The following is a 57,671-nucleotide window of genomic DNA, read 5'->3' on the forward strand; positions in this document are numbered from 1 at the left end:
GCTACAGATGCACAGTTAGTTGCGTTGGCTCGTCATGTAGCCGAAGAAGTTATCTCAGAAGACCCCAAACTGTCTTTACAAAAAAACTCCCTCATTCGAGAGCATCTGCAGTATCTCAATAGGCACACAGACGAAGATTACCGCAATATCAGTTGATTACTCTCTCAAGGCTTTGTGCACTCATTGTTGTTTTTATCTCCGTGGAAAGGGAATGATCTGATTACATACAGAAGGAACAACCCTGTTGTATACAGAGGCAATAAGCTGATTACACACGGAGGGAACAACCCAATTGTATACAGAAGCAATGAGCTGACTACACGCAGAAAGAACAATCCTATTGTGTGCAGAGTTACACTCGAATTTGGAACGATTATATCCGATCAATATACGAGCTTGAGTCATTTTCTTTTTATCCACTCTCTCTTGTAGTCTTACTCGCATTGCCTGCATCATCCCAGTTCATTTTCTGTCTTTATTATCTATGTACCTATAAACTTTATACGACATCGAGTCCCTAGCCTCTCTTTATTCTCTCCCGTTCTTGATTAGGAATTATAGATATAGATTGCAAGGGATGGAAAGATTCATTATACCCGAGTCAGGGAAAGAGACCGAGCCAAAATTGAATCTTGATGCAGTCTCATTTTCCTGTTTAACAGTATGACAATTCAATTGTCTTTGGTTTGTCTCCAAGCAATATGCGCTAGCAAGCAAAATGTTATATAGCACTCACGGGAACGCTACACTCTCCCAAACAAGGTCTATTTGTAGAGGAACTTATGGCTCACAAATTCTCCATTCCAAATCTGGCGATCTCATCAATAATAGGCAATACTTTTTCGCCTAATGGTGTGAGAGAGTACTCCACTTTGGGAGGAACCTCCGGATAGTGTTTCTTTTTGACCAATCCTTTGCTGCAAAGAAATTTCAGTTCATCAATAAGCATCTTCTCACTTATGCCGGGAATCGCTCGTTTGAGCTCTCCGTAACGGATTATCCTTCGATTGATTTGGAAAATGATGAGCAGAGTCCACTTTCCAGCGAAAATCTGCATTGACTTCCGCACAGGACATTCGTTGTCCGAAATTTTTCTTTCCATAATAAAGTCTTTTACTACTGATAATCAGCAAATCTATCAATATAGTATGTATCATACAATATTGTATGTACTTGTATATTATAAAGCATCGGCATTACTTTACAGTGATTTCAATAAGTAAAACACAGATCTATGGAAAAGAAAACTGAAAAAGTGAGCCAATTTTACACTGCTTTAGCACAGGGTGATTTTGAAACAGTAGGAGCATTACTTTCCGATAATTTGATATGGCATCAGCCGGGAGAAGGTACACTGTCAGGCATTTACAACGGGAAACAGAGTGTTTTCGCTCATTTGGGAAGAATGGCTCAATTGAGCAATGGTACTTTCGCCATCAACCACGTGGATTACATAACGGAAAATGGAGACTTAGTTGTAGCGTCTATTGGTTTTATGGTATCTGCAAGTGGACATTCGATAGAAATGAAAGGAGTAGATCTCTTTCGCTTTGATAATGACTTGATAAAGGAGGTGTGGCTTTTTTCTGAGAGAATTGACGAAGAAGATCAATTTTGGACAGCGTTGGCACAAGACTGACAGCCCCTCCTTAGTGTAAACTTGGAACTGTCATCGCACAACAAAGGCGGAGTATACAACAGGTTTTCGGTGGTACAATAATCCGCCATAAGAAACAGGCAGTAAGAAGAGTGCTTCTTGCTACCTGTTTTCATATTCAACTGTCTCATCTGTTTTTACTACAACTCACGAACAAAGGCACAGAGTGCTATGCAATGGTCTCCGGTGGTTCTCGGGGAAGATGCCGCTACCGAGGGTTAGACAAGACACATACACAGAGTATCCTTGAAGCCATGGCGTACAATCTCATGCGTATGCCAAGGCTTATTGTGCTTCAAACTGCCAAATAAGCACAAAATCCCCGACCTTGTGGCGATTTTCCACAAGATCGGGGTAAAGGAGGAGAATATCACAGCTGAAAAACACGACCTCAAATAGCAAAACACGGTCTGAAAGAACAAGGCTACCGACTTTCTATTGCGCAATGGTCTCCAATGGTCTCAAGAAAGAGAGAACAATCAAAAGATCGTTGTGGTCCATACAATGGCTTGTTTTAATGCATTTTCATTCTCAAAAAAAGAAGTTGGCCAATGGATGTTTATTCCATTGGCCAACTTCTTATGAATCAGAAAGAGAAAGAGAACTTAGCTCTCTAAATGTATCAAGCCTCTACAGCCTCTGCTTCTCGCTCGGTTTTCTCAGGAAGAGTAGTAAGCAACTTGCTCTCGGCTTGCACCTTCTCGTAATCATCCTTATGCATCACGATCAGCTTGTCGTAAGCGCGCAGACTAGTTCCGGCAGGTATGAGATGACCGCAGATCACATTCTCTTTGAGACCTTCAAGCGTATCGGACTTTCCGTTGATCGCAGCCTCATTAAGCACCTTGGTTGTCTCCTGGAAAGAAGCAGCACTCATAAAGCTGGTTGTCTGCAACGCAGCCCGAGTAATACCTTGCAGGATTTGGTTAGAAGTAGCTGGCTTAGCATCTCTGGTTACCACCGGACGCAAATCCTTGCGTTTGAGCATTGAATTTTCATCTCTCAATTTGCGCAAAGTTACGATCTGCCCCGGTTTGAAGTTCTGGGAGTCTCCGGCATCTTCAACAATCTTCTTATCCCAAATGCGGTCATTTTCTTCCATAACCTCCTGCTTATCCACGATCTGGCGCTCCAAGAAACGAGTATCTCCCGGATCCATGATCTCTACCTTACGCATCATCTGGCGAACGATCACCTCGAAGTGCTTGTCATTGATCTTTACACCCTGCAAACGGTAAACATCCTGCACTTCATTAACGATGTACTCTTGTACAGCCGTCGGACCTTTGATGGCCAAAATATCAGCCGGAGTGATGGCACCATCAGAAAGAGGGGTACCGGAACGCACGAAGTCGTTACTCTGCACCAAAATCTGCTTGGATAGAGGCACAAGGTATTTCTTCACCTCTCCGAGTTTGCTAGTCACCGTGATCTCACGATTACCTCGCTTAATACGACCAAAAGTAACCTCACCATCGATCTCAGAGACGACAGCCGGGTTGCTTGGATTACGTGCTTCAAATAACTCTGTCACACGAGGCAAACCTCCGGTGATGTCCCCTGACTTGCCTATGGCTCGTGGGATTTTCACCAATGTCTCCCCTACTTTAACCATGGTGCCAGAATCTTTGACTACGTGTGCACCAAGCGGAAGGTTATAAGTGCGCTGAGGATTGCCATTAGCATCGATAACCGTTACTGACGGAGCTTTTGTTTTATCCTTCGATTCGATAACGATCTTCTCTCGAAGTCCTGTTGTATCGTCAGATTCCACTTTGTAGGTAACATTCTCCTCGAAGTTCTCAAACTCCAGTTTACCATCAGACTCAGAGACAATAACAGCATTGAAGGGGTCCCATTCAAATATCACATCGCCCTTCTTCACACTATCGCCCTTCTGTTTGTAGAGCTTAGCTCCATAGGGAACATTGTGTGTCGCCAACACAATACCAGTATTGGGATCCACCTGACGCATCTCTGTCATTCGACTCACAACCACTGAATAAGGCTTATCAGAGTCTTCAACATCCACGATTCGTAGTTCCTCAAAATCAAGTACAGCATCAAACTTAGAAATCATGCTGTTTTCCGTAGCGATATTAGAAGCGATACCCCCAACGTGGAAAGTACGAAGAGTAAGCTGTGTACCTGGCTCTCCAATAGACTGAGCAGCAATCACGCCGACAACTTCTCCTCGCTGCACCATCTTGTTTGTAGCCAAATTACGACCATAGCACTTGGCACAAACTCCTTGTTTAGATTCACAAGTAAGTACAGAGCGAATCTCAACGGTCTCAATGGGCGAATCCTGAATCAGCTGAGCCTGCTGCTCACGAATTTCCTCTCCAGAATGAACAAGGATTTCCCCGGTATTCGGATGTACAACATCATGCACCGATACACGACCGAGTATACGATCGTAGAGAGAAGCAACAACCTCTTCGTTCTTACGCAGCTCTCCAGTGACTAATCCACGAAGAGTACCGCAATCCTCCTCAGATATAATCACATCATGAGAGACATCGACCAAACGACGTGTCAGATAACCGGCGTCAGCTGTCTTAAGAGCTGTATCCGCCAAACCTTTACGCGCTCCGTGAGTAGAGATAAAGTATTCCAATACCGATAGTCCCTCCTTGAAGTTCGAAAGAATCGGGTTCTCGATAATCTGCCCACCTTCTACACCACTCTTTTGAGGCTTAGCCATCAGGCCGCGCATACCGGATAGCTGACGAATCTGTTCCTTAGAACCACGCGCCCCGGAGTCCATCATCATGAACACCGAGTTGAAGCCTTCGTTATCCTTGGCCAGATGATCGATCAGCACATTAGACAACTTAGCATTGATATGTGTCCAAGTATCGATAATCTGGTTGTAGCGCTCATTGTTTGTGATGAACCCCATAGAGTAGTTGTTCATCGTTTCGGCCACTTTTTCATAGCCTTCATCGATCAACTTTTGCTTCTCCTGTGGAATAATCACGTCTCCAAGATTGAAAGACAATCCTCCCTTGAATGCCATGTAATAACCAAGGTTCTTGATATCATCCAGGAACTGAGCTGTTCGGGCCACACCACAGATCTTGATTACTAAACCAATGATATCTCGCAAAGCTTTCTTACCCAGCAGTTCATTGATGTACCCAACTTCCTCGGGAACAAGCTCATTCACCATCAAACGGCCAACAGAAGTCTCGACCATACGAGTCACAAGAGCACCGTCTACTCGATCTTCCACGAGGACTTTCACCGGAGCATGTAAATCAACTTTGCCCTCATTGTAGGCTATCGTGGCCTCTTCAGGTCCGTAGAAAGTGAGGCCGGCCCCTTTGGCTCCGGGTCTGAGCTTGGTGATATAATAGAGCCCCAATACCATATCCTGAGAAGGCACTGTGATAGGGGCACCATTGGCCGGGTTAAGGATGTTATGAGAGGCAAGCATCAAAATCTGGGCCTCAAGCACAGCCTCCGTACCCAAAGGCAAGTGTACCGCCATCTGGTCTCCATCGAAGTCCGCATTAAAAGCAGTACAAGACAATGGATGTAACTGAATGGCCTTACCCTCAATCATCTTGGGTTGAAAAGCCTGTATACCCAATCGGTGAAGAGTAGGAGCACGGTTAAGCAGCACCGGATGTCCTTTCATGACATTCTCCAGAATATCCCAAATCAGTGGCTCTTTGCGATCCACAATCTTTTTGGCACTCTTGACTGTCTTGACAATGCCTCGCTCTATCAGCTTACGTATCACAAACGGTTTATACAGCTCTGCAGCCATATCCTTTGGCAGACCGCATTCATGCATCTTCAGCTCGGGCCCAACCACGATAACCGAACGCGCAGAGTAGTCAACACGCTTACCCAGCAAGTTCTGACGGAAACGCCCTTGCTTGCCCTTCAAGCTATCAGAAAGGGACTTCAAAGGACGATTGTTATCCCCTTTTACGGCACTGCTCTTGCGACTATTATCAAAAAGACTGTCTACAGCTTCCTGAAGCATACGCTTCTCATTGCGCAAAATAACCTCCGGGGCCTTTATCTCGATGAGCCTCTTGAGGCGATTGTTACGTATGATAACTCTTCGATAAAGGTCATTCAAATCGGAAGTTGCAAAGCGTCCTCCATCCAATGGAACCAGAGGTCTCAGATCCGGTGGAATTACAGGAATGACCTTCATGATCATCCATTCGGGCTTATTGATATGTGCTGAAGAGCGGAAACTCTCAACTACCTGCAAGCGTTTAAGAGCTTCATTCTTGCGCTGTTGCGAATTGCCATGATTTGCACTGTAACGCAATTCGTAAGACAACTCGTCCAAGTTCACCCTTTGCAAAAGGTCATAAACAGCCTCAGCCCCTATTTTGGCAATAAACTTATTCGGGTCGGTATTGGGTAGCTCCTGATTTGTGGGGTCTTTTTTCAAGACTTCATCCAACAAATTGAGATATTCCTCCTCCGTTAGAGTATCCATTGCTGAAAGAGGTTTTTCCTCCTCTTCACGAAGCAGATGGGCAGCGATACCCGGTTGTACTACAATGTACTTCTCATAGTAGATAATAGCATCCAGGGTCTTAGTCGGCAATCCCAACAAATAGCCAATCTTGTTGGGCAAGGAACGGAAATACCAAATATGAGCCACCGGCACCTCTAGCAAGATATGCCCCATGCGCTCTCTGCGCACTTTTTTCTCGGTTACCTCTACACCACAACGGTCACAAACAATACCACGATAGCGAATACGCTTGTATTTACCACAATGGCACTCGAAATCCTTTACCGGTCCGAAGATACGTTCACAGAACAATCCATCTCGCTCAGGCTTATAGGTACGATAATTGATTGTTTCGGGCTTAAGAACTTCTCCACACGAGTTCTCCAAAATCTCTTCCGGGGAAGCAAGAGACACAGTGATACGGGAGAAATTGCTCTTTATCTTATTTTCTTTCTTAAAAGCCATATACCTTATGTGTTATTAGTATGCTCTGCCGACTCTCAGAGAGGAGAATCCTATTCCCGGAGAATCGGCAAAAAGGCATCAATCCAATCTGAAACTCAAGCCCAACCCACGGAGCTCATGCAAAAGGACATTGAGCGACTCCGGTATACCGGGAGTGGGCATTGAGTCTCCCTTGACAATTGCTTCATAAGCCTTGGAACGACCGGCCACATCATCAGACTTAATGGTGAGGATCTCTTGCAAAATATGAGAAGCACCAAAAGCTTCAAGGGCCCAAACTTCCATTTCTCCGAAACGTTGTCCCCCAAACTGAGCCTTACCGCCCAAAGGTTGTTGAGTGATAAGAGAGTATGGACCAATCGAGCGTGCATGCATCTTATCATCAACCATGTGCCCGAGCTTCAAGAAGTAGGTAACCCCGACAGTAGCCGGTTGATCAAAACGCTCACCTGTCCCTCCATCGTAGAGATAAGTCTTACCATTGCGAGGCAAACCGGCCCTGTCTGTCCACTCGTTCATATCCTCCAGGGAAGCTCCATCAAAGATCGGAGTGGCAAACTTAACATCGAGACGACGCCCGGCCCAAGCCAAAACGGCTTCAAATATCTGTCCGAGGTTCATACGCGAAGGTACACCCAACGGATTCAGACAGATATCTACCGGTGTCCCATCTTCCATGAAGGGCATATCTTCCTGACGTACAATCTTCGATACGATACCCTTGTTTCCGTGACGTCCGGCCATCTTATCCCCTACCTGTATCTTACGCTTCTTGGCAATATACACCTTGGCCATTTGTACAATTCCAATGGGGAGTTCATCTCCTATTGTCTCGTCTATCTTGCGACGTCTCAGTTCCGCCTCTATCTCTTTAGACTTGCGGATATAATTGACAGCAACGGCATTTATCAAGTCATTGGTATGCTCGTCATTCGTCCAACCGGAAAGCTGCACCTGATTGAAATCTATTGCCTCAAGATCTTTTCTAGCAAAACGGGCACCCGGCTTGATAATATCTACCTTCAAGTAGTCTTGCACCCCGGCAGACGTCTTGCCCTTGGTCAGGACAACCAACTTCTCAATCAACTGCTGACGTAAGTCGTGCTGACGCTTTTCGTAGATCTTATCGAGCTCTTCCTTTATATTTTTCTCTTGGCTTCTGGGCTTCTTCTTTACGACTTTGGAGAAGAGTTTGGTATCGATGACAACACCCGAAAGTGAAGGAGTCGCTTTGAGAGAGGCATCTTTCACATCTCCGGCTTTCTCTCCGAAGATTGCTCTAAGCAACTTTTCTTCTGGAGTCGGATCGGATTCGCCCTTAGGAGTGATCTTACCAATGAGAATGTCTCCCGGCTTAATCCGAGCTCCGATACGCACAATACCATTAGCATCGAGATCCTTTGTCGCCTCTTCACTTACATTGGGAATATCGCTAGTCAGCTCCTCAAAGCCACGCTTTGTCTCACGCACTTCGAGGGTATACTCATCTACATGCACAGAAGTAAAGAAGTCCTCCCTTACCATGCGCTCATTCAGCACAATAGCATCCTCATAGTTATAGCCCTTCCATGGCATATAAGCCACCTGCACGTTGCGTCCGAGAGCTAACTCTCCTCCCTGTGTAGAGTAACCTTCGGTAAGGATCTGGCCGGGTTTTACACGGTCTCCTTTGCGACAAGTCGGGCGAAGGTCTATTGTTGTGCTTTGGTTCGTCTTACGATACTTGGGGAGAGAATAGGTCACAACAGCATCGTCAAAGCTGATGAAGTCCTCTTCCTCTGTTCTGTCGTATTTAATCTTGATACAAGAAGCATCAACGAAAACGACCTCGCCATTTCTCTCTGCTACTACCTGTGTACGAGAGTCTTGTACAAGCTGAGCCTCGATCCCAGTACCAACAATAGGAGCTTCCGGACGAAGAAGTGGCACAGCCTGACGCATCATGTTCGATCCCATCAAAGCTCGGTTGGCATCATCATGCTCCAAGAAAGGAATAAGAGAAGCTGCAATAGAGGCAATCTGGGTAGGGGCCACGTCCATCAGATCGACTTCTTCGGGGGCAACCACAGGGAAGTCCGATCCATAACGAGACTTAACTTGGTCGCGAACAAAGCATCCTTCTTCATTCAACGGAGCATTCCCTTGAGCCACTGTCTTCTCTTCCTCTTCCTCTGCAGTATAATAGCCAAGGCCTGACTTAGAGAAATCCACCTTACCGTTCTTTACTGTACGATAAGGTGTCGAGATAAATCCCAATTCATTAATCTTGGCATACACGCAAAGCGAAGAAATCAAACCAATGTTGGGTCCTTCTGGTGTCTCGATAGGACACAAACGTCCATAGTGCGTATAGTGAACGTCACGAACCTCAAATCCAGCTCTCTCTCGGCTAAGTCCGCCCGGCCCCAAAGCTGAAAGTCGACGCTTATGGGTTATTTCGGCCAGAGGGTTGGTCTGATCCATGAATTGGGAAAGAGCATTCGTCCCAAAGAAAGAGTTAACAACAGACGATATGGTTTTGGCATTGACCAAATCTACGGGAGAGAATACTTCGTTGTCACGAACATTCATTCTATCTCGTACTGTGCGAGCCATACGTGCCAGACCTACACCAAACTGATTATAAAGTTGCTCTCCCACTGTCCGAACTCGACGGTTAGACAAGTGGTCGATGTCATCCACCGAAGCCTTTGAGTTTACTAATTCGATCAGATACTTGATAATCTCACGAATATCCTCCTTCGTGAGTACTCTTATCTCCGGGTCAATATTCAGGTTGAACTTCTTATTTATCCTGTATCGACCTACGTCGCCTAAGTCGTAGCGTTTTTCGGAGAAGAACAAACTCGTAATAACATCTCTTGCACTTGCCTCATCTGCAGGATCCGAATTACGAAGCTGCTTGTATATGTAAGACAAGGCTTCGTTCTCTGAATTACAGGGGTCTTTCTGCAGAGTATTGTAAATAACCGAATAGTCTACAAGATTGTCCGGATCATCCTTGTGCAAGACAATGGTCTGCGCTCCAGAATCCAAAATGTCCTGAATGTTCTCTTCTGTAAGTTCGACCTCTCTCTCAACCACGATCGAAACTCGCTCCATGGAAACAACCTCTCCCGTATCCTCGTCACTGAAGTCGTCCACATAAGTTTTGGTTACACGAGCGGCTACCTTACGACCGATGTTCTTCTTCAGGCTGGTCTTGTTTACCTTTATCTCATCTGCAAGACCAAATAGCTCCAATATGTCTTTGTCCGATTCGTATCCAATAGCACGCAACAATGTTGTCACAGGCAATTTCTTCTTTCTGTCGATGTACGCATACATGACATTATTGATGTCTGTGGCAAATTCGATCCAAGAGCCTTTGAAAGGAATAATACGAGCAGAATAAAGCTTAGTTCCGTTGGTATGAACGCTGGTCCCGAAGAACACACCGGGAGAGCGGTGCAATTGAGACACCACAACGCGCTCAGCTCCATTGATGACAAAAGTTCCCGACTCGGTCATGTAAGGAATAGGGCCAAGGAAAACATCCTGGATTACAGTCGAGAAATCCTCATGATCAGGGTCCGTACAATAAAGTTTCAGTTTAGCCTTGAGGGGGACACTGTAGGTGAGTCCACGACTGAGACACTCTTCGATAGAATATTTCGGAGGATCTATGTAGTAGTCCAAAAACTCAAGGACAAAGTTGTTTCGAGTATCAGTGATCGGGAAATTCTCTGCAAATACCTTATACAGACCTTCTTTCTTTCTTCGCTCCGGAGGGGTATCCAACTGCAAAAAATCCCTAAACGACTTGAGTTGTATCTCAAGGAAGTCCGGGAAAGGCAGCGGATTCTTAATTGAGGCGAAGTTTATTCTCTTATTCTTTTGCATGGACGCCATCTATGGTACGGGACTAAATAATAATACAAGGTTATTAGACACGAAAGGGTTAAGAACCCCAAAGAGGGGTTCTTAACCGTGGAAGCCTGATATTCAGGCCCAAAAGGAGCTTTTACTTAAGCTCAACTTCTGCGCCGGCTTCTTCGAGAGCTTTCTTGAGAGCCTCAGCTGTAGCCTTGTCTACACCTTCCTTAACGTTGGAAGGAGCTGCGTCTACCAAGTCTTTAGCTTCTTTAAGACCAAGACCACAGTGTTCTTTCACAGCCTTTACAACCTGAAGTTTAGCACCACCGGGGCTCTTGAGTACTACATCGAAAGATGTCTTTTCTTCCTCGGCAGCAGCAGCACCAGCACCAGGAGCAGCGACAGCAACAGCAGCAGCTGCGGGCTCAATGCCGTATTCTTCTTTGAGGACGGTAGCGAGTTCGCTAACTTCTTTCACTGTGAGGTTTACCAGTTGTTCAGCAATAGCTTTGATATCTGCCATTTTAGTATGATATTAATAAGTTTTTATTCGTTGTTTTGTTGAATTCATCTTTCTTCTAGAGTCTTCAATACACCATGGATGGTAGATCCGGCTGATTGAAGTGAAGAAACAACATTCTTGATAGGAGATTCCAGAAGAGAAATAACCTCTGCAAGTAGTTCTTCGCGACTCTTGATGGAAACCAAAGTATCCAGATGCTCAGCTCCAATATAGAAGCCTTCCTGTGCATAAGCTCCCTTGAGAGCTGGCTTTGTCTGCTTCTTCTTGGGATCCGAAGTCAAATCTTTGATGATACGAGCTGCAGCATTTGCTGTATGGCAAAGCATCAAAGCAGAACTTCCCTTGAGGATGGGATCGAACTGTTCAAACTCCTCACCCTTATTGTGCAGAGCAGCGCGAAGCAGCGTGTTCTTCACCATCATCAGTTTCACCTCCCCCTTGAAACAAGAGCGACGCAAACTCATAGTGGCTTCGGCATTGAGTCCCTCAATATCCACCAGATAGAAGTGTGGATATTCGGCCAATAGCTGTCCCAGCTTCTCTATTACTATACTCTTATCTTCCTTTTTCATAACACGTAGTACTCTTTAGTTATTGACCATCATCTACAGATCTAGGATCTACCTTGATACCAAGACTCATAGTGCTGGAGAGGAAGATACTCTTGATGTAAGTCCCCTTGGCTGCGGAAGGCTTCAGTTTGTTGAGCGTAGCTACAAATTCACGAGCATTCTCACAAATCTGATCCGCTCCGAAGGAAATCTTACCAATCGAAGAATGGACAATCCCGGCCTTATCGACCTTGAAGTCTATCTTACCGGCTTTCACCTCGCGGACGGCAGCGCCAACCTCATTTGTCACGGTGCCACTCTTGGGATTAGGCATCAAACCTCTCGGGCCCAATACTCTACCCAAAGCTCCGATCTTACCCATGATAGCCGGCATAGTGATAATCACATCTATGTCCGTCCAGCCTCCTTTGATCTTATTTATATACTCATCCAGTCCGACATAGTCAGCTCCGGCTGCTTTAGCCTCTTCTTCCTTGTCGGGGGTACACAAAGCCAATACTCGGACTTGCTTACCAGTACCATGAGGTAAAGTAACAACCCCACGAACCATCTGGTTTGCCTTTCGAGGGTCTACGCCCAGACGCACATCAATGTCCACGGAAGCATCGAACTTGGTAGAGGTAATCTCCTTAACCAAGGCAGAGGCATCCGCCAACGTATATGCTTTCCCCAGTTCTACCTTACTGAGAGCTAGCTTCTGATTTTTTGTCAGTTTTGCCATTTCAATTCAGATTTAGATATTTTCGGGGAAAGGACCCTTTACAGCAATACCCATACTGCGAGCCGTACCGGCTACCATCTTCATGGCAGACTCCACGGTGAAACAGTTCAGGTCGACAATCTTGTCTTCCGCTATTGCTCTAACCTGATCCCATGTGATCTGAGCCACCTTGCTGCGGTTAGGCTGAGCCGAACCAGACTTTTTCTTGGTCATCTCCAAGAGTTGTACAGCCACAGGAGGGGTTTTTACAATGAAATCGAAAGACTTATCGGCATAGTAGGTAATTACCACAGGTAACACCTTACCAGCCTTGTCCTGAGTCCTGGCATTGAATTGCTTGCAAAACTCCATTATATTGATACCCTTGGCACCCAATGCAGGGCCTACAGGCGGAGAAGGGTTTGCAGCTCCTCCTTTTATTTGCAATTTGATTTGTCCAGCAACTTCTTTAGCCATTGTTCTTGAATTAAATGTGAAACACGTTGCACTGTGTTCGATGAGAAAGGCGCAGTAATCTCAACCGCTATTCTTTCTCTACTTGAGAATAATCCAGCTCCAGTGGAGTTTTTCGACCGAAAATCTTCACCATCACCTTGAGCCGTTTCTTATCCGCATTTACGTCTTCGACGGAAGCAGTAAAGCCACCAAAAGCTCCGGAAATAACCTTCACTGTTTCTCCTACAACGAAATCAACATCGTAAGAGACATCCGAATCATCAAGTTGATCGGCTTTCCGCAGCATCTGATTAACTTCCGACTCTCTCAATGGGACAGGATTTCTCCCATCACCGAGAAAATCGATCACATTGGGTATGGTACGCAACGTATGCGCCACTTCTCCCACTAAATTGGCTTCTACCAATATATAGCCGGAGAGCAAGGGGCGCTCTACAAGCACCTTCTTGCCGGCACGCTGTGTCATCACCTTCTCTGTAGGAATAATCACGCGATCCACATGTTCACCGAGAGAGGAGTTGCGCTTCTCTGCTTCGATGTACTGCTTCACCTGATTCTCCTTGCCACTGATGGCCCGAAGTACGTAAAACTTCTTTTCGTCCGACATAGCACCAATGATCAGATGACAAGTTTATAAACCTGATCCATCAACTCATTAAACACCGTGTCAACGAGAAAGATAAAAAGAGCGATAATGATGGAAGCTACCATTACCACAACTGCACTATTGGTCAGCTCAGCCCTTGTAGGCCAAGAGACCTTGTGTACAAGCTCGCCATAGGAACCCTTGACATAAGCCCCTATTTTATTGAATACACTCATCGTATCAATCGTTTTATTGCACGGGTTGAGAGACTCGAACTCCCGACACCTGGTTTTGGAGACCAGTGCTCTACCAACTGAGCTAAACCCGTAACAGGGAAGGAAGTCAGACAAAGAGAGGGTGCAGAACCACTGGAGCTACACCCTCCTTCTATATCCTTCACTCGAAAGGTCAGAAAGTCGGCCCTCGATCTGAAGACCGACTTTCACCCTCCAATTATTAGTCAAGAGCTGTAATCTGACCAGCACCTACTGTACGTCCACCTTCACGGATAGCGAAGCGGAGACCTACGTTACAAGCAACCGGGTAGATCAACTCTACATTGATGGTTACATTGTCGCCAGGCATTACCATCTCTACACCTTCTGGGAGAGAGATCTCACCAGTTACGTCAAGGGTACGGATGTAGAATTGCGGGCGATACTTATTATGGAACGGAGTATGACGACCGCCTTCTTCTTTCTTCAGAATATAAACCTCAGCCTTGAAGTTCTTATGCGGAGTGATAGTACCCGGGTGAGTGATCACCATACCACGCTTGATTTCGTCTTTTTCGATACCGCGAAGCAAAAGACCTACGTTGTCACCAGCTTCACCCTCATCAAGGATCTTGCGGAACATTTCCACACCCGTAACAACAGACTTCATACCCTCAGCACCAAGACCGATAATCTGCACTTCATCGCCAGTCTTTACAATACCAGTTTCGATACGACCAGTAGCCACTGTACCACGACCTGTGATAGAGAACACGTCTTCAACTGGCATCAAGAAAGGCTTGTCTTTCTCACGCTCAGGCAGGGGCACCCACTCATCCACGGCAGCCATAAGCTCCATAATCTTCTCTTCCCACTTAGCGTCCCCATTCAGAGCACCCAAAGCAGAACCACGGATGATAGGAGTATTGTCGCCATCAAAATTATAGAAAGAGAGGAGCTCTCTCATGTCCATTTCAACAAGCTCGAGCATTTCCTCATCGTCTACCATGTCACACTTGTTCATAAACACAACAAGTCTCGGCACATTTACCTGACGAGCCAAGAGGATGTGCTCACGAGTCTGAGGCATAGGACCATCAGTAGCAGCTACTACGATGATAGCACCGTCCATCTGAGCCGCACCCGTTACCATATTCTTCACATAGTCAGCGTGACCCGGACAGTCTACGTGAGCGTAGTGACGGTTAGCCGTCTCATACTCTACGTGCGAAGTATTGATAGTAATACCTCTTTCCTTTTCCTCGGGAGCATTGTCGATAGAGTCGAATGAACGGAGTTCAGACAAACCATTCTTGGCCAACACCGTAGTGATAGCAGCCGTAAGAGTTGTCTTACCGTGGTCGACGTGACCGATCGTACCAATATTTACGTGTGGTTTCGATCTGTTGAAATGTTCTTTTGCCATAACCTATTATTCTGTTTCTGATTAAGTTGTTCTATTACGCTAACCACAAATCCGAGCCGATGCCGGGATTTGAACCCGGGACCTCTTCCTTACCAAGGAAGTGCTCTACCACTGAGCTACATTGGCGAATTCTTTCGGTTCTCCGACTAACATCGGACTGCGGTGGGCAGTGATGGATTCGAACCACCGAAGGCGTAAGCCAGCTGAGTTACAGTCAGCCCCATTTGGCCACTCTGGTAACTGCCCTTCCGGGATAAGTACCCCCGGTGCAAATCTCAACCGGAACGATTATCGGCTGCAAATTTAGCAAGTTTTCCATTACCTCCAAATATTCTGAGAAGAAAAAGTACCGAAACTCGCACGCCCCCACCTCTCTGAGAGAGAAACAAAGCCGGAGAAAAAAAGTAGGAAATTCACCCTCCGGCTCTTTGTTTTTATCTGTCCTTGAGACGCTCAATCTGTTTCTTAAGAGCATCGATACACTCATCTATGGCAGCCTCAAATGTATCGGACGACTTCTGAGCAAACAATTCGGCACCTCGGACCGGTATCTGAATGGAAGCATGCTTATTCTCAACTGTCTCGGGTTTAACAACCTTCAGGACAACCTCTGCCACCATCGCATCCTCCACGAAACGCTCCAACTTAGAAAGTTTCTTCTCTATAAACTGCTTTAGCTGATCTGTGGCATCAAAATGTAAAGCCTGAATTCTCACGTTCATAACATCTTGTTTTTTTGCTCTCGGATGAGCGTTGTACATCTGTTTCAGCTGCCCGAAAGTGCTATGCGTATACCCCACCGTAGTACTGAGACTCTGATGACCGAGCAACTCTTTCACTGCCAGCAAATCGGCCCCCTCATTGAGCATCGCTGTGGCGAAAGAATGACGCAACACATGCGGACCTCTACGAGCCAAATGAGGGAAGTGGATGAGCACCCGGTGTACGATATGATACACATCCTTCACCTCGAGTGGGCTGCCACTCAAAGATACAAAAAAAGAATCAGGTCTTACAATCTTTTCATCTCTCAAAACCCGCCACTTGCCAATCAGCTCAGCCAAACCTATCCCAAAGGGAATAATACGCTCTTTGTTGCGCTTACCCAAGACTTTGATCTTTCGAGATTGAATATCCACATCTGTGTCTTTGAGAGCGGCACATTCGGAGCGTCGTATGCCTGTCTGATAGAGCATCTCAAGCAACAAATGATCTCTCATTTGTTCAAAATCGGTGTCATCATAGGGCATACCCAACAATTCATCCATTTCCTGATCTGGGATAAATGCCGGGAGAGGCTTCTCCACTTTGGGACTTCGGAGATAACGAACCGGATTGTTTTCGATCCGACCATTCTTTTGCAGATATAAATAGAAAGATTTGAGCGAGGACAGCTTTCGACGGACTGACCTCGGAGCCAACCCTCTGCCCATCTCCTGCGAAAGCCATTTGCGAACACGATCTCTATCCAAACCGGAGGGGCTAAAATCTGCCCCCTCCCCTATCTCGACAAGGAAAAGCTGGTAGTCTCGCAAATCGGACAAGTATGCAGACAGTGTATAGGGAGACATATTGCGCTCATATTTCAAATAGCGCACATAGCCCTCTATCTCTCCAAAGAGAGGCAAATCATCATCAGTCTGCGAAATATCCGAAGTAGAAAAACATTCCATGTACAATCTTTTCACATTCAAGTTGTCGTATCTGGATGGGGGGGGGAGGATAATAATAGGAATAAGGTCGGCCTTTATGAGGGAAAAAAATAGAAGAGAAGAAAAACAGATCTGCTCTTAAAAACAATTCAAAGAAACCGAGGCAACCTCAACTTTTACTTGACAACCGTTTCGCTCACAATCAAAGAAAAGGAGATCGCCCCGGCCCGAGACAAAGATACATAGCGCAAAAGGTATTTCCATCGCACCGAGATATCTCCCCGACTAAAAGACCGTATGGGAGAGCCTTCCTCGCTCGGCATCCCGGCCTGCTATGGACCAAATCTCTCGCACCAATCCCAATTCCAACACATTGACCCATCGAGAGGAGCGAATCCGCCCCAAAGTCGTGTCATCAAAAGACATCCTATAGGCCACCCTAAAAGTAAAGTAGCGTGGCAACGGAAGGTCTAAAGACAAATCCGTTCTTATCCGCTGAGTAATACCGGGATGAGTCAAATGCATCCCTTCCTTCACCCCTCGGCTAATTTTCTCAGGCAAGAAATGTTCATAATAACTTTCTCCGTAATCCACCCCGAAAGCTGTTCCTAAAAAGGACTGATGCCAGGAAAAAGAGACAAGGGCAGGGAAGCGATCAAGAGGCAGTCGGTAGGTGAGTAATAAGGCAGCTTGCAAATCTCCATGCAGTTTAAGAGTAGCGGGATTGTTTCCATTGCGAGTACTAAAAATCCCTCCCAACCCACAATCGAACCCTGGCCCCAAATAACAAGCAATCGGAGTGGGAAGCTTGATTAGCCAAAGAGGAGTTATCCCCAATCTTCCGTCTACCCCCCAAAAAGAAGCATTACCAACTGGATTATCTGCCCAATCGGCTTCTATCTGCCCATAGTAATGGAGCAAAAGAGACTTATCTGCCTTTAGCCCTGTGTAGCGTTTGTATCCATACCCAGAAGTTAGTCCTCCGTAGCGCAATGGGGACAAATAGGTATCTTTGAGGTAGAGCCCTCCGACATTCAATGTATTGACTGTGCGACTCGTATGCACCTGCTGTGCCGACATGCCGACAAAGCAGATAAGCCAAAAAGGAATGATCCGGACAAGCCGAACACGACTAAACATCCAATGGAGCAAACTCATTTATCCTCTTCTTCAGTCAAAGTTTCTTCTGAAAAATCCAATCGGGGAACTCCTAAGATCCGGTCTCTCCACTCCATGTCAGTAATGGAATCCTCGTCTTCTTCAGTGTTTTCTGTATCACTTGAAACAGAATCTTGTGGCAACGATGTCTCTTCCGGCTGTCGCAGAGGTTCCAGCTCCTCTACCTTGTCAATCTCATAAGTAGAGACACGCTTCCCTTTTGCTTTGATACTCTTTATTCCAACAAAGCTCTCTGCCTCTATCCTCAAAGGTGGGCGGTCAATGTCGGCTCCCGCAAAACGAGCCTCCAGATAGGGATAGGGCGTATCGGTGAGCAATAATAATCGACTTGATTCATCATCGCCCTGAATACGCATCCTCTGATCCCCCTCCATGACAAAACGCTTAAGGTAGACAAATCCCTGTTCGGCATTGTAGTAAACAGCTGTCCACACCTTGTCGGGGTGATAGATCTCTATCCGTGAGACATTAGATTCATAATGATTTGTGTCGCTACAATCAGTCAGATAACACTCCCCGGGGGAAAGAATTACGAGCATCTTGTCTTCCGGCTTAAAGCTACCGATCAGTTCTCCTTGGCCATCGTAGTTGAGACGCATCACATCTCTATCGAACCAAATCTGCCGTGCGCCAAGCGTTGAAGCTCCTTTCTCTTTAAGGCTAATCTTGTGCACTTCAGCTCGAGTAAGCAAATTCCCTCGAGCGGTACGCGCTTTGATGAGGATGTCACTGAAATCCTTCTCAAAAACAAGGATCCTCTGTCGGGGGCGTGGCTTGAGTATGATCTTCACCGTTTCGGCCTCAGCGTTACGGTTGACCGAAAAGTAAACCACCTTGGAGCCTGCTTTCCCCTGAGTCAGGTCATATTCACGATCCCTCACATAAGAGGTGATGTTGAATCGTTTGATATAGAACGGGCTCTTCTTGCCATCACGATAAATCACATTGTAAACAGTGCGTTCGCGACTTCGCTCAAAACGATCGATATGGATCACCTCTCCCCTGCCGACAAATTTCTTCTCCTCTACTTTGGAAACCATATAACGTCCATCACGGAAGAAAATGATAAACTCGTCCAGATCCGAGCAGTTGCACACAAACTCACTCTCCTTAAGGGCTGTACCGATGAAGTTCTCTTCTCTATTGATATAAAGTTTCTGGTCCAGAGCTACCACTTTGGTTGCCTCTATTTGTGTCCAACTCACCAATTGAGAACGACGTGGGTACGCTTCTCCATATTGTTCGGCCAAATGTTCATACCAGCGTATCGTGTAGGCCACAATCCCGGCGATGTTTTTCTTTAGCTCATCTATCTTTCTCTCCAACTCCAGCATCATCGCTTCGTGTTTGGGGATGTTGAAGCGAAGGATCCGAGCCATTCTGATTTCGAGCAGTCGCCTGAGATCCTCCTCTGTCACTGGACGCAAAAGATTCTCTTTCCAGGGCTCCAAACGTCGGTCTATATGTACCAATACGCTGGGCTCATCGGGGGCTTCTTCAAAGGCCTGATCTTTATAAATTCTTTCCTCTATAAAGATCCGCTCCAGAGATGCAGCCATATATTGCTGTTCATGCTCATTGAGCCGATGCTGCAACTCCATGCGAAGCAGCTCTCGGGTACGATCCACACTCATCCGCAACAGCTCACCCACAGAAAGGAACTCCGGCCGCTCATCTCGTATCACACAAGCATTGGGCCAGAGATTAACCTCACAATCGGTGAAAGCATAAAGAGCATCGATGGTCTTATCCCCGGAAACCCCAGCAGGCAGGTAAACTCGGATATCAACCTCCGAGGCAGTCATATCAACCACTTGTTTGATCTTTATTTTTCCTCGTTCGTTGGCTTTCAGTATAGAATCGATCAGGGAAGATGTCGTCTTACCGGCCGGCAACTCACTAATAGAGAGGGTTCTATTGTCTATTTTACCAATTCGAGCTCGGCTCTTGACACGCCCTCCGCGTCTGCCATCGGCATAGCCGGAGACATCGACTAACCCTCCGGTGGGAAAATCGGGATAAAGCTCAAAGTCTTCACCACGGAGATAGTGACAGGCTGCCTCTATAATCTCACAGAAATTATGCGGAAGGATTTTAGACGATAAGCCCACTGCAATCCCTTCGGCTCCCTGCAACAAAAGGAGAGGGAATTTGACCGGCAAAGCCACTGGCTCATCGGCAGAACCATCGTAAGTTCGTTTCCAATCGGTGATTTTATCATCAAATAGGACTTCCTGAGCAAAAAGGGATAGTCTCGCCTCTATATAACGACCAGCCGCAGCACTGTCTCCAGTGAAGATATTCCCCCAGTTACCCTGCATATCAATCAGATAGCCCTTTTGCCCCAACTGCACCAAAGCATCGTTGATCGAAGCATCACCATGTGGATGATAGGCCATAGTCGCCCCCACAATCTTGGCTACTTTGGTCATCCGCTCGGGGCCTAACACGTGCATGGCATAGAGCACTCGCCTCTGTACTGGTTTCAGGCCATCCTCTATATGTGGTACGGCGCGCTCAAGGATCACGTAAGAAGCATAGTCTAAGAACCAGCTCCTATACATACCACCCAAATTTTTCATTACGGAGGCTGTTGTTTCAGGCAAATACTCCGACTTAGCATCTGCAGCCTCCAATGTGTCTGCTTCAGCTTGTTCTGACCCTATTTCCCCGGGTAACTCCTCATCGTACTCTGTCATAACTTGGTTATCTGAACTAAAAAGAGATAAAAAGGCATTGCACAAAGATACGGTTTGCAAAGAAGAGTACAACCGCTGGCAGCCACATAACACACAAAATGGAAGCACGAGGGAGCAAGCCGGCAATTTGCTCACCCCAAAAGACAGACATATTTTTGCAACACAACGAGATCCCATCGTCTAGCCTTACACATAAAAAAGACATGAAAGAAATCTCTCAGCACAACAATGGATCCGGAGGCCCAAATAAAAACAGAGTAGTGAAACAATCAAGCAAAACTCTTTCCATGAAAAGACTCCTTTCCTTTTTATCCATCACTTTTATGCTCTCTCCATGGGCATTACAAATACAGGCAAACGCCCAACATGGCCATACCCTATTCTCTATCAACGGAATAGAGATCAACTCAGAGAATGCTCATGACTTGACCCGAATAGAAGGTGTAAAGGGTGATGAAGTGAGCTACAATGTCGGGACGAACACCCTTACTCTGCACAATGCTACAATCAACAGATAGTCATGCTTCTTTCTGCAACAGAAACAAACCGAATCTTACGATACTCCTGAAAGGAGAGAACTCCATATCCTCAAAAGAAAAAGGTGCAATGCTGCTCGAAGAGTCCACCTACATCACAGGAGAGGGAAACCTGAGTATCTCCTCGGACAAAGGGAGTGCTATTCTCCTGAACAAAGGAAATACCACGCTCACAATCCAGGGATGTACAGTAAGTGCAGTTGGGGATAGCTGGGGGATCTCTGGAGGCGATGGGAAAAGGAATGAGACACTAAATATAGTAAACGGAGCCAGGCTGCGAGCCAAAGGTTTTCACGGGGCAATTGTAGACATTGCGGAGCTCAAAGGAGACTACGTCATCACGAAACCTGAAGGGGCTTACTTCGACAGAGAAAGACATGCAGTCTTCGACAAGGAAGGGAATGTGGCCAAGGGAGAAGTGGAAATAGTATCGCAAGGAGACTCCAGCAGCAAACAGATCGCTCTCCCTGTACGTGTGTATGCCCACAAGCAGAACCTCTACATCTCGTTGCTCCAAAGAAAGGTCATTCGCATCTATAGTATAGAAGGCTCCCTGCTAAGAGTTCAGGCACTGGGGCCGGGGGACCATTGTCTTAGCCTACCGGAGGGAATATGCATCATACAGCTGGGCAGACAGTCTCTCAAGACAATTCAATAAGGGCGATATCCATATCTCCGGCTTTGAGAGGAGGCTGTGCCAAAATAGATAGTTTGGCTCACCCTCCTCTATAAATTTGCCTTTTAGGATGAAAAAGGAAAGCCTAGAAGGATAAAATGGATCAGCAAATTATGATACGCTCAAGCATCCCAGGAATGTCTTACAGAAATAATAAACTCAATAAATCAGGCAAGTAGTATCCCCTTCTAATAGGAAAAGGCCGGTAAATATGGATGCAAGGCAATGCATGATAATAGACTTAGAAAGGCGAGGTGATCAACGCATGTTTGTGACAGAACAGGTGGTCTCTATAAATGAAAATAAGAATGGACTCTGGTCTGTAAGATTTTCCACATCCCCTCATTTATTCAATTACAATAAGTCGAGGTTGCTTTATCTCATTCATCCCAAAGCGATAGACCTTGGCGAAAAAGGCCTCTATATCAACAATAAACGCATCTCTAATGTCTCTGAGGTACTACAGTTCACAGATGGCACACATACTTTTTATAGAGTAGGTTACACCAATGCGGGATACGAAAACTTCCAAGGAAATGAAGTGTATATCACGCGCACTCCTATAGATAAAAACGGAGGATCAACTTGGAGTTATTTACGTAAGCTGGCAGAAGAAACCGGCCTGATGAATAGCGATGAAGACAGTATTCTGTCAAAACAATATGACTTGGTCGATGTCAAGCGAGACAATGTCCCTTTAGCTCAATATCTTGGCGACAAGACGAAGCTGAGAGTTTATCATAAGCCTAAGCGCATATACTATCCTTTTGGATGCAATGCAAGTCAAAAGTCTGCTGTAGAAGCAGCTCTGACGAACCAAGTGAGCGTGATACAAGGGCCTCCAGGAACAGGGAAGACACAAACGATATTGAACATCGTTGCCAATTTATTGATGGCAGGCAAGAATGTACTTGTCGTCTCCAGCAACAACTCAGCCGTTGAGAATGTGGCAGAGAAACTCAATGATGTTAAACTTGGATTTCTCGTTGCAAAGCTCGGGAGTGTGAAAAACAAGGAAGACTTCATCTCCAATCAGTCGGGGTATCCTGAGATGAAGGGCTGGTCTTTAGAAAACGCTTCTATTGTTGAAGAGAAAGTTTTGGATGCTCTTCGCACTATTTCACAAGGTTTTGACAATCAATTGCGCCAAGCTCAGTTAAATGCTGAATATGAAGCTTTAATAAAGGAGGCGAAACACGACAACATACTCCAAAATGGCTCATCCAAGATTAGCTGGTTGGAGGGGAAAAGTGCATCTAAACTGATGACACTGATCAACCTTTACCGAATGATCGCAGAGAATGGACAGAAGCCAAACCTTTGGTTTCGTTTGAAGTATTCTTTTGTGTTTGGGATAAGAATGTTTTCATTCCTCAATAGGAACTTCTCGGATGTGATTACAAAATTGGAGGCAACTTATTATCTCCTGCGTAAGTCAGAAATTGAACAGGAGTTGGACACTATTGCCTCAATACTTAAGTCTATTGATATCAAGAGTAACATAAATACCCTTCGATCTTCCTCTCTCCAAGTCTTGAAAGCCAAAGTATCAAAGAGATATAATGGAAGCACAAGGCGACTGTTCTCTGTCAGGGAAATTAAGCCCCAAACAGAGGAATTCCTAAAAGAGTATCCCATAGTACTAAGTACTACCTATTCTGCCAAAAGTTGCATTAGCAAGGATATGGTATTCGACTATGTGATCATGGATGAGGCCTCACAAATAGATATAAAGACAGGAGCATTGGCTCTGTCATGTGCCATGAATGCCGTAATTGTAGGTGATGACAAACAACTTCCAAATGTAGTTAGCCGAGAAGAGTTGCATGCATTAAATGCTATTCAGAGCACATATAAGGTAGATGACAAATACGATGCGGCCTCTCATAGTTTCTTACAGTCTTGTGTAAAAGTATTTAACGACGCCCCGACTGTATTGCTGCGTGAACATTATCGTTGCCATCCCAAAATTATAGAGTTCTGCAACCAACGTTTTTACAATGGCGAACTGATAGCCATGACTTCCGGATATGAGGCACAGAAAGTCTTACAGGTTGTAAGAACTCCCAAAGGAAATCATGCACGTGGGCACTTCAATCAACGAGAACTTGATGTAATAGTCCACGAAGTATTGCCGAAGTATACTGATTCAGACAGCATAGGCATCATCACGCCATATCGCTTGCAAGCAGATGAAATAAACAAAGCTGTTGGTAGAGATATAGCAAGTACAGTACACAAATATCAAGGGAGAGAATGTGATACGATCATACTTAGTACTGTGGATAATACCCCTACCAACTTTTCTGATGATGCCAACTTACTCAATGTGGCAATATCACGTGCAAAAACTCATCTATGTATCGTGACAAGTGGTAATGACATACCGGAAGAGACAAACTTGGCACAACTCATCAATTACATACAGTACAACAATTTCGAAGTAAAAGAAAGCAATATATATTCCGTATTCGATTTACTCTACAAACAGTACACAGAGGAAAGATTGGCCTACCTATCTTCATGCTCACAAGTATCTGACTATCTTTCGGAAAATCTTGCATACAACGTCCTGGCAGATGCAATCGCGGAGTTAGGATTGGCAAATGTGGAGGTATTGTGCCATTACCCTTTGTCAAAACTTATCTCTTGTAAGGGTACATTAGATGAAAGGGAGAGAGCATTTGTGGAAAGTCAATATTCCCACGTTGACTTTTTGATATATAACTCCTTGACCAAACGCCCTCTTCAAATTATAGAGATAGATGGCTGGCATTACCATAGAGAAAATGAAACTCAACAATCTCGTGATGCGCTGAAAGATCAGATTGTCAAAAAGGCTGGACTTAGTCTTTATCGGATTAGTACAACAGATACTGTCAATGTGAAGACAATGAAATCTTTCTTGCAAAAACAGTTATCAATTGATTAGAATAGAAGCATCTGAGCCTTTCAATCAGAATCTTTATCCTGACAGCCTCAATTCAGGATCATTCTTGATTCCTTACTCTTTACTTAACCCTTTCACAGCTGTGGCTTCAATGATCTCCTTAAAAATGTCGGAGTTAGCCCCATTTTGAGGCTACAACGACAATGTCCGCTGTATGATTTGCAAATATGGGTTGTAATAGACCTCTGCCAGACTTTTCCCAAAGAAGAAGAGAGTACGTCAAGGAGCCAAGAGAGAAATGACATAGCAAGCCCTCCTCTCAGAAAGGCTATTGTGCCCTTGTCAAAAATGATATGTTTTGTAAAAAATCAGACTGTGAAAAAAATGGGAGAAATAGAGAGAAAAAAGCTGCCCCGAAGGAGCAAAACCCTACCCTTTCATATGCTTTATAACGGGCCTTCAGAATAGCCTATTCATCAGTATTCTGAGAAGGTCAGATTCTCTCCTGAGAGAATTTTTGCTAACACAGGAGAGAATAATTTTTTCCTCAGGAGAGAATTTTCTTTTTCCCCCGTGTCAGCAAAAAACGTCTCTGCTCTGCATCAAAGAAGGTGAGAAAACGCAACTCAAAAGGCCTCGATTTAAGCAGAAAATTCGCAAGAATATAAAAACAAAATAACATAAGAATAAACAGAAAAGCACATTAACAAAAGATCTGAGGAACAGAACTCAATCAGAGACTATTGCTCAATTCGGGATGGGGGGATTGGGAGCTTTGCACGAATTGGACAGCAGCCCTCTGTTATACTGACATGGAAAAGTGCGAAGTATATCAAAATTTATGCATATAAGCTTGAATAAACTCCCATTGAAATATAAAAGAATAACATTTGCGAGACCTTTGAAAAATAAGGAGATGTAGGAAAGAGGTATTCTTCGGATAAAAGGTGGGAAGAATTTGGGGGGGAAGCAAGGGACAAGGAATAAAATGGCTTGTAAATCACCCTTTGAACAATGCTTTTTGTATCCGTAGTGATAACACTTTTGTTTGTACACCCAACGAGCTTATTCATCCGTCCCTTTATGCTGACGGACAAGCTGTTTTTGATAATCCTCCTCCGCCTCTTTTTCCTGCTCGCTCCGATTGTCTTCCCTATCGTCTGCGAATTCAATCGTAATGCTTCCATTGGGTTTATATGGCGTCTGCACAAGGCTTGCATCGACAAGCATCCCTTCCCTTATTGAAATGTGATGGAGGGAAAGTTACTTATTAAACTGCACCAAAAGTTTGTCCATCAGGCCCAGTTCGGTCAGTGCCGAACGAAATCGACTGATGGTGCTGTGGTCGGGAGAAACCTCTTCCATTTTCAAGCCCAAGAATCGGGAAAAAGTGATTGAATCATTGATACGCTCCTCCAGAGCACAATCACTGAGGTTATACCATATCTCCAGGTGCAACATCTTGAATAAGAGAATCTCATCATAAGCAGGAGCACCGATGGCATTTTGTCGCTTCGTGTATTTCTTGTTGATCAGCGTCCGAATCGGACACCAATCAATAAGCCTGTCAATCTGATTGAGGAAGTCGTTTTGTGCTTTGAGATAACGCTTTGAAAGGAGTGCGTCTGCAAATGTTACATGCTCATCGGTGTTCTTGGATTGGTATGCCATGGGAAGAATATTATTCTGTTTTCAATACTCACTTATAGGAAATAATTCCCTATTATACAGCGAATTAACAAATAAACACAGGAGAATTGTCGTGCAAAGGTCTCGTTTCAGGGAAATTGATCGGAATAGAAACGATCTCTCCTGATGGCACGGCCTATTTTCAGAATCGGTACTGCAGCTTCAGGAAGCTACATTGTATGCTCTTCTAGCCAGAGTGTTAAGATCGCGATCTGAAAATATTGATCTTGATGCATTAGACAGAGCAAAGCTGGCATGATAATGTCGATGATAACCCAGCATATACAATAGTCTCACATTACCCATCGGAAGCTCTGTAAACAATTACTCCCACAAGGACGAACAACAACGCGAGAGTTGGTTGTTCGTCCTTGTGGGAGTTCCTTTTGCTCTCTCCATAAAAAAGAGACTTAATGTTTGTTTGACAAACGCTTCTTGAGAGCCTCTTGATAAGCTGCCCTCTTTTTTCGTCCCTTTTCGTTGCCTGCGAATTGATCAAACAAGAGATATTCAGGTAAATCAAGCCCCAGCTCCTCAAAGCGAGATGGTACACGACCCTGTCCTTCTGCCTTATCAGGACGAAGAAGTCGGAAATGATCAGTCAGCTGCTGATCTATTGTATAGGTCGAGAAATCAAGGCTACGATCGGTCAGTTCAATCAATGAGTAGAAGGCAGTCCCCGAGCCCAGTCTGTCAAAGATGGGAGAAAAGCCATTTTCGTAACACTTGCCTGAGAAAGAACTGATCAAGTAGACCGGAGTGGTACTTCTGTAGGCATCCTTATCAGGATGAGTGGTACGTGCATAGGCATGGTCGTGCCCGGCCAAGACCAGATCAACCTTATGTCTCTCCAAAATAGGACGCACCAAGCTATACATGATGGGGTGAGAGCGTGTCCCTCGAACGGGCTTTACCGAATGGTGCATCATGACAATGAGAAAAGGTTGGGAGGCAGACCCCAAGACATCATCGAGCCAAGACAGCTGATGATACAACTCCAAAGGCCTATCCAAATGATTGGAATTGAGAGAGACAATACGGCAATGAGGATGATCGATATAGTACGAGAGACCTTCTTGTCCGGCCGGGCCGTTAAGAGGGTAATTAAACTGAGCTTTCCAGCGTGGGTCTATCTTCTTCCTAAATCCCTTAATAACTTCGTGATTGCCGGGGGTAGCCACAAATCTTCTCTTCATCAGCGTTTCTCCGACTGATCTATAGACAAGATCCCAGTACGAGTTCATCGGTCGCTCAATGAGATCTCCGACTTGTAGATAAAGATCCGTAGAGAGATAGTAACGGCTTATACTATCCAACTTCTTCTTGGCCTCTGCCAGATCTATATCCTGCAAATCACCTAAATACATCAACCTCAAAGTTGAGTCTGGATGTGGGAAAGCAATTGTCAGAGAATCGGTATTACTACAACCATCGGTATAGACCTGTATCTTGTATTCACGCTGGTTATCAAGCCCTTTCAAATGAGCAGAATAAAAGACATCAACCCCTCCACGACTTTCTACACGGGAAGCCATGGCCGGCAGATGTATCTCAGGCATAGAATCTGAAGTATACACAACCCAGGATTTAGCAGGTTCACTACCAGCCCTCCATGAGACTGTGACATCGTGACAAATATCTTGCCCGGGAGTCAAAGTCAGTCTATCTATAGTATCGGAAGGAGTATAGGACACTTCGGGTAGATTGGAAAACCATACCTTCCAGCGAAGAGAGAGAAAAATAACCAATCCTACGAGAAGGATCAGTGGAATAAGGAAGCGTAAGCTCCTCTTTCTTGTAAAATTCATAGACAAATGTTATTGGTCTTTTCGGGAGGAAAGTCAAGAGACTACTCAAAGAAGGGAGTTCCGTCTATTTCCAACCTAAGGGTAAGTGTCGGTTCATCACAAATTTCCCTTGGCCCATAGAAAACCAAGGGGCCAGGATAGACATAGCAATCCTCTGACTCCCAACGAGAGCGATGATCAGCAAAGTAAGCAAATGGAGCTCCTTGCAGATCGACTAAAGACTTCCGGATCACGGGCTTAGCCAATCCGGCTCGACGCTCCAAGTGCATCAGACGAGTAAAGGGCACCCCTCCAGCCACACAATGATCAGCCGGATGTGTCGTGTTAGAAACGGTAGCCATGTATCCAGTCAGCCCCTCGGAAATAAGGGCTACGGCTGTGCGTCCCAAACTGTAGCAGTAATCAGCATCGAAGTTGGAAGGAAAAGAGCAGCGTCCCTCATAGCCAAAAAAGTGTGTAAGGGCAGCAAATTTACCCTGATAACGACCGGCAGCTGCCATTTGAGACAAACGCTCTTTTACCAATTCTACAAGGAGGACCTCCGTCTCTATCTTGGAAACCTGTACGTTGCCGTGCGGATCGCGATCTTCCAACAGCTGTAGAGCCACATACTGAGGCAAAGAGAGTAACAAAGAGGCATTCTCGGGCTTAAGATGCTCAGCAACAAAAGCAGTCCGTTCCAAACGAGCCAACCGCTTGATATGATCGGATTCGGGCCTGGAGAGATAGTCATTCAGCTCATCTATCAAACGACGGAAAGAAGGGAGAAACTCCAAAATTCCCTCTGGGATCAATGCAATACCATACATTAGACCTCGCTCAGCTCGTTTGGCAATCACTTCGGCTATGTATTCAACCAGATCTGCAATACGCCAATCTTTAGCCTTGACATCCTCGCTGATAATCGCAATATTGGGTTGACACTTCAATGCACACTCCAGTGTGATATGCGAAGCCGTGCGTCCCATCAATTTGATAAAGTGCCAATATTTCTTAGCCGAGACACAATCTCGCTGAACATTTCCAATCAATTCAGCATAAAGTTTGGTAGCTGTATCAAAGCCGAAGCTGCATTCTATTTCCCTACCTTTTAGGTCTCCATCAATCGTTTTCGGACATCCGATTATCTGCACTCCAGCATTGATAGAACGATAATATTCTGCCAAAATAGCGGCATTGGTGTTAGAGTCGTCTCCTCCGACAATCACCAAGGCGGATATATCCAAATGTTTCAGGATGAGCAAAGCTGCGTCAAACTGCTCTTTCTTTTCCAGCTTGGTACGGCCAGAGCCGATCATATCGAACCCACCCGCATTTCGATAAGGAGCTATAAGAGCCTCGGTCAGCTCTATATACTTATGATTGATCAAACCATCTGGCCCCATCAGAAAGCCATATAAACGGCTATCTGGATGCAGGGATTTCAAGCCATCAAAAAGCCCACTTATCACATTATGCCCCCCCGGAGCCTGACCTCCGGAAAGCAAAATCCCTACATTCAAAGGTTTTTCTTGTCGGGAAGTCTCTGTCTCCGAATTACGAAGGTATACCCTTGGCATACCACTGGTATGTGGGAACATCATGGCAATGGCTTTCGCTTCGGCATCGGGAGTCGGCACATCGGCTGTACACAATCTCCATGCCCCATTAAGAGCTACAGGGATCTTAGGAGTGTACTGGGAACGAAGTTTCTGCAAAGGGCTGATATCAAACATAAGAGAGACGTTTAATTCAGTTTCGTTGGACAAAAGAACAAACAGCCTGCAAGACCCTTTCGGTGCAAGCATCCAAGTCATCATTAACAACGACCAGATCAAATTCACCGGAGCGAGACATCTCATATTCAGCCTTTGCCAACCGCTCCTCTATTACTTTAGGGCTATCAGTTGCACGGCTCGTGAGTCTTTGACGAAGCGTCTCTATGGAAGGGGGCATCAAGAAAATAGACAAAGCCTTATCGGCATACTGCTCTTTTATATTCATGGCACCGACAACATCTACATCGAAGACGACCGTCTGCCCTTGCGAGAGTCGTCTATCGACCTCTTCTCTCAATGTTCCATAGTAAGTGTCGGTATACACTTCCTCGTACTCCAGAAAGGCATCATGCTCTATACCGGCACGAAAATCTGCCGGCGAAAGAAAATAATACTCCACTCCATGCCGCTCGTCTCCTCTTGGTTTTCGGCTTGTGGCAGAAATGGAGAAGCTCAGATTCAGCTCCGGAGCAAGCCTCATCAGTCGCTTGATTACAGTACTCTTGCCCGTGCCCGAGGGGGCAGCAAAAATTATAAGACTGGACATAAGTATCAGATGATATAAAAAGGATTAGTCAAGGATGGGTGAATAGTTTGCGGCAAAGTCGTTTGCTCAGGGACATTCGTCCTCGACGAATGGCAAAATAAGGAGTCTGAACAGCTCCAAACGAGCGGAAAAAGAATTCCACTCCACGCAACATCGATCCTTCGAAATCGACAGACAGGATACCATTGCGGCTCACCTGTGTATAGATTGCCCGATACAGGCAATAGGCCAATGCATCCTTGCACTCAGTAGTATCCTGCCCTCCGGCTATGTAGTAAGTTCGCGTTCCTCCTCGTACCATAAAGACAGAGGCTACTATCCGACCATCCTTGCTGCAGCAGTATATTTCCCCCATATCTTGCTGTCGCATGGCTTGAGTCAAACTCTCCAATCGATCAGTATAACGGAGTTTTGCTGTTTCAGGAGAACGATCCAGAGAAAGTCTGACCATAGCAATGAGATCACTAAAACTACCGCCCTCTACAAAGCTCAGCCCCGCACGTTCACTCTGACGAAGTTTGCGCCTGAGCAATTGATTTGCTTCCATCTGAAGAGACGAAAGAGGATCAGGAGAGTCCAGCTTCAATATGTAAGTATATCGAGTTGTCTGCTCAAAACCTTTCCAATAAAAGGGGAGCCAGTCGGAAAAGTCCGGTGGAGTATGAAAACTGCAGCAATCTAACTGAGGGAAATGCTCAACCAAAACTTCTATAGCCAAGCGTTTATCAGCAAAGCTCATGGTGGCACGAGGAGAGGGAATAAGTAGTGGCCCCAGATATTGCGTGAATGGAGGTTGTGACAAACAACCTGAGACCGGAGTATAAAAGGGGAACAGTAAGATATGTCCAGAAGAAAAGCTGATTGTCAATGACTGCCACCCTTCTTTTCCACAAACAGCATCAAGCCAAATCGGAGAAAAATAGGGGGCAACAAGTGATGAGGCCGCATGACGATAAACGGCCTCATACTCATAACGTTTGGTTGAGATATGGCAATCGGTTCGGGACATAACGCTCCCTCACAAAAGCTTGAACTAATGTTTACCAGAAGAATGGCTAATAGCCTCGGTTATTTCCAAAGCCAGCTGTTCGGCCAATTCAGGATCGTCTTGCACAGTCTGTTTGGCAGCATCCCGTCCCTGGCCTAATTTCCGCTCTCCATAGCTGAACCAAGAACCACTTTTCTTGATGATATTGTATTCGACACCGAGATCTATGATTTCTCCTGATCGACTGATTCCCTCACCAAACATAATATCAAACTCAGCTCTGCGGAAAGGAGGCGCAACTTTGTTCTTTACCACCTTTACCTTGGTCAAATAGCCCAAAACAGTCTCACCATCTTTGATAGCCGTACTTTTGCGTATATCCAGGCGGACTGAGGCATAAAACTTTAGGGCATTTCCTCCGGTCGTTGTCTCCGGATTACCGAACATGACGCCGATCTTCTCTCTCAACTGATTGATGAAAATACAAGTCGTATTAGACTTACTAATTGCTCCTGTCAGTTTACGCAAAGCCTGAGACATCAAACGAGCATGCAAACCGACCCGACTGTCCCCCATATCACCCTCTATTTCCTGCTTGGGAGTAAGAGCAGCAACTGAGTCAATCACCACAATATCGATAGCAGAGGAGCGTATTAATTGCTCTGCTATCTCCAAGGCCTGCTCTCCATTGTCAGGCTGGGCAATCCAAAGATTTTCCACATCTACTCCCAAAGCTTCGGCGTAACTGCGATCAAAAGCATGCTCAGCATCTATGATAGCAGCCAAACCTCCTTGCTTCTGCGTTTCGGCAATGGCATGAATAGCCAAAGTTGTCTTACCCGAAGACTCTGGTCCGAATATCTCTATAATTCGTCCTCTGGGATAACCACTCACCCCCAAGGCCAAATCCAAACCAATCGAACCGGTAGGTATCACCCCTACATCTTCGATACTCTCGTCTCCGAGCTTCATGATAGCTCCTTTGCCATGGGCTCTCTCTATTTTTTCCATGGCCAGCCTCAAAGCTTTAAGCTTATTCTCGTCCGGCTGTACCCGCCCTTCCTGCTGTGGCGATTGCTGTGTATCTTTCTCCATAATCTTGTATCTCGAATTAGTTATGTCGGGAATTTCTTACTCCTTACCAACTATCTGATTGGCATGATTCTTTGTATCAACCTGTTTGCCTCGTATAATACGCTCCACTCGCCTATCTGTGCCGATGACAAAAGTAGTACGTTCGGTACCCATATATTTGCGACCATACATACTCTTCTCTTTCCATACACCAAAAGAGCGGTTCAGTTCGGTACTTTCATCGGCAACAAGAGGGAAAGGCAACTCATGTTTCTGTCGGAAGTTGCGATGACTCTTCTGAGAATCTTTGCTAACACCTATCACCTGATAACCGGCATCCAACAAATCGGGATAGCCATCCCTGAGACTACAAGCCTGAGCGGTGCAGCCTGAAGTATCATCCTTGGGATAGAAATACAAAGCAATCTTGCGCCCGGGAAAATCCGAACATCGCACTTGCTTACCATCCTGATCTAAGCCCAAAAGGTCAGGTACCAAATCTCCTATTTCCATATTCTACCGATTGTAAGAGTTGTTCATCTATCTAAAAACCTGCGACTGAGTCCATCAAAAGCATCGATACGCCTATCTCGAAAAAAAGGCCACCAACGGCGCACCTCTTCACAGCGAGCAAGATCGATCTCCACAACCTCCAGTGTGGCCTCCTGTCCCAGATCGGCTAATAATTCTCCCTGTGGGCCAGCCACAAAACTACTACCCCAAAAAGTAATCCCTCCAGTAGATCCGGATGGGTCTGCTTCATATCCGACTCTATTAACTGTAATCACAGGCAAACCATTGGCCACAGCATGCCCACGCTGCACCAGTCGCCAGGCTTCTCGCTGTCGGCTCTGTTCTTCTGCCGTATCACTACTTTCGTAGCCAATGGCAGTGGGGTAAATAAGGAGCTGTGCCCCACGCATAGCCATGAGCCGTGCTGCCTCAGGGTACCACTGATCCCAGCACACCAACACTCCCAACCTACCAACAGAAGTATCAATAGGTTCAAAACCCAAATCACCGGGGGTGAAATAGAATTTCTCGTAGTAGGCCGGATCATCCGGTATGTGCATTTTGCGATATTTCCCAGCTATACGACCATCACGTTCGATCACCACAGCTGTATTATGGTAGAGGCCAGCCGCCCTACGCTCGAAGAGAGAGAGCACAAGCACAAGATCCAGTTCTCTGGCCAGAGCTCCGTAAAGCTCCGTAGAAGGGCCAGGTATTGTCTCGGCCTGATCGAATAGCTCTACATCTTCTGTCTGACAGAAGTACAACCCATTGTGCAACTCCTGCAGCACAACCAAGTCTGCACCTCGAGCTTTAGCTTCTCGAATGGCAGCAATGAGACGTTCCGTATTATTCTGTTGGTCAGCCGTATTGGCCTGCTGTATCAATCCTACTTTCATAAATGTCCTAAATCTATCAAGCTCCAACGCACAAGGTAAACAAAAAAGGCTCAAAGAGCCTTAACCACAGCTGGCAAATCCTGCCGGAGCAAACCAACTGGGAATTGCATTGTGACACAATGCAAACTGCCATGCTGACGAATCAGAGCCCTACAATCAACTCCAATCAGTTCCTTACCCGGGAAACAAAGACGAAGAGTGGCCTCGGCTTCTCTATCTCTCTCCGAAGCGTAAGTCGGATAGAGTACAGCATCATTCATGATAAGGAAATTGGCATAAGTGGCCGGCAGACGGCACCCGCCTCTATCATAAATAGGCTCTGCCATTGGCAGTGGGATCAGACGATAGCCATAGGGAAGCAACCCAGACAATTCTTCTTGCATCTTGCTCAAATCAGCATAATGGCTATCGGCCTCGTCAGGAGGAGCGACATAGGCAATCGTCTTTTCATCGCAAAACCTCGCCAAAGTATCTATATGACCATCTGTGTCATCTCCTTCCAAAGCTCCATACTCCAGCACAAACAGTTTTTCGGCTCCCAAAGATTTTGCCACCTCTGCAGCTATCTCTTCTGCTCGCATCTGTGGGTTACGATTCGGCTCGAAGAGGCAAGAAGCTGTTGTAAGGATATGTCTGCGTCCATCAGTCTCTATAGCCCCTCCTTCCAGGAAAAAGTTCAGCTTCGTAGACATAGAAACATTGTCTTCCCAGAGAAAGGGAATAGAAGCGAGCCGCCGGCAAATCATGTTGTCATGGCAAGCAGCGAATTTCATCCCCCATGCATTAAAACCGAAATCGACCAGGGACATCCGGCCTCTTTCATCCGAGAGCGAGAGGGGCCCGAAATCTCTGGCCCAAGTATCGTTAGTAGGCATCTCCACCACACACAATCCCTTCCCCAAATAAGGAGTCAAAGAAGGTGGCAGCTCTTCTACATTGGGGCAAACAAGCAGAAGTCGCTCTCGACTCAATATGGCCAAAGCAAGTTTCTCAAAGCAAGATCGAACCTCTTCCAGCATGTACTTCCAATCACTTTCTTCGTGTGGCCAGGAAAGCAATACAGCATCCTGGTTACTCCACTCAGGCAAAAGAGTAGATACTATTCGTTGCGAGTAGGAATAAACTTTCATACTTCTGTATTTGAGCGATTATCTCTGTGCAAAGCCTCCAACAAAGACCAATTCTGAGGTTGTGGAAGCCAATACCTATAATCTTTTCCCAAGAGGAAAGCCGAGCGAATGATTGATGAGGAAATCTCCAACAGGGGAGCATGAGCAAGGTAAATACTTCCATTGGATAAAGAAGAAGGCTCCACCTCCACAGATGGTCTGGGATAGACAATAAGTGGCCACCCAAGGAGGATACGACTATGCGCATACCAACGATCAAAATTCAACCAGTTATCCGCCCCTATCACCAAAAAGAATTGACAATCCTGGTGCAAGACAGACAAGGCCTGCAATGCCAAGATCGTGTAGTGAGGCGATGGAAGTTTCTGCTCTATTGTATTGAGACGAAAGCGGGCATCTCCATCTATTGTCTCGACAATCATCCGACAACGCAAATCATAGGGCAAGAGTTCGTCTGAGGTCTTCAACGGATTCATCGGGCTGGGCAAAAGCCAAACCTCCTCCAGTCCGGCCTCCTCCAACACGTAATTGGCAATAGCCATATGTCCTATGTGTATGGGGTTAAATGAGCCGAAGAAAAGGCCTATCAGACGCTTCTGTCCGGAAGAAGCAACAGTTCTATTCATGGATATTTCTAATATCGAGAGTGCGCATGGCTAGCTCCAACTCTGCCGGGTCTCCGGTGTGTTTGCCTGCTACATCGCTCAATTTCACACACTGATGCCAATCTTCTTTTCGTGTCATTTTGCATCGCCACAGTTTCATTACGATATTAACCGGCTTCACGCCATTGCCCACATCATTAGAGAAATTAGTACCAATACCAAACCGTACACCAATACGCCCTCTACAAGCCTGTTGTATGCGGATAGCTTTCTCCACATTGAGCGAATCCGAGAAAATGATATACTTGATCAAAGGATCAACCCTCAATTCTTGATAACGATGAATAACCTTGTCTATGAAAAGTAGCGGGTCACCACTGTCATGTCGAAGACTCGTATAGAGCATTGCGTGCTTCTTGCTAAAGTTTCGCAAAAAAACATCCGTAGTATAGGTATCGGTAAGAACCGTCCCCAAATCTCCGTCATAAACATCTATCCAATGCTCCATAGCCATATAATTGGCCATCTTGTAGCCATAAATGGCTCCATGAAACTGCACCCATTCGTGCGGATGCGTACCGCTGACCTTCAAGCCATGCTTCATTGCCAGATATACGTTGCTTGTTCCGAAAAGACTGCTTCCGGAGTATTCTTTGAGCAAAGCCGTGACACGATCCTCCATCTCATAGCTGAAACGCCTGCGCATACCGAACATGGAGTAGACCACTTCATGCTCCTTGAGAGTACGGGCCTTCTCTGTGGCAACACGCTCGGCATAAGCCAAATCGGGCTGACAATCAGTAACCCGATAGTACAACTCACTCACGATAGCCAAAATAGGAGTTTCCCACAGGGTAACTCGATAGAGCAAACCCTCAGCCCATATATGCAGATGCCCATCGGGGGTCTGCTCTATATGTACCTCTCGAGAATCGAAACGGAAACCTCGCAAAAAATCTATGTAAGTTGGTGGTAAATAGGGTAATTCATGCTCCAAAAAGCTTGCTTCTTCTTCTGTAAGCCTGAGTTGCTCCATTGCCTGAATCTCTTGCCTGAGCAATTGGTCAAAACCGGGAGGATAGACAAGCAAATCCCGATCGATAAAACGAAATGCGCCCATAGCACGAGGGAAAAGTTTGGAGTAGGCATAGCTGGTCGTAAACTTGTACAGATCGGTATCCAGAATACTTTTAATAATAGCCATAATCGGGTTGCTAAGGTAAAATTGAGGGAAGAGAAGACAGGTCAATCAAGTACGAGCACCGCAGATCTGCCAGCAGGCAGGTTCAGAGCATGAGCGTAAATAGCCATATCATCCAAGCGGTCATGATACATCCGAGAAATCCACACAACATAATCTTCCGGGCGAATGCGAGCAATGAGTTCATTGCTTTCGCGACAGGAAGGTAACCAGAACAAGCGCAAACAGGGCTTACCGGGGTTTTCCGAATCAGGCATTTGCTGCGAATCCGTCCACTCCGAAGATAAACAACAGACTTCTATACCATACTTACGTAGAGCCTCGGCCAAACGCTCCCCAGCATGAGCTGCGTCTACACCCATAGACAGAGGACTAACCCAGACTGTTCGCAACTGTGGTAAAGGCTCTAATTTCCTCCAGAGCATCAAAGCCATACGCTCCCATTCTTGGGGATTTTGCTTGCGTTTTTTGCGAGGCAAACAGCCCAAATAGTCAGCAGACAGAGTGGAGGGGGCTTCAGGCAAAGAAATCAGCTGATTACGCAGCACCATGCGGTAATAAATCCAAAGAGTCGGTATCACAAAGGCAAGCACAAGGAAAAGGAACACAAAATATAGACTTGTATCGGATTCAACCACTGCCGGGGTAGCATAATCGAGAACTTCAGCTGGCTCACAATTACGCAACTCTGCCAGACTAACCTCGGCCTCAGCCGAGAACTCCTCCAAGCGGTTACGCATAGAAGAAGTCAGTTTCTTGTCCGGGTCGGCAAGTATTCCTTCGATGTGTTTCTTCGTTCTTTCCAATTCGGTTGTTGCATCGGCTAACATTCGTTCTACAGAAACAGCGATCAACTCATTCAAGATACCTATCATCTGCATCTCAGGCTTGTTGCCCTTGAGGGAGACTCCCACCAAGCCATCGTAACTGGAGGCCTCCAGCTCGGCATTCAGTATCCGAGTTTCCTGTTCCGGGTCGGTGTACAACACATCAAAATCGTCTTCGTATGGCTTATCCACAAAAAGGCGTGCCATATTCTTACTTAAAAAAAGCTTACCAATGGGTGTATCGGTTAAACAATCAAAGGGTAAGAAAGAGGTTCCGGGATATTTCCGATCATCGATTTGGAAATTGCTCAACTGCAAACCATTGGACTTTTGCTTAGCAGAACAACGAACATAGTTGCCCGGCTCTGGCTCCACAAACTGAATATCAAATGGGATATGACCATATAGGTCTCTGTTTTTGAAAAACTTGCGATAGGAGCAAGTCACCATTGCATTACTTCTCTTGATTGCCTCATGGAGAGAGGAGGTGGCATTCAAGTAACCGAAAAGAGCCTGCCCCGATAAAGCTGAAAAAGCACTCAGAGGTGGGTAATAATCCCCCCCCCACAATGAAACATTGGAAAGACGACTACCCTCGTCGGCCTTACTCCTCAAACTCAAATAGTACTTACGAGTTACTGGAGGACGATGCTGCAACAGCAAAAAAAGAAGCATCGACACTAAGCAAATCGACAATATATAGTATGGCCATTTACTCAAAAGAAGCCTTAGAAAAGAAAGGCTCGCAGCATAACGAGAATGACCAACAACAGATTGGGATTTCGGACTGAAATTATTACTCATGATATCCAACGTATATATGACACGAAGGTACTCAAATCAAAAATTCGGAAGAGATCGCACTCAATAACAACAATACTCTCCTCTCGGTGTATCGCCCAGATGCCCTTGTCTTCCTTCTCCGGACAAGAGCAAAATGTCCTTCTAATTCAGAGATTTCACAAAAAAGAAAGCTGAAGCCACGACAAATCATGGGAGAGAGACTTTGAATACTTGCTCTCCGACTTGTAGTAAACAGATATGGTTCAAAACATCCACACCAAGCCTCGCACATCCTCGCGCATCGATCTGAGTAGAACTAAGCATATGCCCATCGAAAGAAAAGAGACGAACAATGGAACCAGATATTGCAGCTGAAATCACAATCTCATCAGTCACCATATCATAGGAAATAACAGGACAACCTTCCGGCTCAAGAGATAAAGATTCAGGGAAGCTACCCGGGTAGTCCTCCACAACAATTCCATTAAAAGCCTTTGTCCTCCAGCCTCGACTTTGGGCAATGGCAACATCACTCGTAAGACAAATATTTTTTTCCTGATCGCTGTGGATATTGAAGACATAGCAATCTCCCTTGCGACTTTCCCGAATTGGCAAACTCTTAATCATGGAAGTCATATGCTCCCCTTGGATATTATTGGTATCACAGACAAGCAATTCGAGCAGCCTGTTCTGCGAAAGATCCAAGGAAGATATTCTGTTATATGAACAGTTGAAGGAAACCAATGCTTTGTTCTTTGTCAGATCGATCTCTGCAAGTTGATTGGAAGAACAACTGATCTCCTTCAATGTTTGACAACCAGATATATCGAGCGTCTGCAACATATTTTCACGGCAATTCATCGTGTGAATATCCCCTTTGATCCTTATTGTCTGATCTCTCACAGTAAGGGTAATCCATTTTTTATTTTCCCATTCTCCCTCGGCTCCTTCAAAAGACACAGGGCCAGAAGATTCGATATAGAAATCCAATTGCTCGCCTGCTTTTTTCGCAGTAGTCATAACAATCACATTTTCCGACGATAGATCCTTTTCGGCATAGCTATAAAAAGGGAGCAGGGTCAACAAGGCAAGTATCACAGCCCTATGAAGAGAGAGAAAGAGCTTCATTTTCCTCACAATTAGTTACAAACAAAAGGGAGAAACCCTCTCCCTTCTTCATCCGAAGGCAAAGGTAACAAATCGGGAATTCGTTTTCTGCCATCAGCTCGCCTACAAATCCTCTTTTGGAGGTTTGATGCAACGAAAAATCATAGTAGAACCATGCCCCTCAATCTCCACATTCTTCCCAAAGAGAGAGTGGAGTTTCTCCAAGGCTTCCCTGCGAGTGTAATGAGGTGGCACAAATAATCCTTTTCGATCCAAGACATTGCGAACAAACCAATCTGCAACTGGTCGCTCGCCTTGCACATAGAAACACCCACAAAAAAGACCTCCGACCTTCAAAACCCGATAAATCTCGGCAAATGCTAGATCCTTATCGGGAAAAGCTTGAAAACCACTCATCGATAAAACACAATCGAAACATTCCTCCCCAAAAGGTATTTGACGGACATCGCCCTGCAACAAAGTCAGATTGCTCAGGCTTTCTTTTCGAATACGTTCACTGGCCAATCGAAGCATCTCTTCGGAATAATCCAGCCCGATGATCCGAGCGTTCTGCATACGGAGATACTTCGCATAGGTAAACACAGCAGTACCCACCGGTACATCAAGTATTTCTCCGGAAAAGACGTCTGGTATCATTTCTAATATCCGACGTGCTATTCTATTGTCATCCGTCCTCCAAAGTAAATTCATGTAGAGCCAGGACCACCACTTGCGACCGGTGATCACATCGTCATAATGTTTCATCTTTTTTTGGTAGGCACTTCGGGGTCTTTTTTCCATGGACAGTATCCTTATATCACATTATACCATATTATTAATTAGGAAAATCCTCACAGCTAAGGATCTCCGCATCAGACACCGTGAAGGTAAAACAATATGGAATAGACAGAGGAATATATTGTCCTCGTCCCATCACAAGAGGTTCCTTTCAAACCGATTGGGATCCAAACAACAAGAGCCAAATTTCCCTCTTAGGGTTCTTCAAAAGTTTTCTCAGGGACCTTGGGGAAAGAAGCTCCTAATGAGCACATCGAAAGCACCTAAGCTTTCTTCAAAAAGCAATAAAGCTTTCAGACAAAAGCAATAAAGCTTTCTTGGAAAAGCTGCTAAGCTTTTGACAGGCTCGTTAGATGCCTCCCGAAAGGGATGCCGAGCAATCGGGAGATCGCTCAATATCTTTTTGCGACAAGCTGAGCATCTCTTTGAGGAAAATTCCAAACAATTCTTTTGAAAATCACGCAAAGGTCTTCTCTCAGACAATAGCTACACCTCCGAAAGCATGCAATCGTATAGGGCCAAAGCTTCGTCTTCCAAGCGGTGCATTTCTCGCTCCTCGTCTTCTGTCTTATCCCCTTGTCCGCAAAGATGCAGAATACCGTGTATCAGAACCCGATGCAACTCCCTTCTATAAGTGCATCCAAATAACTTGGCATTGGACCGAACCGTATCCAGACTTATCAGCATTTGTCCATTGATAGTCTCTCCTATGCTGTCATCAAAAGTGATTATGTCTGTATAGTAATCGTGCCCGAGAAAACGGTTGTTAGCCTCCAAGATCTCTTCATCCGAACAAAATTGGTAACAAATCTCTCCAACTCGACGGCCACGAGAGGCTGCCACACGGATAATCCATTCCTTCAGAAGCCGGCGTTTAAGCGTAGGCATACTGACGTTTCCAGAGAAATACTCTATTCTACACAAGGGGGAAAAATCATTTGTATTCATAAATGCTTTGGATTCGAATTCATTTAGTTCACAGAGGCAAAGAATAGATAAGTAACCAAGATTGCAACGATAGCCCCTATCAAGTCGGCGAAAAGAGAAGCTCCCAGCACATAGCGACTCTTCTTGATTCCTACCGCACCAAGGTAAACGGCTACTACATAGAAAGTCGTATCACTGCAACCCTGTACAGTACAACACAAACGTCCCACAAAACTGTCAGCTCCATATGTCTGCATAGCATCGACCATCAGACCTCTGGCTCCGCTGCCACTGAGAGGCTTCATCAGTATGGTCGGCAAACCGTCTACAAAGCGCGTATCCCAACCAAGCACTTCGGCAAGCCAGCGAATACCCTCGCTTAAATAGTCCATAGCTCCCGAAGCACGGAAGACTCCTATGGCAACCAGAATTGCAACCAAATAGGGAATAATCCCGACTGCCGTATGAAACCCCTCTTTTGCTCCATCTATAAAGGCCTCGTAAACATTGATCCGTGCCTTCCAACCAGAGAAAATAAATAATGTGATAATGGAGAACAGTAACAGAGAAGAGACAGCCGAACTGATCTGGGCAAATTGTTCCTGAGAAAAGTATTTCCACGCAAATAAGACTAACGCTGCCAATGTGACCATAACAAGATAAAGCAGCAATAATGGCCGCTGAAACAGATTGATGCGTTGTTTGAGCCCAATCACCCATATGGCGGTAAGCGTGGAAGCTGCAGTGGCTATGAGAATAGGGATGAATATATCTGTTGGATTGGCAGCTCCGGCTTGCATTCTAAAAGCCATAATGGAGGTAGGAATGAGTGTGAGGCCACTGGCATTGAGTGCCAAAAACATGATCATGGCATCACTGATCTCCTCCTTGCGCTTATTCAGGGTCTGCAATTTCTCCATAGCCTCTATACCCAGAGGAGTGGCAGCATTGTCCAAGCCTAATATATTGGCCGATATATTCATAAAGATATTCCCCATTACCGGGTGCCCTTTTGGAACAGAGGGGAATAGGCACCCCAATACAGGAGCTGAAGCTTTGGCTAACTTGTCGATTAGACCAGCTCGCTCGGCTATGCGCATAAGCCCAAGCCACAAAGCCAGCACTCCGGTGAGGTAGAGAGCAATCTCAAAACCATTCTTTGCCTGCACAAAAGTAGCATCGACCATGGTTGAAAAAACGTTCCATTCTCCGCTGAGTACAACTTCCAATAGTCCGAAAGCAAAAGCCAAAAGAAAAAAGGCTATGAATATATAATTGAGCAACATGGAGACGAAAATACGGAAAATTCTACCTTTGCTTCATCTCAAATCAAACAAAACTCAACACAACCAACACAATGAAACTAAAAAAGCATCTCATCCTACCAGCTACTTTGCTGGCCGTTCTTCTTCCGTCTTGCCAAAGTGGAGGCAAAGGAGAAATCTCGATCAAAATTCCCGACAGTATTGTAGAGAGCAGTCACACTCATCTATACTTCATGGATGTGGCTCTTGATAAAGCAGTGGATAGTCTACCCCTGCCAGCTGATATAGAAGGGCAAGACTACCGAATGCTCAACTATGCCTACAACAGCGACTCCCTCCGTCTGATGAAATGCCGCTTGGGAAAACATTCATTCTCGTTTTTCACGGAAGCGACTTCTCTTTCTGCCACACTGGACAGCTCTGTCTGTGCCACTGGAAGCTCGATGAACAACGAATTTGGCAGCATAGCAAAAGAAATTATCGATCGCACTCGCCAGGCAAAGAACGAAATTGCGGAAATAGCCAACAAAGGAGGCATCCTGCAAGAAGAGTTGATCAGCTTGAAAGAGAAAATTGCAGAACATCTCGAAAAAGACCTGCAAATCATATACAGGCAAAATATAGACAAGCATCTTAATGACCTACTGGGAGCTGTACTGGTATACCAAGGCTCTCGAGTATTGCCGTCGGAAGAGATCAAATCCTACATTGAGCGTGCCGGGGAGAAAATAAAGGAATATCCCTTAATTCGCTCCTGGCTTGAGAGAGCCTCTCGTGAAGAAGCCACTGGTGTGGGGCACACCTATGTGGATGTAGAGGGAGCCTATATAGATAAACCCGATCAAACGGCAAAGCTGAGCGATCTATTGGCAGTGGGACAGTATACGATTGTAGATTTTTGGGCCAGCTGGTGCGGACCTTGCCGACAAGAGGTTGTGAAGCTAAAAGCCCTGTCTGAGAAATATGGAGCCAAAGGCTTGAAAATCGCCGGTGTAGCAATCTGGGATAAACCGGAAGATACCAAGCTCGCCATCGAAAAGTTGGGTATCACTTGGCCGGTAATGCTTGAGAAAGAAAGAGGGACAATAGGCGATGTGTATGGTATCGAAGGCATACCGACTCTATTGCTCATCGATGCTAATGGTAAGATACTGGCTCGTGGACATGAAAGCGAACCTATTGCCGAAATGCTGGAAGAGATTTACAAAGACAAGTAAAAACCGTTGAGCAAAAACTATTCATGTTTTTGCTCAACAAGTTCTACTTCTACAACAGATCCGCCCCTCTGGTACTGCTATGCAGATCGGAGGGGCGGATCTATAACTATATACTTGGAATATCGAGAACAGCACGGCAGATGTTGTGCTATGCACAAGGTCTCTATTCTTTATAATTCCTGATCTGCTTATAAGCCTGCCCGATATAGGCGATCAAGTCCGAAGCAATGAGGGATTCTGCACTATGCTCAGCCACATAACAATCACCGGCCAAACCATGTAAATAGTTGCCCAACAATGCTGCTGTGCCCGGAGTATAACCGGAAGCCAAAAGACCGAGAATCACACCAAACAATACATCTCCACTACCGGCTGTAGCCATTCCGGGGTTGCCAGTAGAGTTGAAAACAATATGCCCATCTGGCATACAACAAGCAGAAAAAGCACCCTTGAGAATGACATAAGTCTGGTGTCGCATGGCAAAAGCTTGCGCCTGATTGAGTTGCTCATAGCCTGTCTCGCAATAGCAAGTGAGTCGTTGTAGCTCTCCAGGGTGTGGAGTAAGGATACTATTGGGGGGGATAAATGATAGCAAATGTCGGTATTGCCCCAAGAGGTTGATAGCATCGGCATCTATTACCATGGGGTCTCGATATTGCTCCATTAACTTCTGAAGCATCGTTTCTGCTTCGGGGTAGCTTCCCAAGCCAGGGCCGACACCCACGGCAGTCAACCAACTCTCCGGCAAACAGTGAGTGATATAGTCCGGATCCCGATCTTCTCTGCACATAGCCTCCGGTACGGCTGTCTGGGCTATAGCATACCCACACCCGGGTACATGCAAGCTAAGCTTACCTATCCCGGATCGCAAAGCAGCTTTGGCTGCCAAACAGGCTGCGCCCATCATGCCTCTACTCCCGGCCACGATCAAACCATGACCGTATACACCTTTGTGATCGAATCGATGCCGCTCAACAAGGAGCCGGGCTGCATCTTCCGGTCTCATCATCAGGTAGCGACTTCTCATATCGACTTTGGCTCTTTCGCTCAAACCAATATGAGCAACAATAAACTCTCCCACATAAGCTGCCGATTCGGCCAAAAGCATGCAGAGCTTGGGTTGCTCGAAAGTAATCGTCTCTTTGGCTCGAACAATTGCCTGCTCGGCATGCAGCGAATTATCTTCGGCGAACAGTCCTGAAGGAATATCTATGGATACACGAGTTGCATCAAGAGAATTGAGATAGGTTACCAAACGGGCATACCCCCCTGTCAATGGTCGATCCAGACCGGTACCAAACAAACCATCCAACACTACTGCATCTGGCTCGATCTCGGGTGGAGCAAAAGCATCTTTCACCTCCGTAAGTCGATGTAGAGGCATCTCAACAAGCTTTTCGCGATGTACACGACAAGCCTCGGAAAGGCGTAAACTGGGATTGAAAAGGAAGCAATGTACCGCATAACCCTCTGCCAACAGATGTCGGGCAATGGCCAAAGCATCGGCACCATTATTCCCCGGTCCGGCAAAAACATATACCCGTCTGGCAGGCGTATACCGCTGCCTGTAATGCACCACAAACGCTTCGGCAGCACGCTCCACCAAACGGGCATGATCAATCCCCTCCTCTTCCATCGTCCGCCGATCCAGCTCGGCTATCTCCGCAGATGTAAATATGGGGATCATATCGCTCGACTTTCTAATCTATACTCCCACGTACAATACCTCGCTTGGAAGAGCGGATAAAATCAGTGATCAAATTACGTTCAAAGCAGTCAGGCACCTCAGCCTCCACCACCTCCAACGCCTCGGTAATATTCAATCCACGCTGGTAGAGAGTACGATATATATCATTGATACAGAATATCTGCTCGTTGGTAAAGCCTCTACGCCTGAGTCCCACGATATTGATACCACAGTACGCGATAGGATCTCGACCGATAAGGGTATAAGGAGGAATATCCTTACCCACTCTCGAGCCTCCCTGTATCATTACGTGTTTGGATATGCGTGTGAACTGGTGCACCAAGGCTCCTCCGCTGATAATCGCATAGTCGTCAACCTCCACTTCTCCGGCCAACTGGGTGGCATTACCGATGATAATATGGTCTTGTAGTACACAGTCATGTGCCACATGGCTATAAGCCATAAGCATACAATGCTGACCTACAATGGTCGTTCCTCGAGAGGCTGTCCCTCTACTAATAGTAACGCATTCCCTTACCTGAGTATGGTCGCCCACGACAGCAGTAGACTCTTCTCCCACGAATTTGAGATCTTGAGGAATACCAGCTATCACAGCTCCTCCGTGTATTACACAATGCTTACCTATACGAGCACCATCGAGTATCTGTGCGTGTGGCATCACCACCGAGCCCTCTCCTATCTGTACATTTCCTTGTATATAGGCAAAGGGATGTACCGTTACATCATGGGCTATCTCAGCCTTGGGATCCACCCAGGCCAATGGACTAATAGCAGGTTGTGTCATATCGTTTATGAGGATTATTCTGTTGGATTGGTAATGATCTGTGCCATGAACTCAGCCTCGCAAACAAGCTTGTCCCCGACAAATGCCAGACCTCTCATATTGGCGACACCTCGCCTGATCGCATCGAGAAATTTGAGCTTAAAAATGAGGGTATCTCCCGGCACTACTTTTTGCCTGAATTTCACGTTGTTGATCATCATGAAATAAGTGGAATAGGAGCCTTCTTGTGGCATACTATTCAATACCAATAGTCCTCCACACTGCGCCATGGCTTCTACAATCAGTACACCCGGCATGACGGGTTCTTGTGGAAAATGCCCTTGAAAGAAAGGCTCATTGCCGGATACACTCTTGACCCCTACGATGTAGTCTACTCCAGCCTCCATTACCTTATCCACAAGCAGGAAAGGGTAACGGTGAGGCAACAGCTGTTTGATGCGATTGACATCCATCAAGGGTTCTGCATTGGGGTTATAGCTGGGAGATTGAGATTCGTTGTGTTTGATCTCCTTGCGTATCACCCGCGCCATCTTGTTGTTCACAGTATGTCCCGGGCAAACAGCTATAATATGTCCCTTGATCGGTCTGCCAATCAAAGCCAAATCGCCAATCAGATCCAACAACTTGTGGCGAGCCGGCTCATTGGGAACAATCAGAGGCTTGTTGCTCAAATAGCCTAACTCGGAGGCATCCTTTTCCGGAGCATTAACAAGAGCGCGCAGGCTGTCAAACTCGGTTTGCGGCATCTTTTCATCATAGATGACCAAAGCGTTGTCCAAATCTCCTCCCTTGATCAGCCCGGCCTCCAGCAACCCTTTTATTTCCCGTACAAAAACAAAAGTGCGGGCGGAGGCTATTTCGGTGGCAAACTCACTCAAAGAGTCGATACGAGCCGATTGATTGGGAAGTACCGATGAATTAAAATTGATTTGCACATCCAGACCAAAAGTTTCGTCCGGCAATAAGATCAATTTGCTATTCCCGTCCGGAAGAGCAAACTCCAATCGTTTCTTTACTACATAGTACTCACGGCGAGCATCCTGCTCTACCAAACCAACCCGCTGTATTTGCTCTATATAAAACTTGGAACTGCCATCCAGAATTGGGAACTCAGGAGCATCGACCTCTATAATACAGTTGTCGATCTCCGATGCATAGAGAGCTGCCATCGCATGCTCTACCGTACTTACCGAAACATCCCCTTTGCTCAGGACAGTCCCTCTATTGGTATTACTCACCAGTTCGGCCAAAGCCGGTATTTCCGGCTTTCCTTCGAGATCCGTGCGACGTATCACATAGCCTGTATATTCGGGTGCCGGAAAGAAAGTGATGTGTATCTCCAATCCGGTATGAAGCCCCTTCCCTTGGAGGCTGAATGGTGCCGCAAGTGTCTTTTGATTGTGTATCATGATTCTTTTGATTTGTCTGCTAATAATTTCTCCAGTTTATCCAATCTGCTATACATATCCGGCAAGCGTCTCAACAAAGCGGCCGAACGCAACATCTCACGAGCCGGCACTGCTGGGGAACCAAGCATCACCGAGTTGTCGGGTATATCCCCCAACACTCCAGTTTGTCCTCCCAAACTCACCTTGTCACCCACCTTGAGGTGCCCGCTTAAGCCGACCTGCCCTCCCAACTGGCACCATTGCCCCACATGAGAGGATCCTGCCATACCCACTTGTGCAGCCATCACGGTGTGACTCCCTACACTGCAGTTGTGAGCAATCTGTACCAGGTTATCCAGCTTTACTCCGGCCTCTATCTTGGTGCTACCCATAGCAGCTCTATCGATGCATGTATTGGCTCCGACTTCTACATCATCAGCGATCTCCACAATACCTAACTGAGGTATCTTGTGGTAACCGTCAGTTTGTGGAGCAAAACCAAATCCATCGGCTCCTATCACGGCTCCGGCATGCAAGATGCAACGCTCACCGATACGACAACCATGATACACGACTACGTGTGGATAAAGAATGGATCCGGCTCCGACCTCAACCCCCTCTCCAACATAGGCATGAGGGTATATGCGGCAACCCTTACCAATCTTGCTTCCCCGTCCGACATAGGCAAAAGCTCCCACATGGCAGTCTTCGGGAAGCTCTACCGAGGGATGAACAAACGCCAAAGAGTCGATACCGAACTCAGGCTTGGGCATGGCTGCATCAGCCAATTGCATTAAAGAAGCCAAAGCAGCATAGGCATCGGGTACTCGGATCAGCGTTATTCCCATCAAGGGCTGAGAAGGAGTGAAATCCTGATTAACAAGCACTGCCGAAGCCTTGCAGGTGTAGAGATATGGTTCATACTTAGGATTGGCCAAAAAAGTAAGCCCTCCGGACTTTCCCTCTTCTATCTTGCAGAAATCGGAGAGTTTGACCTCTGGATCACCCTCTACCTTACCTCCCAGCATCCCGGCTATCTGTCCGGCTGTAAATTCCACTTTCATAACAACAGAAGACTAAGAACTTAGATTATCCCCTTGGCGATGAGTGCATCCTCCATCTGATGACGCAGCTTTTCTGCTTCATCGGCGGCACGAGAGGCAAAATGCTCTGTACTGTCGGCATATATGATGCTTCGGGAAGCATTGATTAGCAAACCACAGTCTGCATTCATCCCGTTGGCTACCACCTCATCCAGACTTCCCTTCTGTGCCCCTATGCCGGGGACTAACAAGAAACTGTCGGGAACAATTGCTCTTACTCGCTTGAGCATATCGGCCTGAGTAGCTCCCACCACGTACATCAGTTGCTTGGCGTTGTCCCAAGTCTGCGATATACGTAGTACTCGCTCAAAGAGATATTCACCATCAGCCGATTGCATCAACTGAAAATCCTGAGCCCCCTTGTTGCTCGTAAGGGCAAGAAGCACAACCCACTTGTCGGTATACTGCAAGAAGGGGACAATACTGTCCTCTCCCATATAGGGAGAAGCAGTTACGGCATCCACATCCATATGCCTAAAGAAGGATTTGGCATACATATCGCTGGTATTCCCTATATCGCCGCGCTTGGCATCCGCAATAATCAAATGATTGGGATACTGCTCTTTGACATATTCTACTGTTTTGACCAAAGACTGTATTCCAAAGCTACCCATACTCTCATAGAAAGCAAGATTGGGCTTAAAAGCAACACAGGAAGAAGCCGTGGCATCCACGATAGCCTGATTGAAGGCAAAGATCGGATCATCTTCGGAGTGCAAATGCTCCGGTATCTTTTGCAAGTCTGTATCCAGCCCCACACAAAGAAATGAACGTCTCTGCCTGATACTATTGATAAGATCTTCTCGTGTCATATATTATATCCTTGAATGATTTATTTCTACTGTAAGCTCACTTCTTTGAGACGCTCGAAATTCTCAGCCATAATCAGCTGATCTAATATCGGCTGCAAGTCTCCATCGAGCACGGCGTGTAAATTGTGTGTTGTGAAGTTGATGCGATGATCAGTGATACGTCCCTGCGGAAAATTATAAGTACGAATCTTGGCTGAGCGATCGCCGGTAGAGACCATTGTTTTTCTCTTGGCTGCGACCTCATCGAGATACTTCTGGTGTTCCATATTATAAATACGAGAGCGCAGCTCGACCATCGCTTTAGCCTTATTTTTGAGCTGAGACTTCTGGTCTTGACACTGCACTGTGATTCCCGTAGGGATATGCACCAGTCTGATGGCCGAATAAGTCGTATTGACAGACTGTCCACCGGGGCCACTGGCACAAAATATATCGACCCTGATATCCGACTCCTTAAGCTCTACATCAAACTCATCCGCTTGTGGCAATACGGCCACCGTAGCTGCAGAGGTGTGGATGCGTCCCTGTGTTTCAGTCTGTGGCACACGTTGCACGCGGTGTACTCCTGATTCGTATTTCAAGATACCATAGGCTCCCGAACCACTCACGGTAAATACAATTTCTTTGTATCCTCCGGTCGTTCCTTCGCTGTAGTCGGTCACCTCTACACGCCATCCCTGCTGTTCGGCATATTTGGTGTACATACGGTAAAGCTCTCCGGCAAAAAGGGCAGCCTCATCTCCTCCGATCCCTCCACGTATCTCCATGATCGCATCTTTGTCGTCTTCAGGATCACCTGGGATCAACAAGAGCTTTATCTCTTCTTCTGTCGAGGGGATCGCCTCTATTGCCTCATCAAGCTGTATTTTGGCTATTTGTCGCAACTCTTCGTCACTCTCGGTGGCGAGGGTCTCTTCAGCCTCTTCTTTGTCGGCCAAAAGCTGCTTGTAGCGACTCCCTACAGAGGCTATACGCTCCAGCTCACTATACTCCTTGCCAAGTGCTACAAAACGCTTGCCATCGGCTATCACTTCGGGGTCTGCAATCAGAGTACTAACCTCTTGAAGTCGTAGAGCCAGCTCGTCCAGACGCTTGGTTATGTCATTGGTTACCTGTCCACTCATGGGCTGGGCCGAATTAATATCTGTATTCGCCCTCTGCTGAGCGAATGATCAGTTCATTTCCTGAGGGTGCATCTTCTACCCGGCCAACTATCTGTGCAGCTATCCCAAAACTATTGGCAATATCTATGATCGTTTGCGCTTCCGATGGCTGCACATAGTACTCCAGCCGATGCCCCATATTGAAGACCTTGTACATCTCTTGCCAAGATGTGCCGCTCTGTTTGCGTATGAGACTGAAAAGAGGTGGCACCTCAAAGAGGTTGTCTTTGACCACCCGCTTATTCCTGACAAAGTGCAGCACTTTGGTTTGTGCTCCTCCCGAACAATGCACCATTCCATGGATATACGGACGCAATTCGTCGAATACCTGCTTAGCCACCGGAGCATAGGTACGAGTGGGGGAAAGAACAAGCTGACCGGCATCAATACCAAGCCCCTCTATCTCTTGAGTGAGGGAGATATTTCCGCTATAGACAAGCTCTTGAGGAAGAGCATTATCATAGCTCTCCGGATATTTCTCAGCCAAATAGTGCGCAAACACATCATGTCGGGCTGAAGTCAGACCATTGCTCCCCATACCTCCATTGTAAGCAGACTCGTATGTGGCGTGCCCAAAAGAGGCCAATCCGACAATTACGTCACCAGCAGCGATATGGGCATTGTCTATCACATCCTTCCTTTTCATGCGACACGTGACAGTACTATCCACAATGATCGTACGCACCAAATCGCCCACATCAGCTGTCTCTCCTCCGGTAGCATATACACCGATACCCAATCCTCGCAATTGGGCCAATAGCTCTTCTGTACCGTTGATAATGGCAGCAATTACCTCCCCGGGTATGAGTCGTTTGTTTCGCCCGATAGTGGAAGAAACCAAGATATTATCTACAGCTCCAACACATATCAGGTCATCAATATTCATGATAAGGGCATCCTGAGCAATCCCTTTCCAGACACTGAGGTCTCCGGTCTCTCGCCAATACAGATAGGCCAAAGAACTTTTGGTACCAGCTCCGTCTGCATGCATGATATTGCAGTACTCGGAATCTCCTCCGAGTATATCCGGAATGATTTTGCAAAAAGCATTGGGAAAAATCCCCTTGTCTATGTTCTTGATCGCATTGTGCACATCCTCCTTAGAGGCAGACACTCCGCGCAACATATATCTTTCATCCGATTGAGTCATTTCTGTCATCTCAGTCTAAGTATATCACCCTCCTGTGGCACATACTCTCCGTCTTTGTCGTTGAGTTTGTACAAATTTTTCATTCTCATCCCGTACATCTGGGATATGCTGTGCATAGATTCTCCCACTTTCACCACATGAGTGAAGTGCGGATCCGTCGCTTTGGCATTCTTATGCTGCAGAAATACAACCATGTTGTCCGAGAGAGGAAAATCCACAGGGATATCATTGTACTTGGCTATTTTTTTCACACTAAGATCAAACTCCTCTGCTATGTCGGATAGGCTCTCTCCTCTCTTGGCCAAGACATAGAGTAGCCCATAAGAGAGGTAGGCCTGACGCACCACTCCTTCTCTCCGTCCATGTGATCGTTTGCCAGCACTACGCTCAGCTTGGTACTTGGTTTTTCCATCGAACCAAAATGGAACTTTCCCTCGGTCGAAAGTGTAGAGTTGGTAATCCTCCACCATTTTGATCAGCAAATTGGCATACCCCTTGTTCGTTGCATAGCCACAACGTTGCAATCCAACTGCCCATCCCTTATAGTCTCGGATATCCAGCCTAAAAAGAGACTGATACCGAGGTTGTTTCAGGAAGAGAGAATGATCCTCAAAAGACTCCTGATAAGAATTATAACTTCGGAAACACTCATTGGGACGATCATCGGTGCGATGAGTCTTTTTGCCCGTCCAACTACGATGACACTTGATGCCGAAATGATTGTTATGTTCCTTAGCCAATGAGCTTGTGCCAGCCCCGGTCTCGACCATTCCTTGTGCTATGGTAATACTAGCCGGTACGCCATGCTTATTCATCTGGCGAATAGCTTCATCGGCATACCGCTTGGCATAGGCCTGATATGTCGGATTGAGATGCTGTGCCGACATGGCATGGCAACCCAAAAGAATTGTCAAAAGACAGGATAGCCAAAAACGGAGGTGTATCATTTGCATATAAGCTTTTTCAAAAAAAAATACTGCGGCCAAACAAAGCCCCGCTTGCATTGGCAGGCATCGGCCACAATTCGCCTCAAAAGGCCCGAAGACAACACGGCACCCCCTCTCCATCCCTCAAAGAGAGAAACGACAGAAGTGGGCTAAGAGTACAAAGCCTCCGGATATTTCCCCTAAAAGTAGTGATAAAGGGCTAAGTGGAAAAATATTCCGGTGGAGACTTCGCCTTATTTCTGTAGAAGTCTGGCCAATTCATCGACCAACCACGAAAGCACCTCCGGGCTGATAGTCGTCCTAATCTGACCATACTCGGCAGGAGAGCCGGTGATAGCCGGCTGCATCAAGTGATTGAGACCATCGAACAATCGGACTTCTGCCTGTGGGAGTAGCTCTCTTAGCCGATCGGCATTATTAGGCAACACCTGCATATCCTTAGAACCATAGATACCCAAAACGGGACAATGGACAGCCTGCCAAGTAGCAGAAGGATCGATCCTTATGAACTCTCTAAACCAAGGAGTACAGGACTCTTCGGCAAGTTGCTGTGCCACAAGACTCTTTTGTTCCAAAGTGAGGGAACCCACATCCGCAAGATATTCCTGAACATGGTTTTTTATCATAATTCGGAGAGAATCGGTAGAGATCGTTTGGTTTTGCACCCAATCGTATATCTGCCTATTGAGCCTTTGTGTTTTTTCCAGATATTCCTCAGATCTATTCGACAGCTTGAGAGAAGCCAGTATTTGCTCTTCAATACACTGACGAAACGGGACAGTAGGGCCACCTATACTAATCACAGCCGCCACACTCTTGTCTTCGGCAGCAAGGCGAGCTGCAATATAAGCTCCTTCACTATGCCCCAAGAGCATCACATTCTCCGGATTTACGGCATCCAAGCTGCGCACATAGTTGAGCACCGACTTGGCATCGACTATCAAATCCTCCACAGAGGCCTCGTAATACTTACCAGTACTCTTGCCCACGCCACGATCGTCGTAGCGAAAAATGGTGTACCCATGGTGAGCCAATATATCTGCCAACACAGCAAAAGGCTTGTGCCCCAAGATTTCTTCGTCTCTATTTTGGGGGCCACTTCCTGTAATAAGAATAATTGTTGGCCGGTCTTTCAATACTGTATTCGGGATCGTGAGAGTACCGGCCAAGGAAATACCCTGAGGATGATCGGTCGTGAAATACTCTTGAGACGAATATGGTTCATCTCCAGAGACCTCTGTGTGAAAAACATCGGCTTTCTCTTTGCCTTCCTCTTGCGCATCTCGCCGATTCAGCTCCAAACGAGTGGAGAAACCTCCTTGAACAAAAGAACCCTCTATGCAATCTCTGTCCCGAAGAACTCCCCGGTATTCCAAAGCCAGTCCTTTGGCCACTATATGGAGAGAATCTCCCTGCACTTCAACCTCTGAAACCGGTATATCACTAACTCCCTGATCAGGGCTATCGAGACGACAATCCCATTCCCCACCAGGCAATTGTTTCAGGTGAAAAACAATCCTAAGCGACCCAACGGGCAAAGCAAGAAGTCCATTCCAGGAACCCTCCATCGAAATGGCTTGAGAAAACAAAGAAGACATGCCCGACAGTAAAAACGCAAATAACAGTATGATCTTTTTCATGAGCGTGATACTCGAATCATGAGGCCGTTGCAACCTCTTAGAATTATTGAACACTGCAAATATCGCTTTTTCGCACCGATTCTCAACTCTTGACAAAACCAGCAGAAAATGCACAAAAACAATCCTTCTCTCTCGCTTGTCTCCGTATCAATCGGACAATCCTGCCGGCAAAGAGTGTTGAGGGCTATATTTAGTACCTTTGTGCTACAACGTGGTGCAACAACATAATTATCAACTCAAAAAAATAAGTACTCATGAAAATTGCAGTAGTAGGTAACGGTGCCATGGGGCGTGGCATTGCTCAGTGTATTGCCCAGCACGGCATGGTAGTGGTAGTCAAGGGTCGTTCGGAAGAATCGCTTGCCAATGCAATAGGCTCTATCCGCAAAGGTCTAGACAAGATGGTTGCCAAAGGCAAGATGCAAGCCGAAGAGGTAGAAGCCATAATGGGACGCATTGTGCAGACTCGCAGCTACGATGATTTGTCCGAAATGGACATCGTAATAGAGGCTATTGCCGAAGACATGGAGGTAAAAAAAGAAGCTATACGCACTCTCTGCGGTGTACTGCGCCGGGATGCTATCATTGCAACTAACACCTCCTCCCTCAGTATTACGGATTTGGCGGCGGGAGCCGAAGCTCCCAGCAGAGTAATCGGGATGCACTTCTTCAACCCAGTACCAGTAATGAAGCTCGTAGAAGTTATCAGCGGAGAAGAGACTGCTCCCGAGACCTTGCAAGCTGTACTCGATCTTTGCGAAAAACTTGAAAAAACAGCCGTAAAGGTGAATGAAGCTCCTGGATTTGTGGTAAACCGTATCTTGATCCCCATGATCAACGAGGCAGTAGGTATTTTGGCCGATGGAGTTGCTTCTGCAGAAGAAATAGACGAAGCAATGAAACTCGGAGCCAATCACCCAATGGGGCCATTGACTTTGGGAGACTTTATCGGTCTAGACGTTTGCCTGGCTATCATGGAAGTTCTTTTCAACGAGTACGGAGATCCCAAGTATCGTCCGCATGTATTGCTGAAAAAGAAAGTTCGCGCAGGGCATTTGGGGCGTAAAAGCGGTATCGGCTTCTTCGACTATCGCAAATAAAGCTCCATTTAGAGGCAGAGTTAGATTAAAAACGGGCTGCAAATTGATGTTGCAGCCCGTTTTTTTATTTTTGCCTCTGTCATGAAGGGAACGATTAAGCCACTAATAAACTTTCTACCTCACCCCTCAACAGTCTATTCTGTAGAGGGAGTAGCTCCACAAAGACGGCAAAGAATGCTCAATCTCTCGTTGGAGATCCTGACCATATTCTTGTCCATCATTATTCTGGGAGCTATCTGCAGACCTATAGCTCTGTCTTGGGGAGAATGGATTGCCTCCACCTACAATATAATCAATCCGGCTGAGCAGATGTTAGGGTACAACCACAAAATTGCAGAGAAATGGCTATTGTCCGTGTTTGCCATACTAATAGCTCCAGCACTGGAAGAATTTGCATTCCGCTATGGTCTCAACCTCAAACCGACCCCTCTGGCTCTGTGCCTAAGCGGTAGTCTACTATACTGCGCTGTAGGGCCCTTGAGATTGACTCCTCTCTCTTTCCAACTCTCTTTTGCAATCCTTATCCTTGTATTAGGATTTTGTTTCTACTGGGGATTTAGGCGTAGTATGCCACAGATAGGGCGATACAAAGGAAGCATCGTGGTCTTGTTCAGTCTGCTTTTCGGGCTGGCTCACTTAGGCAATCTAGAAACTTTTGAATGGATTGGCCTACCTGTCTACCTGCTCTGTATTGCTCCTATATTCCTATTTGGATATTATCTGGCCTATATACGCATACGCCGCGGTATTGGTATGGCTATACTGCTGCACCTAATAAACAACATGGTGGCAATACTGCTAATGCGAGGTGCCAGCTGATCTGAGATAAGCCTTTTTGCGACAAAAGGCGGTGTGTCATTAATATGCAAACTGCTGTGTTACTTGCAACATTCGGCTTCGGTTACTTCTTCTAAGTATGCTCCCTTCAGCCTCGGTCTTAGTGCCTTGCGTTCTGCGCATTCTAACGCACCTAAATAGGGAGGGAGTGTCAAAATTCAGTTTAGAGTAAAGGATACTATCATTTGCATAAGAAAACCGCTACCAAAAAGGATAAAATCCTATTTGATAGCGGTTTTTTCTTGTATGATTAAGATGTCATTCGTGTCTTTTCAATAGTTGGAAAATCTATTTTCGGATTTTGACACAGCCCCCTCTTTGTTGCGTCTCCACAAAAGCAACCAGGGGAGTCTTCGATAGAAAGCCGATCAACTGCGATTAGCTCGCTTACGCTCGGTCTCGTCCAGAATGATCTTACGCATACGCATGGCATGCGGTGTCACTTCTACATATTCGTCTGCCTTGATGTATTCCAAAGCATCCTCCAAACTGAACACAATGGGGGGAGCCAAGCTAACCTTGTCGTCACTTCCCGAAGCTCGCATATTGGTGAGTTTCTTGCTCTTGCAAACATTAACGACCAAGTCTCCCTCCTTGGTGTGCTCACCTACCACTTGACCAGCATAGACTTCTTCTTGAGGGCTGATAAAGAATTTACCACGACTTTGTAGATTATTGAGGGCATAAGCATAGGCTGTCCCACTCTCCAGAGCAATGATAGAGCCATTGGCACGACGATCGAGCTCCCCTTTCCAAGGTTCAAATCCGAGGAAACGATGAGCCATAACAGCCTCTCCGGCCGAAGCCGTCAATACATTATTATTCAGACCGATAATTCCACGCGAAGGGATCTTGAACTCCAAAAATACTCGTCCCTGCTTGCTATCCATCATAGTCATCTCGCCTTTTCGCTTGGTCACCATGTCGATAATACGACTGGAGTAGTCCTCAGGCAAATTGATAGTGAGCTGCTCTATCGGTTCACAGCGTTCGCCATCTATTTCTTTGATGATCACCTGTGGCTGACCAACCTGCAATTCGTAACCCTCGCGTCTCATTGTCTCGATAAGGACAGAGAGGTGCAGCACTCCTCGACCATAAACAAGCCAGGAATCGGCAGAATCGGTAGGCTCTACACGCAATGCCAAGTTCTTATCCAGCTCACGCATCAGTCGCTCGTATATATGACGGCTGGTAACGAACTTACCGTCCTTACCATAGAAAGGAGAGTTGTTAATGGTAAAGAGCATACTCATCGTAGGCTCGTCTACTGCAATGGCTTGCAAGGCTTCCGGCTGGGCCGC

The 57,671-nt window shown here is 46.1% G+C and carries 46 protein-coding genes, 3 tRNA genes and 2 pseudogenes (2 of these 51 running past the window's edge); 9 read left to right on the forward strand and 42 right to left on the reverse strand.

All coding sequences use genetic code 11. The features are described 5' to 3' along the window. A protein-coding gene (recG, locus tag DQN70_RS01155) for an ATP-dependent DNA helicase RecG (protein ID WP_042226035.1) crosses the window boundary here: on the forward strand, positions 1 to 156 show its end. It extends 1,947 nt beyond the left edge of the window; only the last 156 of its 2,103 coding nucleotides appear in the window; its start codon lies beyond the left edge, outside the window; its stop codon occupies positions 154 to 156. 631 nt (positions 157 to 787) lie between these two features. Here recG and DQN70_RS01165 read toward each other — a convergent pair. Then, a complete protein-coding gene (locus DQN70_RS01165; protein ID WP_036888383.1) occupies positions 788 to 1,102 on the reverse strand; it encodes a winged helix-turn-helix transcriptional regulator in 315 nt (104 codons plus the stop codon). Positions 1,103 to 1,234: 132 nt separating this feature from the next. On the opposite strand from DQN70_RS01165, the gene DQN70_RS01170 reads away from it, so the two are divergent. Further along, positions 1,235 to 1,639 carry a nuclear transport factor 2 family protein gene (locus DQN70_RS01170; protein WP_023936403.1) on the forward strand — a complete coding sequence of 135 codons (405 nt, stop codon included), beginning with the start codon at positions 1,235 to 1,237 and terminating at the stop codon, positions 1,637 to 1,639. A 215-nt stretch (positions 1,640 to 1,854) separates the two neighbouring features. Beyond that, positions 1,855 to 1,968 (forward strand): annotated as a pseudogene (locus tag DQN70_RS09680) (IS5 family transposase); the annotation flags it as partial. 311 nt (positions 1,969 to 2,279) lie between these two features. Here the strand turns inward: DQN70_RS09680 and rpoC are convergent. From rpoC to DQN70_RS01250, 15 genes are all read right to left on the reverse strand, one after another. After that, complete coding sequence (rpoC, locus tag DQN70_RS01180; RefSeq protein ID WP_111759311.1) at positions 2,280 to 6,614, reverse strand: DNA-directed RNA polymerase subunit beta'; 4,335 nt, start codon at positions 6,612 to 6,614, stop codon at positions 2,280 to 2,282. 78 nt (positions 6,615 to 6,692) lie between these two features. Continuing rightward, complete coding sequence (gene rpoB / locus DQN70_RS01185) at positions 6,693 to 10,505, reverse strand: DNA-directed RNA polymerase subunit beta (RefSeq protein WP_036888380.1); 3,813 nt, start codon at positions 10,503 to 10,505, stop codon at positions 6,693 to 6,695. Between the two features lie 112 nt (positions 10,506 to 10,617). Next, positions 10,618 to 10,992 (reverse strand): 50S ribosomal protein L7/L12, encoded by a 375-nt coding sequence (rplL, locus tag DQN70_RS01190; RefSeq protein ID WP_023936394.1) that lies wholly within the window; start codon positions 10,990 to 10,992, stop codon positions 10,618 to 10,620. Positions 10,993 to 11,036: 44 nt separating this feature from the next. Beyond that, positions 11,037 to 11,564, reverse strand: coding sequence for a 50S ribosomal protein L10 (gene rplJ / locus DQN70_RS01195; protein ID WP_023936393.1), 528 nt, complete (start codon positions 11,562 to 11,564; stop codon positions 11,037 to 11,039). Between the two features lie 19 nt (positions 11,565 to 11,583). Beyond that, positions 11,584 to 12,285: a 50S ribosomal protein L1 gene (rplA, locus tag DQN70_RS01200; protein ID WP_023936392.1), complete on the reverse strand. Its 702-nt coding sequence runs from the start codon at positions 12,283 to 12,285 to the stop codon at positions 11,584 to 11,586. 12 nt (positions 12,286 to 12,297) lie between these two features. After that, positions 12,298 to 12,741 carry a 50S ribosomal protein L11 gene (rplK, locus tag DQN70_RS01205; protein ID WP_023936391.1) on the reverse strand — a complete coding sequence of 148 codons (444 nt, stop codon included), beginning with the start codon at positions 12,739 to 12,741 and terminating at the stop codon, positions 12,298 to 12,300. Positions 12,742 to 12,808: 67 nt separating this feature from the next. Beyond that, positions 12,809 to 13,348 (reverse strand): transcription termination/antitermination protein NusG, encoded by a 540-nt coding sequence (gene nusG / locus DQN70_RS01210; RefSeq protein ID WP_023940689.1) that lies wholly within the window; start codon positions 13,346 to 13,348, stop codon positions 12,809 to 12,811. A gap of 11 nt (positions 13,349 to 13,359) precedes the next feature. Continuing rightward, positions 13,360 to 13,563 (reverse strand): preprotein translocase subunit SecE, encoded by a 204-nt coding sequence (secE, locus tag DQN70_RS01215; RefSeq protein ID WP_023936387.1) that lies wholly within the window; start codon positions 13,561 to 13,563, stop codon positions 13,360 to 13,362. A 19-nt stretch (positions 13,564 to 13,582) separates the two neighbouring features. Further along, a tRNA-Trp gene (locus tag DQN70_RS01220) sits at positions 13,583 to 13,655 on the reverse strand. A gap of 128 nt (positions 13,656 to 13,783) precedes the next feature. Continuing rightward, complete coding sequence (tuf, locus tag DQN70_RS01225) at positions 13,784 to 14,968, reverse strand: elongation factor Tu (RefSeq protein ID WP_023936385.1); 1,185 nt, start codon at positions 14,966 to 14,968, stop codon at positions 13,784 to 13,786. 54 nt (positions 14,969 to 15,022) lie between these two features. After that, positions 15,023 to 15,094: transfer RNA gene (locus DQN70_RS01230), tRNA-Thr, on the reverse strand. A 37-nt stretch (positions 15,095 to 15,131) separates the two neighbouring features. Next, positions 15,132 to 15,214 (reverse strand) — tRNA-Tyr (locus DQN70_RS01235). Positions 15,215 to 15,402: 188 nt separating this feature from the next. Next, positions 15,403 to 16,656 (reverse strand): ribosome hibernation-promoting factor, HPF/YfiA family, encoded by a 1,254-nt coding sequence (gene hpf, locus DQN70_RS01240; protein ID WP_231968850.1) that lies wholly within the window; start codon positions 16,654 to 16,656, stop codon positions 15,403 to 15,405. Between the two features lie 249 nt (positions 16,657 to 16,905). Beyond that, positions 16,906 to 17,778: a hypothetical protein gene (locus DQN70_RS01245; protein WP_023936377.1), complete on the reverse strand. Its 873-nt coding sequence runs from the start codon at positions 17,776 to 17,778 to the stop codon at positions 16,906 to 16,908. Then, positions 17,775 to 20,498, reverse strand: a complete 2,724-nt coding sequence (locus tag DQN70_RS01250; protein WP_023940685.1) for a DNA gyrase/topoisomerase IV subunit A — start codon at positions 20,496 to 20,498, stop codon at positions 17,775 to 17,777. Before DQN70_RS01250 ends, DQN70_RS01245 begins: the two co-directional genes overlap by 4 nt. Positions 20,499 to 20,701: 203 nt before the next feature. Between DQN70_RS01250 and DQN70_RS01255 the strand changes: the two genes are divergently transcribed. The 3 genes from DQN70_RS01255 to DQN70_RS01265 all read left to right on the forward strand — a co-directional run bounded on the left by DQN70_RS01255 (position 20,702) and on the right by DQN70_RS01265 (position 24,642). Continuing rightward, positions 20,702 to 21,016, forward strand: a complete 315-nt coding sequence (locus DQN70_RS01255) for a hypothetical protein (RefSeq protein WP_145980588.1) — start codon at positions 20,702 to 20,704, stop codon at positions 21,014 to 21,016. Then, positions 20,997 to 21,692 (forward strand): hypothetical protein, encoded by a 696-nt coding sequence (locus tag DQN70_RS01260; protein ID WP_042226029.1) that lies wholly within the window; start codon positions 20,997 to 20,999, stop codon positions 21,690 to 21,692. Before DQN70_RS01255 ends, DQN70_RS01260 begins: the two co-directional genes overlap by 20 nt. Positions 21,693 to 21,921: 229 nt before the next feature. Then, a complete protein-coding gene (locus DQN70_RS01265; RefSeq protein ID WP_042226026.1) occupies positions 21,922 to 24,642 on the forward strand; it encodes an AAA domain-containing protein in 2,721 nt (906 codons plus the stop codon). Positions 24,643 to 25,668: 1,026 nt separating this feature from the next. On the opposite strand, the pseudogene DQN70_RS01270 reads toward DQN70_RS01265, so the two are convergent. The 16 genes and pseudogenes from DQN70_RS01270 to DQN70_RS01350 form a co-directional block, all read right to left on the reverse strand. Then, positions 25,669 to 26,271, reverse strand: a pseudogene (locus tag DQN70_RS01270) (transposase); the annotation flags it as partial. A gap of 428 nt (positions 26,272 to 26,699) precedes the next feature. Continuing rightward, positions 26,700 to 28,097, reverse strand: a complete 1,398-nt coding sequence (locus DQN70_RS01275) for a metallophosphoesterase family protein (RefSeq protein WP_023939251.1) — start codon at positions 28,095 to 28,097, stop codon at positions 26,700 to 26,702. 41 nt (positions 28,098 to 28,138) lie between these two features. After that, on the reverse strand, positions 28,139 to 29,812 hold the full coding sequence (locus tag DQN70_RS01280) for a diphosphate--fructose-6-phosphate 1-phosphotransferase (RefSeq protein ID WP_023939250.1): 1,674 nt from the start codon (positions 29,810 to 29,812) through the stop codon (positions 28,139 to 28,141). A 16-nt stretch (positions 29,813 to 29,828) separates the two neighbouring features. After that, on the reverse strand, positions 29,829 to 30,401 hold the full coding sequence (gene gmk, locus DQN70_RS01285; protein WP_042225570.1) for a guanylate kinase: 573 nt from the start codon (positions 30,399 to 30,401) through the stop codon (positions 29,829 to 29,831). Between the two features lie 28 nt (positions 30,402 to 30,429). After that, positions 30,430 to 31,410, reverse strand: a complete 981-nt coding sequence (locus DQN70_RS01290) for a GNAT family N-acetyltransferase (RefSeq protein WP_023939248.1) — start codon at positions 31,408 to 31,410, stop codon at positions 30,430 to 30,432. 24 nt (positions 31,411 to 31,434) lie between these two features. Next, positions 31,435 to 32,484 carry a recombinase RecA gene (gene recA / locus DQN70_RS01295; RefSeq protein WP_023939247.1) on the reverse strand — a complete coding sequence of 350 codons (1,050 nt, stop codon included), beginning with the start codon at positions 32,482 to 32,484 and terminating at the stop codon, positions 31,435 to 31,437. Positions 32,485 to 32,520: 36 nt separating this feature from the next. Beyond that, positions 32,521 to 32,976, reverse strand: a complete 456-nt coding sequence (locus DQN70_RS01300) for a peroxiredoxin (RefSeq protein WP_023937216.1) — start codon at positions 32,974 to 32,976, stop codon at positions 32,521 to 32,523. A 23-nt stretch (positions 32,977 to 32,999) separates the two neighbouring features. Then, positions 33,000 to 33,875: a carbon-nitrogen hydrolase gene (locus tag DQN70_RS01305; RefSeq protein WP_023937217.1), complete on the reverse strand. Its 876-nt coding sequence runs from the start codon at positions 33,873 to 33,875 to the stop codon at positions 33,000 to 33,002. Between the two features lie 50 nt (positions 33,876 to 33,925). Next, complete coding sequence (locus DQN70_RS01310) at positions 33,926 to 35,005, reverse strand: agmatine deiminase family protein (protein WP_023939244.1); 1,080 nt, start codon at positions 35,003 to 35,005, stop codon at positions 33,926 to 33,928. Continuing rightward, positions 35,002 to 35,631 (reverse strand): nicotinate (nicotinamide) nucleotide adenylyltransferase, encoded by a 630-nt coding sequence (gene nadD / locus DQN70_RS01315; RefSeq protein ID WP_023939243.1) that lies wholly within the window; start codon positions 35,629 to 35,631, stop codon positions 35,002 to 35,004. The genes DQN70_RS01310 and nadD overlap by 4 nt, the downstream gene beginning before the upstream one ends. Continuing rightward, positions 35,624 to 36,814 carry a nicotinate phosphoribosyltransferase gene (gene pncB / locus DQN70_RS01320; protein WP_023939242.1) on the reverse strand — a complete coding sequence of 397 codons (1,191 nt, stop codon included), beginning with the start codon at positions 36,812 to 36,814 and terminating at the stop codon, positions 35,624 to 35,626. The genes nadD and pncB overlap by 8 nt, the downstream gene beginning before the upstream one ends. A gap of 41 nt (positions 36,815 to 36,855) precedes the next feature. Beyond that, positions 36,856 to 38,313: a hypothetical protein gene (locus DQN70_RS01325; protein WP_042225567.1), complete on the reverse strand. Its 1,458-nt coding sequence runs from the start codon at positions 38,311 to 38,313 to the stop codon at positions 36,856 to 36,858. Positions 38,314 to 38,628: 315 nt separating this feature from the next. Then, positions 38,629 to 39,441, reverse strand: coding sequence for a hypothetical protein (locus DQN70_RS01330; protein ID WP_145980589.1), 813 nt, complete (start codon positions 39,439 to 39,441; stop codon positions 38,629 to 38,631). A gap of 210 nt (positions 39,442 to 39,651) precedes the next feature. Beyond that, positions 39,652 to 40,329, reverse strand: a complete 678-nt coding sequence (locus DQN70_RS01335) for a class I SAM-dependent methyltransferase (protein ID WP_023937224.1) — start codon at positions 40,327 to 40,329, stop codon at positions 39,652 to 39,654. Positions 40,330 to 40,812: 483 nt separating this feature from the next. Continuing rightward, complete coding sequence (ybeY, locus tag DQN70_RS01345) at positions 40,813 to 41,274, reverse strand: rRNA maturation RNase YbeY (RefSeq protein WP_023937226.1); 462 nt, start codon at positions 41,272 to 41,274, stop codon at positions 40,813 to 40,815. A gap of 23 nt (positions 41,275 to 41,297) precedes the next feature. After that, positions 41,298 to 42,539, reverse strand: a complete 1,242-nt coding sequence (locus DQN70_RS01350; RefSeq protein ID WP_023937227.1) for a nucleoside recognition domain-containing protein — start codon at positions 42,537 to 42,539, stop codon at positions 41,298 to 41,300. A gap of 71 nt (positions 42,540 to 42,610) precedes the next feature. On the opposite strand from DQN70_RS01350, the gene DQN70_RS01355 reads away from it, so the two are divergent. Then, positions 42,611 to 43,735 carry a TlpA family protein disulfide reductase gene (locus DQN70_RS01355; RefSeq protein WP_023939235.1) on the forward strand — a complete coding sequence of 375 codons (1,125 nt, stop codon included), beginning with the start codon at positions 42,611 to 42,613 and terminating at the stop codon, positions 43,733 to 43,735. A gap of 163 nt (positions 43,736 to 43,898) precedes the next feature. Here the strand turns inward: DQN70_RS01355 and DQN70_RS01360 are convergent, their stop codons facing one another. The 9 genes from DQN70_RS01360 to DQN70_RS01400 form a co-directional block, all read right to left on the reverse strand. Continuing rightward, on the reverse strand, positions 43,899 to 45,422 hold the full coding sequence (locus DQN70_RS01360) for a bifunctional ADP-dependent NAD(P)H-hydrate dehydratase/NAD(P)H-hydrate epimerase (RefSeq protein WP_023937230.1): 1,524 nt from the start codon (positions 45,420 to 45,422) through the stop codon (positions 43,899 to 43,901). Between the two features lie 13 nt (positions 45,423 to 45,435). Continuing rightward, positions 45,436 to 46,227, reverse strand: coding sequence for an acyl-ACP--UDP-N-acetylglucosamine O-acyltransferase (lpxA, locus tag DQN70_RS01365; RefSeq protein ID WP_023937231.1), 792 nt, complete (start codon positions 46,225 to 46,227; stop codon positions 45,436 to 45,438). A 14-nt stretch (positions 46,228 to 46,241) separates the two neighbouring features. Further along, the gene (locus DQN70_RS01370; protein ID WP_111759375.1) at positions 46,242 to 47,633 is read right to left on the reverse strand and encodes a bifunctional UDP-3-O-[3-hydroxymyristoyl] N-acetylglucosamine deacetylase/3-hydroxyacyl-ACP dehydratase; all 1,392 of its coding nucleotides are present in this window, start codon (positions 47,631 to 47,633) and stop codon (positions 46,242 to 46,244) included. After that, on the reverse strand, positions 47,633 to 48,673 hold the full coding sequence (lpxD, locus tag DQN70_RS01375) for a UDP-3-O-(3-hydroxymyristoyl)glucosamine N-acyltransferase (RefSeq protein ID WP_036888619.1): 1,041 nt from the start codon (positions 48,671 to 48,673) through the stop codon (positions 47,633 to 47,635). Before lpxD ends, DQN70_RS01370 begins: the two co-directional genes overlap by 1 nt. A 26-nt stretch (positions 48,674 to 48,699) precedes the next feature. Continuing rightward, positions 48,700 to 49,530, reverse strand: coding sequence for an orotidine-5'-phosphate decarboxylase (gene pyrF, locus DQN70_RS01380; protein WP_023937236.1), 831 nt, complete (start codon positions 49,528 to 49,530; stop codon positions 48,700 to 48,702). Positions 49,531 to 49,556: 26 nt separating this feature from the next. Then, a complete protein-coding gene (gene prfA, locus DQN70_RS01385; RefSeq protein WP_023937238.1) occupies positions 49,557 to 50,654 on the reverse strand; it encodes a peptide chain release factor 1 in 1,098 nt (365 codons plus the stop codon). 13 nt (positions 50,655 to 50,667) lie between these two features. After that, entirely contained in the window at positions 50,668 to 51,843 is a 1,176-nt protein-coding gene (locus DQN70_RS01390; RefSeq protein WP_042225576.1) for an AIR synthase related protein, read from the reverse strand. A gap of 5 nt (positions 51,844 to 51,848) precedes the next feature. Further along, positions 51,849 to 52,787, reverse strand: coding sequence for a glucosaminidase domain-containing protein (locus DQN70_RS01395; RefSeq protein WP_394341829.1), 939 nt, complete (start codon positions 52,785 to 52,787; stop codon positions 51,849 to 51,851). Between the two features lie 236 nt (positions 52,788 to 53,023). After that, positions 53,024 to 54,430, reverse strand: a complete 1,407-nt coding sequence (locus DQN70_RS01400) for an alpha/beta hydrolase family protein (RefSeq protein WP_081711872.1) — start codon at positions 54,428 to 54,430, stop codon at positions 53,024 to 53,026. Between the two features lie 254 nt (positions 54,431 to 54,684). Between DQN70_RS01400 and DQN70_RS01405 the strand changes: the two genes are divergently transcribed. Then, entirely contained in the window at positions 54,685 to 55,530 is an 846-nt protein-coding gene (locus DQN70_RS01405) for a 3-hydroxyacyl-CoA dehydrogenase NAD-binding domain-containing protein (protein ID WP_023939226.1), read from the forward strand. 81 nt (positions 55,531 to 55,611) lie between these two features. Continuing rightward, positions 55,612 to 56,349: a CPBP family glutamic-type intramembrane protease gene (locus tag DQN70_RS01410; protein WP_023939224.1), complete on the forward strand. Its 738-nt coding sequence runs from the start codon at positions 55,612 to 55,614 to the stop codon at positions 56,347 to 56,349. Positions 56,350 to 56,735: 386 nt separating this feature from the next. Here DQN70_RS01410 and typA read toward each other — a convergent pair whose 3' ends face one another. Next, positions 56,736 to 57,671 carry the 3' portion of a translational GTPase TypA gene (gene typA, locus DQN70_RS01415; RefSeq protein WP_023937254.1) on the reverse strand. The gene runs 867 nt beyond the window's last position, so only the last 936 of its 1,803 coding nucleotides appear in the window; its start codon lies off the right edge, out of view; the stop codon is at positions 56,736 to 56,738.

This window comes from Porphyromonas crevioricanis, from assembly GCF_900476255.1.
Classification (GTDB): domain Bacteria; phylum Bacteroidota; class Bacteroidia; order Bacteroidales; family Porphyromonadaceae; genus Porphyromonas; species Porphyromonas crevioricanis.

What these genes read in the sequence shown, in the direction of transcription:
- DQN70_RS01280 (WP_023939250.1), bottom strand. Translation starts at nt 29,812, where the DNA reads ATGTTTGATATCAGCCCTTTGCAGAAACTTCGTTCCCAGTACACTCCT.
- pncB (WP_023939242.1), bottom strand. Translation starts at nt 36,814, where the DNA reads ATGGCTATTATTAAAAGTATTCTGGATACCGATCTGTACAAGTTTACG.
- DQN70_RS01170 (WP_023936403.1), top strand. Translation starts at nt 1,235, where the DNA reads ATGGAAAAGAAAACTGAAAAAGTGAGCCAATTTTACACTGCTTTAGCA.
- DQN70_RS01330 (WP_145980589.1), bottom strand. Translation starts at nt 39,441, where the DNA reads ATGACTACTGCGAAAAAAGCAGGCGAGCAATTGGATTTCTATATCGAA.
- DQN70_RS01360 (WP_023937230.1), bottom strand. Translation starts at nt 45,422, where the DNA reads ATGATCCCCATATTTACATCTGCGGAGATAGCCGAGCTGGATCGGCGG.
- nadD (WP_023939243.1), bottom strand. Translation starts at nt 35,631, where the DNA reads ATGAATAGAACTGTTGCTTCTTCCGGACAGAAGCGTCTGATAGGCCTT.
- ybeY (WP_023937226.1), bottom strand. Translation starts at nt 41,274, where the DNA reads ATGAATACAAATGATTTTTCCCCCTTGTGTAGAATAGAGTATTTCTCT.
- rpoB (WP_036888380.1), bottom strand. Translation starts at nt 10,505, where the DNA reads ATGGCGTCCATGCAAAAGAATAAGAGAATAAACTTCGCCTCAATTAAG.
- DQN70_RS01300 (WP_023937216.1), bottom strand. Translation starts at nt 32,976, where the DNA reads ATGGAAATAGGAGATTTGGTACCTGACCTTTTGGGCTTAGATCAGGAT.
- gmk (WP_042225570.1), bottom strand. Translation starts at nt 30,401, where the DNA reads ATGTCCAGTCTTATAATTTTTGCTGCCCCCTCGGGCACGGGCAAGAGT.
- rplK (WP_023936391.1), bottom strand. Translation starts at nt 12,741, where the DNA reads ATGGCTAAAGAAGTTGCTGGACAAATCAAATTGCAAATAAAAGGAGGA.
- DQN70_RS01325 (WP_042225567.1), bottom strand. Translation starts at nt 38,313, where the DNA reads ATGCTTCTTTTTTTGCTGTTGCAGCATCGTCCTCCAGTAACTCGTAAG.
- rpoC (WP_111759311.1), bottom strand. Translation starts at nt 6,614, where the DNA reads ATGGCTTTTAAGAAAGAAAATAAGATAAAGAGCAATTTCTCCCGTATC.
- rplA (WP_023936392.1), bottom strand. Translation starts at nt 12,285, where the DNA reads ATGGCAAAACTGACAAAAAATCAGAAGCTAGCTCTCAGTAAGGTAGAA.
- DQN70_RS01355 (WP_023939235.1), top strand. Translation starts at nt 42,611, where the DNA reads ATGAAACTAAAAAAGCATCTCATCCTACCAGCTACTTTGCTGGCCGTT.
- secE (WP_023936387.1), bottom strand. Translation starts at nt 13,563, where the DNA reads ATGAGTGTATTCAATAAAATAGGGGCTTATGTCAAGGGTTCCTATGGC.
- DQN70_RS01390 (WP_042225576.1), bottom strand. Translation starts at nt 51,843, where the DNA reads ATGACTCAATCGGATGAAAGATATATGTTGCGCGGAGTGTCTGCCTCT.
- DQN70_RS01265 (WP_042226026.1), top strand. Translation starts at nt 21,922, where the DNA reads ATGGATGCAAGGCAATGCATGATAATAGACTTAGAAAGGCGAGGTGAT.
- DQN70_RS01245 (WP_023936377.1), bottom strand. Translation starts at nt 17,778, where the DNA reads ATGAGTTTGCTCCATTGGATGTTTAGTCGTGTTCGGCTTGTCCGGATC.
- DQN70_RS01350 (WP_023937227.1), bottom strand. Translation starts at nt 42,539, where the DNA reads ATGTTGCTCAATTATATATTCATAGCCTTTTTTCTTTTGGCTTTTGCT.
- DQN70_RS01310 (WP_023939244.1), bottom strand. Translation starts at nt 35,005, where the DNA reads ATGAAAGTTTATTCCTACTCGCAACGAATAGTATCTACTCTTTTGCCT.
- DQN70_RS01290 (WP_023939248.1), bottom strand. Translation starts at nt 31,410, where the DNA reads ATGTCCCGAACCGATTGCCATATCTCAACCAAACGTTATGAGTATGAG.
- DQN70_RS01410 (WP_023939224.1), top strand. Translation starts at nt 55,612, where the DNA reads ATGAAGGGAACGATTAAGCCACTAATAAACTTTCTACCTCACCCCTCA.
- prfA (WP_023937238.1), bottom strand. Translation starts at nt 50,654, where the DNA reads ATGAGTGGACAGGTAACCAATGACATAACCAAGCGTCTGGACGAGCTG.
- DQN70_RS01400 (WP_081711872.1), bottom strand. Translation starts at nt 54,430, where the DNA reads ATGAAAAAGATCATACTGTTATTTGCGTTTTTACTGTCGGGCATGTCT.
- DQN70_RS01250 (WP_023940685.1), bottom strand. Translation starts at nt 20,498, where the DNA reads ATGACAGAGTACGATGAGGAGTTACCCGGGGAAATAGGGTCAGAACAA.
- lpxA (WP_023937231.1), bottom strand. Translation starts at nt 46,227, where the DNA reads ATGACACAACCTGCTATTAGTCCATTGGCCTGGGTGGATCCCAAGGCT.
- nusG (WP_023940689.1), bottom strand. Translation starts at nt 13,348, where the DNA reads ATGTCGGACGAAAAGAAGTTTTACGTACTTCGGGCCATCAGTGGCAAG.
- pyrF (WP_023937236.1), bottom strand. Translation starts at nt 49,530, where the DNA reads ATGACACGAGAAGATCTTATCAATAGTATCAGGCAGAGACGTTCATTT.
- DQN70_RS01255 (WP_145980588.1), top strand. Translation starts at nt 20,702, where the DNA reads ATGAAAGAAATCTCTCAGCACAACAATGGATCCGGAGGCCCAAATAAA.
- DQN70_RS01405 (WP_023939226.1), top strand. Translation starts at nt 54,685, where the DNA reads ATGAAAATTGCAGTAGTAGGTAACGGTGCCATGGGGCGTGGCATTGCT.
- recA (WP_023939247.1), bottom strand. Translation starts at nt 32,484, where the DNA reads ATGGAGAAAGATACACAGCAATCGCCACAGCAGGAAGGGCGGGTACAG.
- tuf (WP_023936385.1), bottom strand. Translation starts at nt 14,968, where the DNA reads ATGGCAAAAGAACATTTCAACAGATCGAAACCACACGTAAATATTGGT.
- DQN70_RS01275 (WP_023939251.1), bottom strand. Translation starts at nt 28,097, where the DNA reads ATGAATTTTACAAGAAAGAGGAGCTTACGCTTCCTTATTCCACTGATC.
- DQN70_RS01165 (WP_036888383.1), bottom strand. Translation starts at nt 1,102, where the DNA reads ATGGAAAGAAAAATTTCGGACAACGAATGTCCTGTGCGGAAGTCAATG.
- DQN70_RS01335 (WP_023937224.1), bottom strand. Translation starts at nt 40,329, where the DNA reads ATGGAAAAAAGACCCCGAAGTGCCTACCAAAAAAAGATGAAACATTAT.
- DQN70_RS01260 (WP_042226029.1), top strand. Translation starts at nt 20,997, where the DNA reads ATGCTACAATCAACAGATAGTCATGCTTCTTTCTGCAACAGAAACAAA.
- rplJ (WP_023936393.1), bottom strand. Translation starts at nt 11,564, where the DNA reads ATGAAAAAGGAAGATAAGAGTATAGTAATAGAGAAGCTGGGACAGCTA.
- DQN70_RS01305 (WP_023937217.1), bottom strand. Translation starts at nt 33,875, where the DNA reads ATGAAAGTAGGATTGATACAGCAGGCCAATACGGCTGACCAACAGAAT.
- rplL (WP_023936394.1), bottom strand. Translation starts at nt 10,992, where the DNA reads ATGGCAGATATCAAAGCTATTGCTGAACAACTGGTAAACCTCACAGTG.